Annotated in this window: 50 protein-coding genes and 4 pseudogenes; 20 read left to right on the top strand and 34 right to left on the bottom strand. The window is 67.8% G+C overall.

Going from position 1 to position 52,016, the window contains the following annotated elements; translation table 11 throughout:
• Nucleotide 1 precedes the first annotated feature (1 nt).
• A pseudogene (locus A5659_RS27015) lies at nucleotides 2–184 on the top strand (NAD-dependent epimerase/dehydratase family protein); the annotation flags it as partial.
• A gap of 35 nt (nucleotides 185–219) precedes the next feature.
• Here the strand turns inward: A5659_RS27015 and A5659_RS14360 are convergent.
• From A5659_RS14360 to A5659_RS14335, 6 genes and pseudogenes are all read right to left on the bottom strand, one after another.
• Nucleotides 220–708 (bottom strand): annotated as a pseudogene (locus A5659_RS14360) (NAD-dependent epimerase/dehydratase family protein); the annotation flags it as partial.
• A 25-nt stretch (nucleotides 709–733) separates the two neighbouring features.
• Nucleotides 734–1,954 carry a glycosyltransferase gene (locus A5659_RS14355; RefSeq protein ID WP_067181960.1) on the bottom strand — a complete coding sequence of 407 codons (1,221 nt, stop codon included), beginning with the start codon at nucleotides 1,952–1,954 and terminating at the stop codon, nucleotides 734–736.
• A 16-nt stretch (nucleotides 1,955–1,970) separates the two neighbouring features.
• Entirely contained in the window at nucleotides 1,971–2,939 is a 969-nt protein-coding gene (locus A5659_RS14350; protein ID WP_067181957.1) for a glycosyltransferase, read from the bottom strand.
• Nucleotides 2,940–3,207: 268 nt separating this feature from the next.
• The gene (locus A5659_RS14345; protein ID WP_067025329.1) at nucleotides 3,208–4,260 is read right to left on the bottom strand and encodes a DNA topoisomerase IB; all 1,053 of its coding nucleotides are present in this window, start codon (nucleotides 4,258–4,260) and stop codon (nucleotides 3,208–3,210) included.
• Between the two features lie 130 nt (nucleotides 4,261–4,390).
• Nucleotides 4,391–4,789, bottom strand: a complete 399-nt coding sequence (locus A5659_RS14340) for a heme-binding protein (RefSeq protein ID WP_066870971.1) — start codon at nucleotides 4,787–4,789, stop codon at nucleotides 4,391–4,393.
• Between the two features lie 230 nt (nucleotides 4,790–5,019).
• Nucleotides 5,020–5,844: pseudogene (locus A5659_RS14335) on the bottom strand (SDR family oxidoreductase).
• Between the two features lie 238 nt (nucleotides 5,845–6,082).
• On the opposite strand from A5659_RS14335, the gene A5659_RS14330 reads away from it, so the two are divergent.
• Together A5659_RS14330 and A5659_RS14325 are read left to right on the top strand one after the other, a co-directional pair.
• Complete coding sequence (locus tag A5659_RS14330) at nucleotides 6,083–6,319, top strand: general stress protein CsbD (protein WP_066870966.1); 237 nt, start codon at nucleotides 6,083–6,085, stop codon at nucleotides 6,317–6,319.
• Nucleotides 6,320–6,481: 162 nt separating this feature from the next.
• Nucleotides 6,482–6,769, top strand: coding sequence for a DUF3349 domain-containing protein (locus tag A5659_RS14325; protein WP_066870962.1), 288 nt, complete (start codon nucleotides 6,482–6,484; stop codon nucleotides 6,767–6,769).
• 6 nt (nucleotides 6,770–6,775) lie between these two features.
• On the opposite strand, the gene A5659_RS14320 is transcribed toward A5659_RS14325, so the two are convergent.
• The 4 genes from A5659_RS14320 to A5659_RS14305 are packed head-to-tail and all read right to left on the bottom strand — an operon-like array spanning nucleotide 6,776 to nucleotide 9,938.
• A complete protein-coding gene (locus tag A5659_RS14320; protein WP_066881981.1) occupies nucleotides 6,776–7,540 on the bottom strand; it encodes an endonuclease/exonuclease/phosphatase family protein in 765 nt (254 codons plus the stop codon).
• Nucleotides 7,541–7,591: 51 nt separating this feature from the next.
• The gene (locus A5659_RS14315) at nucleotides 7,592–8,365 is read right to left on the bottom strand and encodes a PIG-L deacetylase family protein (protein WP_067144358.1); all 774 of its coding nucleotides are present in this window, start codon (nucleotides 8,363–8,365) and stop codon (nucleotides 7,592–7,594) included.
• On the bottom strand, nucleotides 8,362–9,315 hold the full coding sequence (locus tag A5659_RS14310) for an acyl-CoA dehydrogenase (protein WP_066870947.1): 954 nt from the start codon (nucleotides 9,313–9,315) through the stop codon (nucleotides 8,362–8,364). The genes A5659_RS14315 and A5659_RS14310 overlap by 4 nt, the downstream gene beginning before the upstream one ends.
• Nucleotides 9,312–9,938, bottom strand: a complete 627-nt coding sequence (locus tag A5659_RS14305; protein ID WP_156749204.1) for a glycosyltransferase family 2 protein — start codon at nucleotides 9,936–9,938, stop codon at nucleotides 9,312–9,314. Before A5659_RS14305 ends, A5659_RS14310 begins: the two co-directional genes overlap by 4 nt.
• 134 nt (nucleotides 9,939–10,072) lie before the next feature.
• On the opposite strand from A5659_RS14305, the gene A5659_RS14300 reads away from it, so the two are divergent.
• Nucleotides 10,073–10,651, top strand: a complete 579-nt coding sequence (locus A5659_RS14300) for a nucleotidyltransferase (RefSeq protein WP_066870941.1) — start codon at nucleotides 10,073–10,075, stop codon at nucleotides 10,649–10,651.
• Here A5659_RS14300 and A5659_RS14295 read toward each other — a convergent pair.
• Complete coding sequence (locus tag A5659_RS14295) at nucleotides 10,645–10,902, bottom strand: Rho termination factor (protein WP_066870937.1); 258 nt, start codon at nucleotides 10,900–10,902, stop codon at nucleotides 10,645–10,647. The two genes, A5659_RS14300 and A5659_RS14295, sit on opposite strands and share 7 nt — an antisense overlap.
• A 215-nt stretch (nucleotides 10,903–11,117) precedes the next feature.
• Between A5659_RS14295 and A5659_RS14290 the strand changes: the two genes are divergently transcribed.
• The 3 genes from A5659_RS14290 to A5659_RS14280 are packed head-to-tail and all read left to right on the top strand — an operon-like array spanning nucleotide 11,118 to nucleotide 14,778.
• On the top strand, nucleotides 11,118–12,131 hold the full coding sequence (locus tag A5659_RS14290) for a chemotaxis protein CheB (RefSeq protein WP_067181951.1): 1,014 nt from the start codon (nucleotides 11,118–11,120) through the stop codon (nucleotides 12,129–12,131).
• A complete protein-coding gene (locus A5659_RS14285; RefSeq protein WP_067181948.1) occupies nucleotides 12,128–12,886 on the top strand; it encodes an STAS domain-containing protein in 759 nt (252 codons plus the stop codon). Before A5659_RS14290 ends, A5659_RS14285 begins: the two co-directional genes overlap by 4 nt.
• Nucleotides 12,887–12,936: 50 nt before the next feature.
• Entirely contained in the window at nucleotides 12,937–14,778 is a 1,842-nt protein-coding gene (locus tag A5659_RS14280) for a CheR family methyltransferase (RefSeq protein ID WP_067181945.1), read from the top strand.
• Here A5659_RS14280 and A5659_RS14275 read toward each other — a convergent pair.
• Nucleotides 14,775–15,686, bottom strand: coding sequence for a chemotaxis protein CheB (locus tag A5659_RS14275; protein WP_067181942.1), 912 nt, complete (start codon nucleotides 15,684–15,686; stop codon nucleotides 14,775–14,777). The two genes, A5659_RS14280 and A5659_RS14275, sit on opposite strands and share 4 nt — an antisense overlap.
• A 187-nt stretch (nucleotides 15,687–15,873) precedes the next feature.
• Between A5659_RS14275 and A5659_RS14270 the strand changes: the two genes are divergently transcribed.
• Both A5659_RS14270 and A5659_RS14265 read left to right on the top strand, forming a co-directional pair.
• Nucleotides 15,874–17,040 (top strand): glycosyltransferase, encoded by a 1,167-nt coding sequence (locus tag A5659_RS14270; RefSeq protein ID WP_067181940.1) that lies wholly within the window; start codon nucleotides 15,874–15,876, stop codon nucleotides 17,038–17,040.
• A 42-nt stretch (nucleotides 17,041–17,082) separates the two neighbouring features.
• On the top strand, nucleotides 17,083–18,177 hold the full coding sequence (locus tag A5659_RS14265; RefSeq protein WP_067181937.1) for a helix-turn-helix domain-containing protein: 1,095 nt from the start codon (nucleotides 17,083–17,085) through the stop codon (nucleotides 18,175–18,177).
• A 17-nt stretch (nucleotides 18,178–18,194) separates the two neighbouring features.
• Here the strand turns inward: A5659_RS14265 and A5659_RS14260 are convergent, their stop codons facing one another.
• Nucleotides 18,195–19,580: an NAD(P)/FAD-dependent oxidoreductase gene (locus A5659_RS14260; RefSeq protein WP_067181934.1), complete on the bottom strand. Its 1,386-nt coding sequence runs from the start codon at nucleotides 19,578–19,580 to the stop codon at nucleotides 18,195–18,197.
• A 119-nt stretch (nucleotides 19,581–19,699) separates the two neighbouring features.
• Here A5659_RS14260 and A5659_RS14255 point away from each other — a divergent pair, with 119 nt between their 5' ends.
• Complete coding sequence (locus tag A5659_RS14255) at nucleotides 19,700–20,665, top strand: alpha/beta fold hydrolase (RefSeq protein ID WP_067181931.1); 966 nt, start codon at nucleotides 19,700–19,702, stop codon at nucleotides 20,663–20,665.
• Here the strand turns inward: A5659_RS14255 and A5659_RS14250 are convergent.
• Entirely contained in the window at nucleotides 20,660–22,006 is a 1,347-nt protein-coding gene (locus tag A5659_RS14250) for a flavin monoamine oxidase family protein (RefSeq protein WP_066870911.1), read from the bottom strand. The two genes, A5659_RS14255 and A5659_RS14250, sit on opposite strands and share 6 nt — an antisense overlap.
• Before the next feature lie 226 nt (nucleotides 22,007–22,232).
• Between A5659_RS14250 and A5659_RS14245 the strand changes: the two genes are divergently transcribed.
• Both A5659_RS14245 and A5659_RS14240 read left to right on the top strand, forming a co-directional pair.
• Entirely contained in the window at nucleotides 22,233–23,468 is a 1,236-nt protein-coding gene (locus tag A5659_RS14245; protein ID WP_197498014.1) for an MFS transporter, read from the top strand.
• A complete protein-coding gene (locus A5659_RS14240) occupies nucleotides 23,465–24,832 on the top strand; it encodes an LLM class flavin-dependent oxidoreductase (RefSeq protein ID WP_067181925.1) in 1,368 nt (455 codons plus the stop codon). The genes A5659_RS14245 and A5659_RS14240 overlap by 4 nt, the downstream gene beginning before the upstream one ends.
• Before the next feature lie 15 nt (nucleotides 24,833–24,847).
• Here the strand turns inward: A5659_RS14240 and A5659_RS14235 are convergent, their stop codons facing one another.
• Both A5659_RS14235 and A5659_RS14230 read right to left on the bottom strand, forming a co-directional pair.
• Nucleotides 24,848–25,963, bottom strand: coding sequence for a hypothetical protein (locus A5659_RS14235; RefSeq protein ID WP_067181922.1), 1,116 nt, complete (start codon nucleotides 25,961–25,963; stop codon nucleotides 24,848–24,850).
• Nucleotides 25,963–27,129 (bottom strand): phosphotransferase family protein, encoded by a 1,167-nt coding sequence (locus tag A5659_RS14230; protein ID WP_066870896.1) that lies wholly within the window; start codon nucleotides 27,127–27,129, stop codon nucleotides 25,963–25,965. Before A5659_RS14230 ends, A5659_RS14235 begins: the two co-directional genes overlap by 1 nt.
• Nucleotides 27,130–27,175: 46 nt before the next feature.
• On the opposite strand from A5659_RS14230, the gene A5659_RS14225 reads away from it, so the two are divergent.
• The gene (locus A5659_RS14225; protein WP_066870894.1) at nucleotides 27,176–27,778 is read left to right on the top strand and encodes a TetR/AcrR family transcriptional regulator; all 603 of its coding nucleotides are present in this window, start codon (nucleotides 27,176–27,178) and stop codon (nucleotides 27,776–27,778) included.
• Nucleotides 27,775–28,662 (top strand): SDR family NAD(P)-dependent oxidoreductase, encoded by an 888-nt coding sequence (locus A5659_RS14220; protein ID WP_067181919.1) that lies wholly within the window; start codon nucleotides 27,775–27,777, stop codon nucleotides 28,660–28,662. The genes A5659_RS14225 and A5659_RS14220 overlap by 4 nt, the downstream gene beginning before the upstream one ends.
• On the opposite strand, the gene A5659_RS14215 is transcribed toward A5659_RS14220, so the two are convergent.
• The gene (locus tag A5659_RS14215; RefSeq protein ID WP_067181966.1) at nucleotides 28,659–30,044 is read right to left on the bottom strand and encodes an HNH endonuclease signature motif containing protein; all 1,386 of its coding nucleotides are present in this window, start codon (nucleotides 30,042–30,044) and stop codon (nucleotides 28,659–28,661) included. The genes A5659_RS14220 and A5659_RS14215 overlap by 4 nt on opposite strands.
• A gap of 177 nt (nucleotides 30,045–30,221) precedes the next feature.
• Here A5659_RS14215 and A5659_RS14210 point away from each other — a divergent pair, with 177 nt between their 5' ends.
• The 5 genes from A5659_RS14210 to A5659_RS14190 all read left to right on the top strand — a co-directional run bounded on the left by A5659_RS14210 (nucleotide 30,222) and on the right by A5659_RS14190 (nucleotide 34,372).
• The gene (locus A5659_RS14210; protein ID WP_066870887.1) at nucleotides 30,222–31,175 is read left to right on the top strand and encodes a DUF4129 domain-containing protein; all 954 of its coding nucleotides are present in this window, start codon (nucleotides 30,222–30,224) and stop codon (nucleotides 31,173–31,175) included.
• Complete coding sequence (locus A5659_RS14205) at nucleotides 31,172–31,654, top strand: hypothetical protein (RefSeq protein ID WP_066870879.1); 483 nt, start codon at nucleotides 31,172–31,174, stop codon at nucleotides 31,652–31,654. The genes A5659_RS14210 and A5659_RS14205 overlap by 4 nt, the downstream gene beginning before the upstream one ends.
• A gap of 19 nt (nucleotides 31,655–31,673) precedes the next feature.
• Nucleotides 31,674–32,651 (top strand): MoxR family ATPase, encoded by a 978-nt coding sequence (locus A5659_RS14200; RefSeq protein WP_066870876.1) that lies wholly within the window; start codon nucleotides 31,674–31,676, stop codon nucleotides 32,649–32,651.
• 7 nt (nucleotides 32,652–32,658) lie between these two features.
• Nucleotides 32,659–33,915 carry a DUF58 domain-containing protein gene (locus A5659_RS14195; protein ID WP_066870874.1) on the top strand — a complete coding sequence of 419 codons (1,257 nt, stop codon included), beginning with the start codon at nucleotides 32,659–32,661 and terminating at the stop codon, nucleotides 33,913–33,915.
• Between the two features lie 64 nt (nucleotides 33,916–33,979).
• Complete coding sequence (locus tag A5659_RS14190) at nucleotides 33,980–34,372, top strand: hypothetical protein (RefSeq protein WP_231997832.1); 393 nt, start codon at nucleotides 33,980–33,982, stop codon at nucleotides 34,370–34,372.
• A 10-nt stretch (nucleotides 34,373–34,382) separates the two neighbouring features.
• Here the strand turns inward: A5659_RS14190 and nuoN are convergent, their stop codons facing one another.
• The 17 genes and pseudogenes from nuoN to A5659_RS28540 all read right to left on the bottom strand — a co-directional run.
• Complete coding sequence (gene nuoN, locus A5659_RS14185; protein ID WP_067181913.1) at nucleotides 34,383–35,972, bottom strand: NADH-quinone oxidoreductase subunit NuoN; 1,590 nt, start codon at nucleotides 35,970–35,972, stop codon at nucleotides 34,383–34,385.
• Entirely contained in the window at nucleotides 35,969–37,555 is a 1,587-nt protein-coding gene (locus tag A5659_RS14180; RefSeq protein ID WP_197498012.1) for an NADH-quinone oxidoreductase subunit M, read from the bottom strand. Before A5659_RS14180 ends, nuoN begins: the two co-directional genes overlap by 4 nt.
• Nucleotides 37,556–37,627: 72 nt before the next feature.
• On the bottom strand, nucleotides 37,628–39,514 hold the full coding sequence (nuoL, locus tag A5659_RS14175; RefSeq protein WP_067181910.1) for an NADH-quinone oxidoreductase subunit L: 1,887 nt from the start codon (nucleotides 39,512–39,514) through the stop codon (nucleotides 37,628–37,630).
• 10 nt (nucleotides 39,515–39,524) lie between these two features.
• A complete protein-coding gene (nuoK, locus tag A5659_RS14170) occupies nucleotides 39,525–39,824 on the bottom strand; it encodes an NADH-quinone oxidoreductase subunit NuoK (RefSeq protein WP_007772892.1) in 300 nt (99 codons plus the stop codon).
• On the bottom strand, nucleotides 39,821–40,609 hold the full coding sequence (locus A5659_RS14165; protein WP_197498013.1) for an NADH-quinone oxidoreductase subunit J: 789 nt from the start codon (nucleotides 40,607–40,609) through the stop codon (nucleotides 39,821–39,823). Before A5659_RS14165 ends, nuoK begins: the two co-directional genes overlap by 4 nt.
• Nucleotides 40,610–40,635: 26 nt before the next feature.
• Nucleotides 40,636–41,181 (bottom strand): NADH-quinone oxidoreductase subunit NuoI, encoded by a 546-nt coding sequence (nuoI, locus tag A5659_RS14160; protein WP_066870854.1) that lies wholly within the window; start codon nucleotides 41,179–41,181, stop codon nucleotides 40,636–40,638.
• On the bottom strand, nucleotides 41,174–42,445 hold the full coding sequence (gene nuoH / locus A5659_RS14155; RefSeq protein ID WP_067181963.1) for an NADH-quinone oxidoreductase subunit NuoH: 1,272 nt from the start codon (nucleotides 42,443–42,445) through the stop codon (nucleotides 41,174–41,176). Before nuoH ends, nuoI begins: the two co-directional genes overlap by 8 nt.
• A gap of 5 nt (nucleotides 42,446–42,450) precedes the next feature.
• Nucleotides 42,451–44,865, bottom strand: a complete 2,415-nt coding sequence (locus A5659_RS14150; RefSeq protein WP_067181904.1) for an NADH-quinone oxidoreductase subunit G — start codon at nucleotides 44,863–44,865, stop codon at nucleotides 42,451–42,453.
• Between the two features lie 167 nt (nucleotides 44,866–45,032).
• Complete coding sequence (gene nuoF / locus A5659_RS14145; protein ID WP_066877908.1) at nucleotides 45,033–46,373, bottom strand: NADH-quinone oxidoreductase subunit NuoF; 1,341 nt, start codon at nucleotides 46,371–46,373, stop codon at nucleotides 45,033–45,035.
• Entirely contained in the window at nucleotides 46,370–47,128 is a 759-nt protein-coding gene (gene nuoE / locus A5659_RS14140) for an NADH-quinone oxidoreductase subunit NuoE (RefSeq protein WP_067181901.1), read from the bottom strand. Before nuoE ends, nuoF begins: the two co-directional genes overlap by 4 nt.
• On the bottom strand, nucleotides 47,125–48,450 hold the full coding sequence (nuoD, locus tag A5659_RS14135; protein WP_066870839.1) for an NADH dehydrogenase (quinone) subunit D: 1,326 nt from the start codon (nucleotides 48,448–48,450) through the stop codon (nucleotides 47,125–47,127). The genes nuoE and nuoD overlap by 4 nt, the downstream gene beginning before the upstream one ends.
• Nucleotides 48,450–49,157 (bottom strand): NADH-quinone oxidoreductase subunit C, encoded by a 708-nt coding sequence (locus A5659_RS14130; protein ID WP_067181898.1) that lies wholly within the window; start codon nucleotides 49,155–49,157, stop codon nucleotides 48,450–48,452. Before A5659_RS14130 ends, nuoD begins: the two co-directional genes overlap by 1 nt.
• The gene (locus A5659_RS14125; RefSeq protein WP_007772881.1) at nucleotides 49,154–49,708 is read right to left on the bottom strand and encodes an NADH-quinone oxidoreductase subunit B family protein; all 555 of its coding nucleotides are present in this window, start codon (nucleotides 49,706–49,708) and stop codon (nucleotides 49,154–49,156) included. The genes A5659_RS14130 and A5659_RS14125 overlap by 4 nt, the downstream gene beginning before the upstream one ends.
• A gap of 8 nt (nucleotides 49,709–49,716) precedes the next feature.
• Nucleotides 49,717–50,094: an NADH-quinone oxidoreductase subunit A gene (locus A5659_RS14120; protein WP_007772880.1), complete on the bottom strand. Its 378-nt coding sequence runs from the start codon at nucleotides 50,092–50,094 to the stop codon at nucleotides 49,717–49,719.
• A 375-nt stretch (nucleotides 50,095–50,469) separates the two neighbouring features.
• Nucleotides 50,470–50,883, bottom strand: coding sequence for a response regulator (locus A5659_RS14115; protein ID WP_066870833.1), 414 nt, complete (start codon nucleotides 50,881–50,883; stop codon nucleotides 50,470–50,472).
• Between the two features lie 56 nt (nucleotides 50,884–50,939).
• Nucleotides 50,940–51,476 carry a YceI family protein gene (locus A5659_RS14110; RefSeq protein ID WP_066871177.1) on the bottom strand — a complete coding sequence of 179 codons (537 nt, stop codon included), beginning with the start codon at nucleotides 51,474–51,476 and terminating at the stop codon, nucleotides 50,940–50,942.
• A 47-nt stretch (nucleotides 51,477–51,523) separates the two neighbouring features.
• Nucleotides 51,524–51,646 (bottom strand): annotated as a pseudogene (locus A5659_RS28540) (DUF4440 domain-containing protein); the annotation flags it as partial.
• Between A5659_RS28540 and A5659_RS14100 the strand changes: the two are divergent.
• On the top strand, nucleotides 51,641–52,016 hold a 376-nt coding region (locus tag A5659_RS14100; protein WP_067178911.1), incomplete at its 3' end, for a nuclear transport factor 2 family protein. The pseudogene A5659_RS28540 and the gene A5659_RS14100 overlap by 6 nt on opposite strands.

Here is a 52,016-nt window from a genome sequence, read left to right as displayed (position 1 = left end):
GGTGTACGGCGACCCCGAGGTGCACCCCCAACACGAATCATATTGGGGCAACGTCAATCCGGTGGGACCGCGCAGCGTCTACGACGAAGCCAAGCGGTACGCCGAAGCGCTCGCGTTCGCCCACCGCCGCCTGGGCCGCGTTGATGTCGGGGTGGCACGCATCTTCAACACCTACGGGCCGGGCATGCGCGCCGGCGACGGACGGATGGTTCCGTCGTTCTGCTTCCAGGCGCTGCGCGGTCCCACCGGATTGACGTTGCCCCAATATGATTCGTGTTGGGGGTGCACCTCGGGGTCGCCGTACACCTCGCTGGTAGAGGTCAACACGAACCTGGCGCCGCCACGCTCGGCGATGTCCAGCGCCGTCGCGGTGCCCGCCGATCCGGCGCGCAGCGTCTCGATGGGCCGGCGCTGGTAGTCGACCGGGGAAGCCGGCGAGGCCAAATGGAAAACCACGTCGAAAGAACTGCCGATCTCCTCGACCAGGCCGGGGTCGCAGACGTCGTGCTGCACGAACCGGTACCCGGGATGGCCCGCCAGCCGGTGATCGGTTGTGCTGGTGGACAGGTCGTCCACGCTGACCACCTCGACACCGGCGGCAAGGAGCCGATCGCACAGGTGCGCGCCGAGGAATCCGGCACCGCCGGTGACCAGAGCGCGGGAGAGCGGACGTACCCGGCTCTGGTACCGGTGGTCCCGGCGGTGCATGCGGGAAGGTGATTGAGCCACAGGATCACCCGGAACGTGTGCTCGGTGTGCTCATGTCGCGCCGGGCGAGTGACACCTTCTCGTAGATGCGTTCGGTGTCGGCGGCCACCCGGTCCCAGGTGTAGCGCGCCCGGGCGCGTTCGCGCCCGGCCTTGCCCAGCGCCCGTCCGCGGCGGCCATCGCAAATCAGGGTGGCCAGGGCTTCGCCGAGCGCATCGGGATCCCTGGGTGGCACCAGCCGGCCGGTGCCGCCGTCGACGACGGTGTCGCGGATCCCGCCCACCGCGGTGGCCACCACCGGGATGCCACACGCCATGGCTTCCAAGGGCACAATGCCGAACGGCTCGTACCAGGGTGTGCATGCCACCACATCGGCGGACCGCAGCAGCGCCGGCATCTCGGCGCGGGTGACCCCGCCGAACAGGCGCACCCGGTCGGCCACCCCGAGGTCGATCGCCAGCTGCAACAGGTGTTGTGCGTGCGGGTCCTCGGGCAGCTCGGTGACGTGCGGGCCGCCCACAACCACCAATTCGGCATCCGGGATGCGCGGCATGGCCCGGATCAATGTCTCAAAGCCCTTGCGCGGCACCAGCCGTCCCACCGATACGACGCGGGGCCGGTCCCCTCGGGCGGCCACCGGACCGTGTGGGGTGAAAGCGTCGATGTCAACCCCGCACGGCACCACGGAGGTCCGGGATCGCGCCCGGCCCATCCGAACCAGCTCAAAAACCTCGTCGGTGCTGGTGGCGGCGACCCAGGTGGCTTCGCGTGCGATCCGGCCCTCCACGGCGATTCGGCAACCCGGGCTGGTGTCGTCGGTGCCCTGGTGCAGTTTCTTGGTCAGGCCCAGCGCGTGGAACGTCTGCACGGTGGGTATCGAGTGCGCCCGCGCGGCGCGCTGGGTGGCCACGCCCGACATCCAGAAGTGCGCGTGTGCCACGTCGGGCGCATCCGTCAGCCACCGGCTCTCCAGGAAATGGGCGAAGCCGTACATGTATTGCAGCAACTGGTCTTTGGGCAGTACCCGGGCCGGGCCCGCCGGGACGTGCACCACGCAATAGCCGTCCGGAGTCTCGACGGACTCGGCAAGCTCGGGATCGTCGCGGCGGGTGTACACCACGACATCGTGGCCACGCCGTGCCAGCGCGGAGGACAGCTCGGCGACGTGGACGTTCTGTCCGCCGGCATCCACGCCGCCCAGATGCGCCAGCGGGCTGGCGTGCTCGGAGATCATCGCGATCCTCATGCGGGCTCCTTCCTCCTCAGTTGCACTGTTCCTCGATCAGTTGGTCCCACTCGGCGAGGAAACGGTCGAGTCCGAAACGGGCAGTGGCGAATTCGCGTGCGGCCTTACCGGAGGCCGCGGCGGTTGCCTGGTCGTCGAGGTAATCTCGCAGCCCTTCGCCCAGCGTCACCGGGTCCGGGCTGACAACGCCTGCCTCGGAGGGGACGACGAAAGGCACCATCGTCGAGCCGACGGCGACGATAGGCATCCCCAGCAGCATCGCCTCGATCAGGGACAGCCCGAGCGAGGTCCAGCGGGCGGTATGCAGGAACACCCGGCGGCGGGCGATCTGGCGCCACAGCTGCGGCGCGGCGACGTCGCCGCGGCCGGTGACCGCACCACGATTGACGCAGATCCCCTCGGTGCCCATGCCCCACACGTCGATCTGGGCATACTTCGACAGCGGCTCCAACAGGTCGGCGCCGACCACACGACCGCGCCGCGCCGGCTCGTTGATCATGGTGGCGGCCCGCGGCACGTCGCCGGTGTACAACTGGCCGGGATCGGCAACGCCGTGACCGATGACCCGAGTCGGCGCGCGACCGCTGTCCCACATCAACCGGTTGAACGCGGTGACGTGCACGAGGGGGATGTCGTGGCGCTCGGCGAGGGGATGGCGGGTTTGGGCTGCGTGTTCGCGGGGCGCGTTGTGCTCGACATAGACCGCCGGCAAGTCGAGGCCGGGTCGCCGACCCGCCCAGCGGGCGACGAGTTCTTCCTCGTGCGGGCGTTGCAGCACCACCAGGTCGATGTCTTCGGCCGCCAGGTCCTCGAGCGGGATTTCCTGCGCGTTGGGCCACGATCGTCCGGCCAGCCCGATGCCGTCCTGACCGCGATCGGCGGCCACCGGAATCAAATAGCGGTGCCCGCCCGCGACGAAGGCCTGCGCCCACGATCCGTGCACGTGCCACACCAGAACGCGCTTTGCTCGGCCGGGATCCAACATGGCGAGCCAGATACCCTAGGACTTCTCCGATAAACAGCGTTTCGGCCGCTGATTTCGAACGCGGCCGGGCCGTCATGGGCCTCCGCGAGCACGTCTATCGGTGCGGCACAATGTGTTTGGTGGAGAAGTGGTCGCCATGCCCGGTGGCGCCTAGATCGCGCCTACTGTCCATGATGCGAACTCCCATGGACACCGGACGAACACCGTCGGACGGAGAACCGGTTTGCCCGCGCGCACCGGCTGGGTCGGCGGCGGCCGCGTTCTTTGCTCAGGCGCTCTTGGGCAGCGACGATCCCGACGCGCTGTTGCCCTTGGCGACTCGCCGGATCAGCATGCGGGTCGCCTTGTCCAGGATTTCCTGCGCCACATCGGGCTTGCGGGCGCGTTCGGCACGGCGCGCCGCCGCGGCGATGGTCAGTCCTTGCTCGTAACCGGTGACGACCCGGGGGTCGACGTAGGAACCGCGCGCCACGGCCGGGGTGTTGCCCAACTCCTGGGCCACCTCTTTCATCACCGCGGATTCGACGCGCTTGGCGACCCGCTGTGAGACCGCCGGGTCGGCATCGGCGAACGCCGTGGCCGCGAGCACCGTTCCATGCCACGTCCGCAAATCTTTGACGGTGTACTCGTCGCCCACCAATTCCTTAAAGCGGGCGTTCAGGTCGTCGGCACGCACATCAAGCCACCCGGATGCGTTGCGGCACGCCAGCAATCGCTCGGTGCGCTCGGGCCGGCGCATCAGGGCGCGCACCGCTCGAACCACTTCGGGGTCCTCGATTTCCACGGTGCGCCGGACCCCGCTCTTGGCCGGGAAATCGAACTCGACGGCGTTGCGCCGAACCACCACATGCTCACACAACAGGGTGGACAGGCCGTAGGACTCGTGCTCCTCGGCGTACTGTTCGCCACCGGCGCGGAAGTAGCCGCGATCCAGCAGCCGCAGCGCGAGCGCCAGGACCCGCTTGCGGGTCAAGCCCTGTCGCGTCAGATCCTTGGCTATCTCGGCGCGCCATGCCGGCAACCGGGTGGACAGTTCCAGCACGCGGTCGAACTTTTCCTCGGCACGCTCCTGCTGCCAGGCGGTGTGGTACAGGTACTGCCGGCGACCGGCCGCGTCGACGCCGACGGCCTGGATGTGGCCATTGGCGTATGGCGAAATCCACACCTTCTTCCATGCCGGCGGAATGACCAGATCCTTGATGCGCTGCAAGGTTTCCGGGTCGGAGACCGGCTTGCCATCCGGTTGGTAATACGCAAAGCCTTTGCCGCGACGCTTGCGCGCGATTCCCGGCTTGCTCAGCACGCTACGGCGCAACCGCATTGTCGTCCTCCAGTTCTGGTCGCTGACTGCACAATTACCCGCCGGAGAAGTCGTTCACACGGCCAAGAAGCGCGGCCGGAATGGAAAACGACCCGCCACAGCGTCGTGGCGGGTCGTCTCGGGACTGCGGTCAGCCGGCCATGAATTCCTGGTAAGCCGACTCGAGGTACGGCGGCAGGGCGGTGACATTGCACTGCCGTTCGGTGTCGCCGATCGGTGCCAGGATGCCGCGCAGGTCGTTGTATTCCTGCGGGTGGCCGGTGAAGTAGCTGCGCAAGCTCGACTCGGCCTGGGGCCGCGGCTGCCCGTAGGCCGCCGTCACCACCTGGTTGGCGCCCGGATGCGCCGCCAGATACTGCTCGGCCGAGCCCTGCACCGCTGACACGGTGTTGTTCACCCCGCCGGGGCTGCAGTCGGGTGCTGCGGCCGCCGACGGTGCGCCGACGATGCCCATGGCCATTCCCCCGAGCAGGCAGCCGGCACTGATTCCGGCCACTTTCCGGCGCGCGACAATGCTGCTGATTTTCATGATTGTGATGTCCTTCGAAAGCGAAGTGATTTTCTCTGAAGAGAGGCTCCCGATCCTCGAAATCCAAAGTAGCGGAATCGAACAGTGCGGGCTTTCGCCGACAACGAACGCCGGCGGCCGTCCTGGCCTCTTTAGGGGTCGTTTGCTAAGCGAACGATCAAATGATCCGAGGATTTTTAAGAAACGGGCCCGGTTCTTAAGGAATTGTCAGCGGGATCGTGATGCAATCGTTACCTGAAGCTCGGGCCGATGCGAGGGCGGGAGCCGTCGCCGTCCGCGGGGTGATGTCCGTCGGTGCTGGGCGGCGCGAGGGTGTGCAACCAGGTGTCGACGTCGGGGCCGACGACCACCGCGCGATCGCCAGCCAGTAGCGCTCCGGCGCCCAGCGCGGCAACGGCGGGCTCTACCACGCGGACCTGTCGGGGATCACCTTGCTGCGTAAGCAGTTTCGATGTCAGCTCCGGTAACCGGATGGGGTCGGGCCCGGTGATTGGTGCGCGGCGTGTGCGTCTGCCCCAGGGCCGCCTCGACCAGCACGTCGGCGACGGTATCGGCCGCGATGGGCTGAATCAGCCAGTCCTCGACGACCACCTCGGTGTCGTCACAGCTCACCGCGTCGTGATTGGTGGCGAACTCATACCAATGGGTCGACTTGACGATGGTGGTCGGCACCGGGCCGTCGAGCAGGATGTCCTTCGCCTGCCGTTTGGCCTCGTAGTAGGCGAAGCCGTCGAACACCGGGTCCTCGATTCCCGCGATCGTCGACACCACCAGGCGCTGCACATCCTGCGTCGCGCACGCGCCCACGAGGTTGTGCGATGCGGCCGCGAGGGTCTGGGCGATGTCGGACTGCCCGTCGGGCGGCACCGGGTTGGACACGTCGATGGCGACGTCGACTCCCTTGAGTGCCTGCGACAGCTTGCGTCGTTGAACAGGTCGACGCCGTACTCACGCGAAATCTCGACCACTGCGACATCGCGCGCCCTCAACCGCGCGACGACACGCGTGCCCGCCGTGCCGGTCGCCCCGATTACTGCGATGGTCGTCGTCACCACACCTCACCCCCCGGCGTTCGTCGTCGGACAGTACCCAGTAAAACCCGGCTCAACCGTTAGTTTCGGCGGGGCCGCACCTGAGCTTCGGGCGCAGCTAGCGCCTGGAGTGATCGCGCGCACAGAACGCCGCGCGTGTCCAGGCGCAACGCGGTGCGAGGCGTTTGATGCCCCGCGCGGCGGGAACGCCCTAGATGCCGTCGAGCGCAAGTCCACCAACCACCGAGAAGGAGGTCGACGCATGGGAGACCAGAACAGCGGACCGGAGGAAGCAGTCAAGGGCACCGTCGAAGGCGTCAAGGGCAAGGCCAAGGAGGTCGGCGGCGCGATACTTGGCCGCGACGACCTGTCCGAAGAGGGCCAGGCCCAGCAGGACAAGGCGGACGCCCAACGCGATGCGGGCAAGAAGGAAGCCGAAGCCGAGTCGGCGCGGGCCGGCGCGGACGCTGCCGAAGAGCGCCAGAAGAAGAACCAGTAGGCCACCCCGCAAGGGGCCTGGTCCGAAAGTCGGGCCGGGCCCCTTGCGCGCGCCCAGGCTATGCCGACGATCGCCATTCGACTGGTTTCAAGCCGTCCCGCCGGGCTATTCCCCGGCTTGAGCCGCTTTTGGCGGGTGGCGTGCGGACGAGCGGGGCGGCGGATGAGCCTGGGACAGCGGGTATCGAGCATGATCGCGTTTCTGCGTGCGGGCCGCCCCAGGGGCGCGCCCGACGTCGGCTACGCGCCGCTGTTGGCGTTGCTGCCACGGCGCGTGACCGACGACGAAGTCACCGCGATCGCCCGCAAGCTGCTCACGCCCAGGCGCCTCGGGATCGACCACGCAGATGTCGGGGTGGCCATCATCGGGGTCACCGACGCGATGCCCAGCACGGCCGACGTCGAGCGTGTGCTGGTGGCGATGAGATCGGCTGGCGCTCAAGAAGACTGAACGGGTTCAGTCCCGGTGCAGGTCCACCACCAGCGGACGGTGGTCGGAAATGGTCATCAGGTCCGCCTCGACGGCGCCGCCGCGCAGCCGGGGATCGTCGGTCAGGATGTGGTCGAGCTGGCGGTGGGGACTGTCCGCGGGAAACGTCTGCGCCGCGGCCAGCGCCCGCATGCCGGACCAGCGGCGCACCGTTTTGGGGGTCATGTTCAAGTCGCCGGTCAACAGCCGCGGGCCCGGGAAGCCGCGCAGGTCGCAGATCACCCTGCGCAGCTGGCGCCGATTCCACCCCGGAACGAACGACAGGTGCGTGTTGGCCACCGTCAGCCCGCCCATCGGGGTGCGCAACTGCGCGATGACCGCCGCCCGTGGCTCCTCGTCGACGACCATCACCCGGTTGGGACCGGGCAGGTACATGGGGAACCGCATGGGAATCCGCGGTAACCGCAGCACCTGCCAACTGGTCACCGGGTAGCGAGACAGCAGCGCGATCCCATAGGCCGCGGTACCCGGCTGTTCGCGGCCGGTGGCGGCCATCCAGGTCGCCCCCGGTGTGCCGGAAATGGCCGCCACGAACCGGTGTTCGACCGCTCCCATGGCTTCGGCCGCCGCGGCGGTCAGGTCGGCGCGCTCGGACCGCGGCTGATCACAGTCGACCTCTTGCAGGCTCAGCACGTCGGGATCGAGGCGGCGCACGCACTCACGCAGCCGGTCAACCACCACGCCATCACCGACGGTGCGACCGTGCAGGATGTTGAAAGTCGCCACGCGCATAGGCCTTCAACTACCCACTTTCGCGGTCATGCAGTCACCGGGGCGACGCGGTCACCGGAATACGACTTCGCCCACCGTGAGCAGTCGCGAAAGCACGAAGCCCGGCAGTATGGGCGCTGATTCGCCTGCGCTGAAAGCGAATTGGCTGCGATAGCATTGCGCGGCGCGACGTTTGCGCTCCATCGCCCAGCCGGGCGTGCGCACCGAGTGGGCCCGGTCCCAGGGCACCGCCGTGTCGGCCGGAATCGCCCAGTGCCACATCCAGATCGGATATTCCAGCAGCGTGGCTCCGGTGCGCTCACACGCGGTCGCGGCCGCGCGCCCCACGGCTTCGTGATCAGGATGGCCGTCACCGCGCCAGGTGGCCGCACACCAGGTCGCGGGGCCGGCCGCTTGGAGGACCTCGGTCAGCGTCTCGGTGAGCTTGTCCTCGTGGTCTGTCAGCTCGCCGTCGGGCAAACCCAGCAACATCGGCGGAGGGACGTTCAAAAGGTTTGTTGCCCTGCGTGATTCGTATCGAAGGATGGTTTCCATGCGAAGACGCTCCGAGGCCGACGCTCCAGGGCGTGCGGCGCCGCCGTCGCTGGTGCAGACCACGTGAATTCGCGCCCCCGCCGCGGCCAGCTGGGTGATCATGGCACCCAAGCCCAAGGTTTCGTCATCGGGGTGCGGGGCCACCACGACCAGGTTCTTGCACTCCGTCAGATCCAGCGCCGGCAGGGGCCGCTCCTGAAACTCGGCCAGCCACAACGGCGCTGGAGTGCCGCTGTGCGTCAGCGGCTTGGCCGCAAACCTGGCGCAGTTGCCCGCCGGCAGGGTTTTCATGGGTCCCTCGTCGCCTGCTGGCCCGCCAGATGCCCGAGCTCGGCGAGGTCTCGCTCCGCGTGGCTTTGGCGGATGTAGATGCTCAGATCGGCGACCCGCTGCGCGTGCCGCCCATCCTGACACAGGGGGCCCGGGCCCAGCGCCCGCCCGGTGCGGGTGATGGCTTCGTCGACCGCGTGTTCCACCACCGTGCGCACCCTGCGGGCCAACAGCTGCGCGGTGCCGGCCCGGTCGAACGGGTCGTCGTCGATCTGGCTCGCCGCTGCGGTCAGAATCGCGTCACCGGCGGCGAGCGCGGCGTCCACGGCGCCCAGATGCGCCAGCGAATAAGCGTCGGCGGATTGGCTTGCGGCGCAACGGTACAGCGGGTCGGCGACCCGGCGCGCGCCGCCCAGCCAACAGGCGGCGACACCGATGGCGCCATGCCAGAAGCCGGGGCGGTCCAGGTAGGCCCCGGGGTCGCCCACGGCGACGGCCTGGGCATTGGTGAACTGAACCGGCCTGGTGTCACTGCCCGCCATACCGGCGTTCCACCACGTGCTCGGCAACGCTTTGACGGTCGGGTCGGTGGCGGTGACCGCGAACAGGCCGCGGGTGCCGTCCGCCAGTCGCGCAGTCACCAGTGCGTGGGTGCAGAACCCCGCACCCGCGCACCACACCTTGGTGCCACTCAGGGTGAAGGCGCCGTCGACGTCGGTGGCCGTGAGCACGGCGTCGGGGGCTTCGGCCGCCCACACGCCCCACAGCTGACCCGGTTCGGGCGGCTTGCCGCCCAGCTCGTGAAGTATCGCTACCGCGTCGACGTGGGCTTCGGCGATCCTGGCCGCCACGATGTTCTCCTCGGCGAGGCGCGCCAGGCGTTGCCAGCGTTCGGCGGTGCGACCGGAGGCGGGAAGGGGTAACTCGAGTCGTCCGGACTCCAGCCAGTGCTCAACCAACCCCGCCGTCACGCGCAATCACCCGCCGCCGATCTCCCCAACTGCCTGAGGTGGGCGAATCCGTGCAGGGCCCGAGCCTCGGTCCGCGCCGGTGTGATCACAGACAGTTCGGTGTGTCGATGAATGCGGTGGCCCGCGGCTTCGAACCGCTCGACCAAGTCGGTCTTCTCACCGGTCGGCAGGGTACGAAAGCCACCGACATGCCAATACGCCCGCGCGTCGAAGCCCATGTCGCCGCCGACCAACTCGTGGTGGCTTTCCCGGTGTCCGGCGCCGGCCTCGTAGTACCGCACGACGCCCACGACCATCTCCGCGCCGGACTTCAGCTGATCGGTCAGCCAGCGCGGGTCGACTCGACCGTCGGCGTCGGTGGTGGCAAACCAGCAATTGGCATCGTCGCTGAACAGGGAGCGCGCATAACCGAACCCGACGGCCCGGGCCGCGCCGGGATTGTGCACGTCTACCTTGAGGAAATGCACATCGGGGCCGTAGTCGCCGGCCAGTTCGTCGCTGCCGTCATCGCAACCGTCGAGCACCACCACGATCTGCACCGGGATCGGCGCACACAGGGCGGCAGTCAGTACCGCGCGCAGACACGCAGGCAGCTTTGCTCGTTCGTTGTGGACGGGGATCACGACGGCTGCACCGTCATATGCGCATGGCACGGCGGTTGACATAACCCCAAGATTTCCCGATTAGCCGCAAGTTAAACGGCTTCAGCGACCGCCCCAGGTTGCCTCGCCCGTTCGCCGGGTATGACCTAAACACCATGGCCGCCACCGACACCCACACCGACGGATCCGCCTGCGCCACGCCGTTGCGAGATGCGCTGCGGGGCGCCGCCTCGGCGCTCAAGGAGAAGGGGCCACCCTTCGCCTTGGCCGGCAGTTATGCGCTATGGGCTTACGGCGCACCGGAACCCAGTCACGACGTGGACCTGGTGGTGAGCGAGACCGACGTGGACGCCGCCGTCACCGCTTTGGCCGACGCCGGATTCGCCATCGAACGCCCGCCGGAGGACTGGTTGTTCAAGGCCCGCACCGCTGGCGTACTCGTGGATATCCTGCATCGCATCAATGGCGTGCCCGTGGACGCCGACACGCTGAACAGGGCCGAACAACGCGACGTGCTGGCGATCCGCATGCCGGTGTTGCCTCCCACCATGGTGCTGGTCCAACAGCTGCGCTCGCTGGGCGAGCACCACTGCGACTTCGCCAAATTGCTGCCCGCGGTCCGCGCGGTGCGCGAACGTCTGGACTGGGAAGCCATTCGGGCGCAGACCGTCGACAACGACTACGCGGTCGCGTTTCTGGTACTGGTCGACCGACTCGGCCTGACGGGTCAGTGATTCCGCAGCTTGGCGACCAGTTTGTCCTTGCTCAGGCTCGAATAGCCGGACATGCCAAGCTCTTTGGCGCGCTTCTTGAGCTCCGGCACGGTCCAGTCCTGGTAAGACCCCGACTTGCCGCCCTTGCGGGAGACCTTCGACTTGCCCTGGCCGGCGGCGGCGTTCGAGATGCGCGCGGCCTTCTCCTTGGAGTCGCCCTTCTTGCGCAAGTCCTGATACATCTTTTCGTTCTTGATCGAGGAACGCGGCATGATTCATCCTCCTGTCCACAGACATCTTCGTCAGTAGTGCCCGCCTCGGCCGGTTCAAAAACCTGCTCAGGCCGGCACCGGGTCCGTGCGCCGTTCCCAGCAGCGGTGCCGCGCCAGGGCGGCGGCGAAGTCCTCGACGAACCGGTCGGGCAGCTCGTCGGCGGCCGCTATTCAGCGGCCGGCCGATTACCTACCATCGATAGGGGTAGTCGAAAGTGGTGGTTCAGACGGCTGAGGTCGGCGCCCTGCAAGGCGTGGTGGCGATCGGCGCATCGGCCGGCGGCGTGGAAGCGCTGTCCAACCTCGCCGCCGGCCTCTCGCCGGACGTGCCGTACGCGTATCTGATGGTGCTTCATGTGCCCGCGGGTGCGCCCAGCATCCTCGCCCGCATCATCGACCGCAGCGGTCCGCTGCCGGCGGTAGCTGCCCAAGACGGCGCAGCGCTGGAGCCCGGCCGCATCTACGTCGGTGTGCCGGACCGCCATCTGCTGGTCGCCGATCATCGCGTGCTGCTGACCCAGGGGCCGACCGAGAACGGCCACCGCCCGGCGATCAATGCCTTGTTTCGCTCGGTGGCATTGAACTTCGGGCCCCGCGCGATCGGCGTGTTGCTCTCCGGCGTGCTCGACGACGGCGTGCTGGGACTGGGCGCCATCCGTTCGCGCGGCGGAACCACCATCGGCCAGTCACCCGAGGACGCGTTGTTCCCGGCGATGCCGACCAACGCCGTTGATGCCGGCGTGGTGGATCGGCAGTCGCCGGCGGCCGGCATCGGCGCGGTCCTCAAAGAGCTGTCGCACCGAGAGATAGAGGATTCCGACATGGAGCGCGACTCCGCGATGGAGCTCGAGAACCGCATCGCCATGATGTCGCGGTTCGCGACCGATTTCGATACCGAGAAACTGGGATCACCGTCGGGCTACACCTGCCCCGACTGCAATGGCTCGCTGGTTTCCGTCAGCGAGGGCAATTTCCGCTGCCAGGTGGGCCACGCGTGGACGGCCGAGGCCCTGCTGGGCGCGCGGGACACCGAACTCGAGGGGGCGATGTGGATCGCGGTGCGCAGCCTGCAGGAAAAGGCCAGGCTGGCCCGGGGCATGGCCGCCAAAGCTGGAACCGAGCTGCTCGTGCGGCGCTACACGGCGATTGCGGAGGAGACCGAGCGCGCGCTGACCCTGCTCAGCGACCGGCTCTCGACCACCGCCCAGCAAGAGGGTGAAGCTGGATGACCGGCGACCGACCGACTGTCCGGATCGAGCGAAAGACGTCTCAAGACCTGCCGATCCTGACCGTGGCGGGGGTACTCGACAGCTCGACCTATCGGACCATCCGTGACGCGGTCATCAAGGCCGCGATCGACGAACCCCGCGCGGTGATTGTCGACATCAACGGCCTGCATGCGCCATCGGCCTCCGCGTGGACGGTGTTCACCAGCGCTCGCTGGCACGTCAGCGTCTGGCCCGATGTGCCGATCCTGCTGGTTGCTTCCGCCCCGCAGGTGCGGCGCGCGATGAGCTCGGCCGGGGTGACCCGGTATGTGCCGATACATGCCACCCGCGAGATCGCCCTGGACGCCGTGGCGAGTCAGTCCCTGCGAGTGCGACGCCGGGCCCGCGCCAGCCTGGCACGAAACATCAGCAGCCTCGAGGTTGCGCGCAGTGTGATCGGCGAATGGCTCACCCAGTGGGACATCGGCGAGGTGATCCCGGTCGCTGCCACGCTGGCCACCGTCTTCGTCGAAAACGTTCTCGACCACACGCGGAGTGCACCGGTGTTGATCGTCGAGAGCTACCAAGACACCGTCACGGTCGCCGTGGAGGACAACAGTTCTCGCCTGCCCGGGCGGCACGAAGACGCCGCCCTCGGCGCCGACATCGTCTCTGGGCTGGCCATCGTCGCCGCGTTGTGCCGGGCGTGGGGCGCGACCCCGACGTCGTCGGGCAAAACCGTGTGGGCTTTGATCGGTCAGGAAAACCAGTTCTGACCGCGAGTAGTGTTCATGTCCTTCGGTAAATCGTTATCGACGGGACGTGCATGGAATCCACGACTGACGAGGCTTTCGAAGCCCTGTTGCGGTATATGCGGGATTCGCGCGGATTCGACTTCACCGGCTACAAGCGCACCTCACTGATGCGGCGCGTCCGGCACCGGATGGACCAGGCGGGCTACGCCGCGTTCGACGACTACCTCGATTTCCTGCAGGCCAGTTCCGATGAATTCACCGCGCTGTTCAACACCGTCCTGATCAACGTCACTTCGTTCTTCCGTGACCCCGATGCGTGGGAGTTCATCAGCGCCGAGGTCATACCGCGGTTGCTGGCCGAGCGCGGCCCCGCCGATCCGATTCGGGTGTGGAGCGCCGGCTGCGCCTCGGGGCAGGAGGCCTATACGCTGGCCATGCTCTTCGCCGAGGCATTAGGACCGGACGGGTTCCGGGAACGGGTCAAGATCTACGCCACCGATGTCGACGAGGACGCGCTCAGCGAGGCGCGGGCCGCCTCCTACGACGCCAAGGCGGTCGAATCCGTACCGCCGGATCTGTTGGGGCGCTATTTCGAACAGCTCAACGGCCGCTACGCTTTTCACAAAGACCTGCGGCGCGCGGTGATCTTCGGCCGCAACGACTTGGTCAAGGACGCGCCGATCTCGCGCGTGGATCTGCTGGTGTGCCGCAACAGCCTGATGTATCTCAACGCGGAGACGCAACGAAACGTGTTGGGGCGTCTGCATTTCGCCCTCTCCCCGCAGGGCACGCTGTTTCTCGGGCACGCCGAGATGTTGCTCAGCCACGGAGAAAGATTCACTCCGGTGAACCTCAAACACCGGATCTTTCGCAAGGTGGCCGGAACTCACGGCGGAGTGGATCGCTACGATCCCAATGCGGCGTTCTACGAGCGCAACGTGGACCTGCCGGGGTTGACGACGGTGCGCGACTTGGCATTTCGCGCCAGTCCGGTGGCCCAGATCGTGGTCACCGGCGAGGACACCGTCGCCATGATCAACCAGCAGGCCGAGACCATCTTCGGGCTCTCGGCCCGCGACATCGGCCGGCTGCTGCGTGATCTCGAGGTGTCCTACCGTCCGGTGGAGCTTCGTGCATATCTGGAGCAGGCCAAGGTGGAGCGGCGCTCGGCGCGGATCCAGGACGTCAAGTGGCAGCGGCCGGGTGCCGAAACGGTGTGGTTCGAGATCCACGTCAACCCCCTCGTCGACGCCGAGAACGGCTTGCTCGGGGTGTCGATCGTGTTCTTCGACGTCACCGCGACGCGCGCGCTGCTGGACAAGGTCGTCCAAACCAATCGGCAACTCGAGGCGGCTTACGAAGAGCTGCAATCCACTAACGAGGAACTCGAGACCACCAACGAGGAATTGCAATCCACGGTCGAGGAACTCGAGACCACCAACGAGGAACTGCAGTCGACCAACGAAGAACTCGAGACCATGAACGAGGAGCTGCAGTCCACCAACGACGAACTGCACACCATCAACGAGATGTTGCGCGAGCGCAGCCTGGAATTGGACGAAGCCAAGCATTTCCAGGATTCGCTGATCGACTCCGTTCGGATGGGCATGGTGGTGGTCGACCGGGAAATGAAGGTGATCCTGTGGAACCGCGGCTGTGAGGAGCTCTGGGGGCTGCGGGCCGACGAAGCGACGGGGTCAAGGCTGACCAACCTGGACATCGGCCTGCCGCTTGATGCCGTGCGGCCCTTGATCGGCAACGCTTTTGTCGACCCGGAGAGCTCCGGTCACGTGGTGGTGGACGCCGTCAACCGGCGTGGCCGTCCGGCCACGGTGCGCATCACGTGCACGTCGTTCCGCTCCAGCGAGGGGACGGTTGGCGGGGCGCTGCTGCTGATGGAGGTTGTCGGTTAGTTACCCGTGATCTGGTGGTGCGACAACCGATTCGGCCACCGGACGGATGCTTCCTCGGCGGCCTGATGAGCTAGTTGCGCGCGGGACCGTGATTCCTGGGCCCTGCGTCGAGCCAAGGCAACCGTCTCCTGCGTGGCGCCCAATCCCACCGTTAGCTCCCGCCGCCTGCGTTGCAGTTCTGCCGCCCGCCGTCGGGCGAGCTCGCCCCGGGCCGCCGCAGTGTTGCTGCCAAACTTCGGGGGTAAGCCGTCGAGAACGCCGTAGGTGGTGGCAATGGCCGCGCCGACGTCCATAGCCTGGGGTGCCGGTGATTTCCGCTGTTGGGGTAGCGGTGCCCCACCGACGATGCCGACCAAGACCTGCCCGATTTCGTCGATGTCCAACACCAGGTCGGCGCCGGCGCGCGCGGCGGCTAGCGGCATCGACGGGTACTGCGCCGTCGCCGGACTTTCGGCGATGACGATGGCACCGGCATCCTTCATCGCGACGGTGCCCGCCGCCCCGTCGTGTCCCGACCCCGACAGCACCACGGCAACGCTCCTCGGTCCGTACGAACTGGCCATGGACGTCAGCAGCACGTCCGACCCCTGGGTCCCGTGGTTGACCCCGCTGTGCAGCCGGAAGTGGCCATCGACGGTGACTTCCAACAGCATTCCCGGCGGGCAGACCGCCACCTGTCCCGGTGTGAGGGCCTGTCCCTGGCGCGCCCAGCCGACCGGACGATCCGTCAGTCGGCCCAGGATGGTGGGCAGGACGCTGGTGTGGCCCCCCAGGTGTTGTTGCACGACGACGGCGGCCGGAAAGTCCGGGGGCAGATCGCGCAAGACCGTCGACAGGGCTTCCAGGCCACCCGCCGACGCCAGCAGCGCCACCAGCTCAACGGCGGTGCCGTGCCCGTGAGTCTGCATCCCTCAAGTCTCCACCTTGCCGACCCACGCCGCAGTCCCGGGCGATCCCGGTTTAGCGCTTACCTCTAGTCCACGTGGCGAACCTCGGGCCTGCAGGCGAAGAGGCCGTCGCAGCCGTTTCGCGATTTCCGCGCAGGGTATGCCATCTGGTGTTGGCAGAAGGACGGTGGCGCGGAGGGAATAGCAGTTGAGGGTGGCAATTGTCAGTGGCGACGACGTCGTCGGGGAGGACCCGGAGCAGCTATGCGCCGCGCTGGCGGCCCAGGGCCACAACGCCACTATCTGCCTGCGACGAGCCAGCCGGCGTTCCGCGCAAGTGGCCGCCGAGGCCAATTACCACCGCATCTCGGTTCCCGTCGGTCCCCGCAAGGCGGCATCACCGGTTGACGTGCTGCCCGATGTGGGGGAGTGGGCGGCGACTTTGGACCGGATCTGGTCGACCGAGCCTCCAGACGTCGTACACGCCTACGGCTGGCTGGGCGGCTTGGCCGCCCAGCTGGCCGCGCGCCGTCGACACATCCCGACCGTGCAGACCTTTTTGGGTTTGGCCGCGACATCGCGTGGCCACGCCGGGCCGGAACGGAACGAACGGGAGCGCGTGGAACCGCTCCTGGCGCGCAGCGCTACCTGGGTGACGGGCGAGAGCAGCGTCGACGCCGATGCGCTTACCCGACTGCGTCACCGCCGGGCCAGGGTGTCCACTTTGACGTGCGGTGTTGACGCCGAGCGCTACAGTCCGACTGGTCCGGCATTATCGCGTAACGGGCTGCAACGTATCCTGCTGGTGGCGCCAAATCCGTTGTGGTGCAATGGCCTCGATATCGCAATCCGTGCGCTGCCCAAGGTGCGCGGCGCCGAATTGTTGATCGTCGAAAACGACGCCAATAGCAGCGGCCACGATGATGCACGTGCGCAGCTGCAACGTCTCGCGTCGGAGCTGGGCGTGGACGACCGCGTGCGCTTCGCCGGCCGGGTCGCCGATGCCGAACTACCCAAGTTCATCCGGTCCGCCGACATGGTGGCATGCACGCCCCGTCAACCGCCCCGGGCCACCGCCGTGTTGCAGGCCATGTCCAGCGGGGTGGCGGTGGTCGCGGCCAGTGTGGGTGTGCTGGCCGACATCGTGCTCGACGACATCACCGGTCTGGTGGTGCCGCCGGAGAATCCCGTCGCGTTGGCCGCGGCGGCGAGAAGGCTTCTCGGCCAGCGCTTTCAGTCCAAGAGCATGGGTTCGTCGGGCCGTAGCCGCGCCGTGTCGCGGTTCGCGTGGCCGCGAATTGCGCTCGACACACTGAACATTTACGAAACCGTCGGGCCGCAGGACCGGATCGCTGCACCATCGACGGCGCGATGAGGCAATGATGCGAGGCCCGAACGCAAAGCATCCAGGCCGGCCATGACCACCGTGACGAGTGAGGCCGCCCGCAAACCCGCGAAGCCGGCAGTGGGGCTCGTCGGGGAATCGGACGAGGGGCCCGGGTCCGGTTATTGTCCCGCACGTCCGGTGCTCGGCCGTGAGTCCGAACCGGCGATCCGCCCAGCCGCTGTGCAATACAAGCAGTTTCGCACTGTCGACGCACAGGCCGCGCGGCGGTTCTTCGCCGGCGCGTATCAACCGGGCTGGCGCATCTCCGGGCTCACCACTCACGCCGCGATGTCACATCGGCGCAGTGATGCCGGTCTGTTGACGGTCGATGAGGTGATGATCCAGGGTCGTTCGACCCTCGAGATCCCGGCATCCGACACCATCGTGGTGGTCCAGCCGCGTGCGGGATCGTTGAGCGTCGCGGGCGGTCCGCTGGCGACCACGGACTTCCCCATTCTCGTCGCGCATGGCATGTCGTGCGTATTGCACTGCAATAGCGCGCGTTTCGACGTGATCAAGGTCGAGGCGGAAGCGTTGCAGAGAGTCGCCGCGGACTGGCATTCGTCGCTGGGGCAGCAGACCCGGTTCTTGAATTGGCGCCCGCGCTCCCGTGCGGCCGTGCGGGCATGGCACCGAGCCCTGGACTATGTGGTGGCGACGTTGACTTCCGCCGACACCGCCGCGCAGCCGCGGATCGCGGCGGGTATGGCCAACCTGGTGGCCGGTGCGCTGCTCGAGTGCTACCCGTCCAACCTCACCGAACACGACCCGGCCAGCGATCTCGCCCTGCCCGAAACCCTCAAGGAGGCAGTGTCTTTCATCCACCGCCACACCGCCGAAGACATCGGCATCAACGAGGTCGCGGCGGCGGTGCACCTGACCCCAAGGGCGGTGCAGTACCTCTTTCGGCGACAGCTCGACACGACTCCGACCGAATACATGCGCCGCGTCCGGCTCAGCCGCGCCCATCAAGAGCTGATGACAGCGACGACCCCCGCCTCGACCGTTACCGAGATCGCCCAGCGGTGGGGCTTCGCGCACACCGGTCGATTCGCGGTGCTCTATCGGCAGACCTATGGCCAAAGCCCGCACACCACGCTGAGGCAGCAGGCCGCATCCTCCTGACGGCCAAGCCGGCCGGCTCAACCGTTCAGTCGATGAAGGAGCTGATCGGCGGCATAGCGCCCGCTGGCCAGCGCGCCCGCGGCGGTGGCCGGATTGTCGACGCCCACCGCCTCACCCGCCAGGTAAAGCCGGTCACCGATCGGTTGCTGTAGCCGGCGCCGGTCGTCGAGGCCGGAGCCGGGCGGGTGAAACGAATAGGCGCCGAGGGCGTACGGGTCGACGGTCCAGTTCGAGGTCCGGACCTCGGTCAGCGAGATGTTGTCGCCGAAGAGCCGGCGGGCCACGGGCAGCGCGCTGGCCAGCACGTCCCCGGGCGCGCGCGACTCCACGAATCGCCCGCGCTCGCCGCCGTTAAACGCCAACACGATTGGGCCCGCATCGCCGGGCAGGGTGAACCACTGTGACCACAGCCCGCCTTCGGGCCCGAGGTACTGGTAAAAAGCGTTGTCTACCTTCCACGTTCGCTGGTCCACGCGAAAGAAGCTCTTGGACAATGCGCCGAAGCCCAGGGCGGTCACGGCCCGGGCGTGCGCGTCGGGCAGCGGCGGATCGAAGGCGATCGCACCGGATTTCAGCACGCCGAGGGGAACGGTGACGATCGCGGCCGGACCCCGAAACGACTTGTCTTTGGCCCGCACGATGACTGCGTCATCGCGTTGCACGATCGCGGTGACCGGCGTGTTGAGTTCGATGGTCAGCCCCTCGGCAAGCGAATTGGGCAGGGCGTCATAGCCGTTGATGATGACGTCCTGGTCGCCGCCGGCGTAATCGCCCTTGTCGAAGGTGGCGGCCGAAAGCTGATTCGCGTCGGCGGCGTATTCGTCCTCGATCTCCGTGGTCAGATAGAAGGCCAGCTGGGCGCGGTCGGATGCGGACAGCCGTGCGCCGTCGGCGGCGGCTTGCACCGCGGCGCCCAGGCTTGTCGCGTCGCGCAGACCGCGCGCCCGTTCGACAAACGATCGCCAGGTTGCGCTCTGGTAATCCAGCGGCTGTAGCGCGGGATCGACCGCGAGCCTGACCCACCCGTAATAGTCGGTGCTTACCAGTTGCGATCGCGCCCGGCGGGCCAGCTCGGTCAGCGGGTTGTCCGTCGTGCCGTGGATCCACGAGGCGCCCAGCTCCAGGGGCGTGCCCCAGCCGCGGTCGGTGCAGACCCGGCCACCGATGCGGTCGCGGGCTTCGATGACGCGAACCGGGCGCCCGGCGTCGGCAAGGCTGCGGGCGGCCGACAAACCCGCCATCCCGGCGCCGACGACGAGGATCGAGGTGGTGTCCGGCGCGGGCCGAGCGGACGGGCGGCCCGTGGCGGGTGTCGGTTGGTTCGGTGCGCACCCGGCGGCCAGCGCGCCACCGGCCACGCCGGTCGCGGCCGCGAAGAATGCCCGGCGCGACAACCCCGACACGAGTCTAAGCGTCTCATAAGAATCGTTTGCCGGATTTACCAAAAGCGAACCGAACTTAGGGATAAAATCGTCCCATCCTCAGCTGCGGCAACGGCGCCGCGTTGGAGGGGGGAGCGGTGATGAGTGCTCGACGATCGGCCCGCCCGGTTGACCCGTTCCCCGACCGGCTGCCGCCCAGTGAGACCGTCACGGTCCGGGCGGCCGACGGCACCCGGTTGCACGCGGAGGTGTTCGGGCCGCCCGACGGTTATCCGATCGTCTTGACGCACGGCATCACCTGCGCCATCCGGGCGTGGGCGTATCAGATCGCCGACCTGTCCCACGACTACCGGGTGATCGCCTTCGATCATCGAGGCCACGGCCGCAGTGGCTTGCCGCGAGCCAACAATTACAGCATCAAACACCTTGCCTCCGACCTGGATTCGGTGCTGGATGCGACCTTGGCGCCGCACGAACGCGCCGTGGTGGCCGGCCACTCGATGGGCGGCATCACCATCGCGGCGTGGTCGGAGCGCTACCGCCACAAGGTTCCCCGGCGCGCGGACGCGGTCGCGCTGATCAACACCACCACCGGCGATCTGATCCGCAAGGTGCAGCTGTTGCCGGTGCCCTACGGGTTGTCGCCGGCCCGGGTTCTGGCCGGCCGCACCCTGATCAATGCGTTCGGTGGGTTCGCGGTGCCCGGTCCCGCCCGCATCCCGAGCCGCTATGTGGTGGCGATGCTGGCCACCGGACGAGACGCCGATCCGGGCATCGCCAGGCTTGTCTACGAGCTCTTCGAGAACACCTCACCGGCCGGACGGGCGGGGTGCGCGAGGGCGCTGGTCGCGTCTCTCGGGTCGCGCTATCTCGACCTGGACGGATTGACCGTCCCGACGTTGGTCATCGGCAGCGAACGCGACCGGCTCACCCCGATCAGCCAGTCCCGCAGGATCGCGCGCAGCGTGCCCAACCTGATCGACCTGGTCGAACTGCCCGGCGGGCACTGCTCGATGCTCGAACACCCCCGCGAGGTGAACCGCCAGCTGCGCGCGCTCGCCGAAACGGCGATGCGCAACGCGGCCACCCGCCGGATCAGCTCATAGCAGCGCGGTGATCTCCGCGGCCGCGCGCTGCCCGGAGCGAATCGCCCCGTCGAGGAAACCGGTCCACTCGTCGGCGGTTTCGGTGCCGGCCCAGTGGATCGGCCCGACCGGTTCGCGCAGCCACGGCCCGAACCGGGTCCACGATCCCGGCGGCACCGCGGCGGTGGGGCCGCCCGGCGCGAATTCCTCTGCGCCCCAACGGTGATCGACGTAGTCCAAGGGCTTGAGCGCGTCGTCTCCGAAAAGCGTTGCAAAGCAGCGCAACGCGTCGCGGCGACGCTGATCGCTGGGTAGCGAGTCGAACGAGCGGGCGTCGACGAAACCCATCAGGATGCCCGGTCCGTCCGGGTGCGGACTGACGTCGAACGTGATGAAGACCGGGCCCTCGTCGGACAGCGCCTGCCCGGAAAACCCGTTGGTCCGCCAAAACGGCGTGGAGTAGGCGGCGTAGGCCTTGCTGAGCCGGCCCTGCGGCCAGTGCCGGGCGAGTTGCTCGTACTCGGCGGGCAGCGGGGGAGTGAACTCGATGGAGGCGCGGTGAGCCGGCGGGATGGCGACGATGACGAACCCGGCCTCGGTCTCGCCGAGGTCGGTGGTGACGGTGACGCCCGCGCCGTGCCGCTCGATCCGCCGCACCGGGGCGTTGAGCACCACCCGGGTGCCCAGTTCGGCGGCCGCCGCCTCGGCGATCTGTTGCGTGCCACCGGGGAAGCGGTCCTGTTGGGCGCCGTCCTCGACGTCGAGCAGCCGGTCCAGCCCGCCGGCCGCGTGCGCGTAGCGGGCGGCGTGCAGCATCGACACGTCGTCGGGTTCGCATCCCCAGGTCACCCGCGCCACGATCGCCAGCAGGTCGTGCGAGGAAGCCGTCGCACGCACCGAGCGCAACCAGCCGCCGAGCGACAGGCCGTCGAGTTCACGCGCGCGGCGGGCGTCCCACGGCGCCGCCAGCGGGACGCTGCGCGCGATCCTGTCGAATTGCCAGCGCAGCCGGCCGATATCCAGCAGGCCGGTCAGCGAAAGCTTGGGGATGGTGCCGTGATACGCGTGCGTCCACCCGCGCCAATGGATCAGGTTCTTGCCGTCGTGATGCGTCGGGGTGGTCGGGACGTCGAGTTCGGCGGCCATCGCCAGTACGGCGTCCTGGGTCGGCCCGACGAACGTGCCGCCTAGATCGGCCGGCAATCCGGCGACGCTGCCGGTCAGGGACCGTCCGCCGACGCGGTCGCGGCCCTCGAAAACCGCCACATCGTGGCCTTGCCGTGCCAGCTCGCGCGCCGCGGCAAGTCCGGCGAAGCCCGCACCGACGACGACAACGTCGACAATGCGCGGCGGATTCGACACGCGGTCTAGTGAACCGCATTTCTGCGCATTTCATGGCAATTTCTTACAAGCTGGTCGCCGGCGTTTGGCTCACGGCGATGGCAAACATATGCCTAGCTCGCTATGTTAATTACGCTGCCACCACGTGCTTTCCGAAAGCCCCGTCACCAGTTCTGCCGCCAGTCCTGCCAGTTCAGCCGTGGTCGCCGGCGCCGCGCCGAACCTGCGCACCGTGGCGCTGGGCAGCATGATCGGCACCACCATCGAGTGGTATGACTTCTACCTGTACGCGACCGCGTCGGCGTTGGTCTTCAAACCGCTTTTCTTCCCGAATATCTCATCGACCGCGGGGACACTGGCCTCGTTCGCCACCTACGCCGCCGGATTCGGGGCCCGGCCCCTCGGTGCGGTGCTGTCGGGGCACTTCGGCGACCGGTTGGGCCGCAAGGCGGTTCTGGTGGGCGCGTTGGTGGTGATGGGTCTGGTCACCACCGCGATCGGAGCGCTGCCGACCTATGCCGCGGCCGGGCTGCTGGCGCCGGCGCTGCTGGCGACCCTGCGGGTGGTGCAGGGCCTGGCCGTGGGGGCCGAATGGGGTGGCGCCGCCGTGCTCTCGGTGGAGCACGCACCGCCCGATCGTCGCGGATTGTTCGGCAGCTTCACCCAGTTGGGCTCGCCGGCCGGCATGCTGTTGGCGACCTCGGTGTTCTTCCTCGCGCGCAAGGTCACCGGGCCGGCCTTCCTCACCTACGGATGGCGAATCCCGTTCCTGCTCAGCGTTTTTCTGGTCGGCATCGGCCTGTTCGTCCGGCTGAAGCTGACCGATGCGGAAATCTTCGAGCGGCTCAAGCGGCGCGACGAGCTGGCCCGGCTGCCGATAGTGGAGGTGCTGCGCACCGACTCGCGCAACGTGGTCATCACCACCGGATTGCGGCTGTCGCAGATCGGGCTTTTCGTTTTGTTGACGACGTATTCGCTTAGCTATCTTCAGGATTCATTCGGCAAGGGCAGCGCGGAGGGTCTGATCGCGGTGCTGGTCTCCTCGGCGCTCGGGTTGCTCAGCACGCCGGGCTGGGCGCTGCTGTCGGACCGGGTGGGGCGGCGGCCACCGTATCTGTTCGGCGCGCTGGCCGGGGTCGTTGCCCTGGCGTTGTTCTTCCTGGCCGCCGGCAGCGGGTCGGCGCTATGGGTCGTGCTGGCAATCGTGTTCGGCGTCAACGTTGTTCATGACGCGATGTATGGCCCGCAGGCGGCCTGGTTCGCCGAACTCTTCGGCACCCGGGTGCGCTACAGCGGCGCGTCGCTGGGTTATCAGATCGGTGCCGTACTGTCGGGAGGGTTCGCGCCGTTGATCGCCGCGTCGTTGTTGGTGGTCGGCGGTGGCCGGCCGTGGCTGATCGTGGCGTACTTCGCGGTGCTGGCGGCGATCACGATTGCCGCCGCGTACGCGGCGCGCGAGACGCGTGAGGATGACATCGGGTGAGTGCGCCGCGCAGGATCTTTCTCAACGCCTTCGACATGGCCTGTGTCGGGCATCAGTCCGCGGGGTTGTGGCGGCATCCCGACGATCAGGGCTACCGGTACCGGGAGCTGGGCTATTGGACCGAGCTGGCCCGCATCCTGGAGACCGGCGGATTCGACGCGTTGTTTCTCGCCGACGTGCTCGGGGTCTACGACGTGTACGGCGGCTCGCGCGAGGCTGCGGTCGTCGACGCCGCCCAGTTTCCGGTCAACGACCCCACGGCCGCGGTCTCGGCGATGGCGGCGGTGACCGAGGGCCTCGGCTTCGGGATCACCCTGTCGCTGACCTACGAGCAGCCCTACGCGCTGGCCCGCCGGCTCTCGACGCTGGACCACCTGACCGGCGGCCGGGTGGCGTGGAACATCGTCACGTCCTATTTGGACAGCGCCGCAAGGAATTTGGGCCTGGACGCCCAGATCCCGCACGACCAGCGTTACGAGATCGCCGACGAGTACCTCGAGGTCTGCTACAAGCTGTGGGAGGGGTCGTGGGAGGCCGACGCCGTGGTGCGCGACCCGCAGCGGGGCGTCTTCACCGACCCGGCCAAGGTGCACGACATCGAGCACAAGGGCCGTTACTTCTCGGTGCCCGGTCCGTTCCTGTGCGAGCCGTCGCCACAACGCACCCCGGTGCTGTTTCAGGCGGGCGCGTCGGCGCGGGGCGTGCGGTTCGCGGCGGCCCACGCCGAGGCGGTCTTCGTCTCGGGCCCGACGCCGCAGATCGTTCGCGGTCCGGTGCGCGCGTTGCGGACCGCCGCCGCCGAGCTGGGCCGCGACCCACGCTCGATCAAGGTGTTCACCATGGTGACCCCGGTGGTCGCCGCGACCCACGACGAGGCCGTCGCCAAGCTGGCTGAATACCGGCGGTATGTCAGCCGCGCCGCAGCGCTGGCGTTGTTCGGCGGCTGGACCGGGGTCGACCTGGCCGAACTCGACCCCGGCGAACCGCTGAAATACGTAGAGACCGACGCCAACCGCTCGGCGCTGGCCTCGTTCACCACCGCCGCGCCGGAACGCGCCTGGACGGTGGGCGAGCTGGCCGACGAGATCGGGATCGGCGGCCGCGGCCCGGTGCTGGTGGGTTCGCCGACCGAGGTGGCCGACGAACTCGAGCGGTGGGTCACCGAGGCCGACGTCGACGGGTTCAACCTGGCTTACGTGACGACCCCGGGCACCTTCGTCGATTTCGCGAAGTTCGTTGTCCCCGAGCTGCGTCGGCGGGGACGCGTCCCCGAGCGGCCGCCGCGTTCCACGCTGCGCCAGCGGCTCGGCGCCGGGGGGCCGCTGCTGCCCGACGACCACCCGGGCGCGGCCTACCGCCGCTGAATTACCGCCGCTGACCTAGGGCGCGACCGTCAGCCAATCCTTGAACCCGGACGGGTCGTGGCGGCCCAGCGCGCCGTGCTCGTAGAGGCCCCAACCCTCGACCGGCTCGCCGTCGCCGTCGCGGCAGACCGCGCGGCCGACGTGGTCGATCACGCCGAACCCCGCGCGGCCGACGATGGCCGGGTCGGTCATGTCGTACGTCAGCCGCTCGGCGAACTTTTCGCCCTTCCAGGTGCCGTGGATCCAGTCGGAGTCGCCGCCGTAGCCGCCGCCGACGTGAATGGGCACCGGCAGCTTGGACTCGACGTCGAAGTGGACCGGGGTCCCGTCCGGGGTGGTGGCGTCGATCGTCGCGCCGGTCGGGATGCGGGTCCCGGAGCGGTAGTGGATCTTGACCCGGGGCCAGCCCAGCTGCTCGACGCGCCCGTCGCGCCAAATGCGGGTGCAGTCGTTGAGCGAGCGGAACCCGTTGGGCTCTTCCTGGATGATGAGCACGATGGCGAAATCGTCGAATGCCATGGGTACGTAGAGCCACCACATCCCCTCGAAGGGCGGGTCGGCGGGCCGGCCCGCGGGCTCGGCCTCGCCGATCGGTCTGATGCCCCAGGACCGGTCGCGACTGCCCAGCCAGGTGTCGGGGTCGACGGTGATCTGCTCGCCGTCGATGACGATGTGCCCGCTCCAGCTGCCCAGCTGCGCGAAGCGCTGCGCGTCCAGGGTGACCCGGTTGCCCGAGCGCAGGATGTGCGGTTGTTCCTGCACGACGTCGAACAGGCCATTCCACGTGAGATCGGCTGCGATGCCTTCGGTTTCGTCGAGCACGAGGCGCAGCTTGCGCAGCGGTTCCATGACCTCGACGCGGTAGCCGTTGACGTGCTGGTTGAGCCGGTCTTGATCGATGGCGTCCGAAACATGAACGGCGGTCTGGGTATCCCCGCGCCGGATGAGCAGGAACGCGTCCTTGACCCCGAGGTTGGGGTAGTAGCCGATGCCGCTGATCACGAAGATGTTGCCGGTGCGGTCGTGGGCGTTGAAGTAGGAGCGGTCGTAGAAGTTGCGGTCCGAGGAGCCCGGCCAGGCGATCGGCTGGGGGATCTGATGTACCGGGAACTCGTCGAGCGGTCCGAGCATTATTGGTCCTCTCCGATTGGGCCCTCGCCGATCAACCCCTCACCGATTAGCCTGCGCATCAATCCGGCGTGATAGAACAGTGATTCGACGTCGTCGGGCTTTTCGGTCTCGCCGAAGTGCACCCGCCGGGCGCCGGTGCGCATGAACACGCACGCCCACATCACGCCGGAGTACACGTAGAACCAGTGCAGGTCGCCGACTTCGACTCCGGCCAGCCGCGCGTAGGTGGCGCGCACGTCCTCCTCGCGCATCACCCCGGGTAGCCCGGGCAGGGTGGCTAGGCCGGCCAGCTCCTGAAAGACCATGTGCGCGAAGATCATCCACGCCACGTCCAGCTCGCGCGGACCCAACGTCACCATCTCCCAGTCCAGCACCGCCACCGGCCGGAAATCGTGGTACAGCACGTTGCCGACCCGGGCGTCACCCCACAGCAGCACCGGCTCGGCGGCGGCCGCCGCGGCCGGCCAGTTGGCCTCCAGCCAGTCGAAGGTCCGCTCCAGTAGCGGTGATCGCCCGATGTCGGGTACCGCGAAGTCATACCAGGACCGCACCCAGTTGAAGTGCTTGCGCAGCGCGGTGTCGCCGGATTGCCCCTCGGTGAGGAAGCCAAATGTGCTCTGCGCGTTCGGGATCGAGTGCAACGTGGCCAGGACGCCGACGGTGGCGTCCTGCAGTTCGCGCTGCCGCTCGGCGGGCGCGTCGGCAAACCAGTTGCCGCCGAAGGTGTACGGCATGACGTCGGGCGGCACCTCGCCCTCGACGTAGTCCATCACGAAAAACGGTGTGCCCAGGACGTCGCCGGTGTTCTCCAGCCAGCGCACCCGGGGCACGGGCACGTCGGTGAGCTCACCCACTTTGCGGATGACGTCGAATTGGTGGTCGAGCCGGTAGGTCGGGAAGACCTGCACATCCTCGGCGGTGGGGGCCACCCGCGCCACCAGCTTCTGTTCGGTCGGCCGGCCGTCCTGTTGCCAGCGGGTGGTCAGGATGATCGTTTCCGACGACATGCCCGTCGAATCCACGCCGCTTTCCACGGTCACCTCGGGATTTGCGGCGTCCGGCAGTACGGTGGAGAGCCAGCGTGACATGACCGTCGGCAATGTGCTGACGTCGCGGCTGGAGCGTTGCAGCCGGTCGACGTTGTCGACCGCCGGTTCTGTTGCCATAAGGTGCCTCCTTCGTTGAGGCAATTACGATACGGTAGGTAGCGTTATGAAAGCAGACCCGTCCGGCCTTGACAAGGCCTCCGGCGCCGGCCGCCCGCGCGATCCGCGTATCGACTCCGCGATCCTTTCGGCGACCGCGGAACTGCTTGTCCAAACGGGCTATTCCAACATCAGCCTGGCCGCGGTCGCCGAGCGCGCCGGCACCACGAAATCCGCGCTGTACCGCCGGTGGTCGAGCAAGGCCGAGCTGGTGCACGAGGCCGCGTTCCCGACGGCCCCGACCGCCCTGGAGTCGCCGGCCGGGGACATCGCCGCCGACATGCGGATGATGATCGAGGCCACCCGCGACGTGTTCACCACCCCGGTGGTGCGTGCCGCGTTGCCCGGTCTGGTTGCCGACATGACGGCCGACCCGGCGCTCAACGCGCGGGTGATGTCGCGGTTCGTGGATTTGTTCACCGCGGTGCGGGTGCGGCTGCGGGAGGCGGTTGACCGGGGCGAAGCCCATCCCGATGTGGATCCCGACCGGTTGATCGAGTTGATTGGGGGAGCGACGATGCTGCGGATGCTGCTGCGTCCGGAAGAGGAGCTCGACGAGGCGTGGGTGGAGCAGACCACCGCCATCGTCGTACACGGGGTGCGGCGGTGACGGGGCGGCTTGCGGGTCGCGCCGCGATCGTCACCGGCGGCAGCCGCGGTCTGGGCCGGGCCGTCGCGCTGGCCCTGGCCGCCGAGGGTGCCGCGGTGGCGGTCGCCGGGCGTACCGAAGAAGTCTGGGACGACCGGCTGCCGGGAACCATCGGCGAGACCGTCGCCGACATCGAGGCAGCCGGCGGGCGGGCCCTGCCGGTCCGGGCGGACCTGACCGACCGTGAGCAGGTTGCCCGGCTGGTGCAGTCGGCGCGAGAGGCGTTGGGTCCCATCGGGATTCTGGTCAACAATGCGGCCTTCACCGCGCCCGGGCGACCGCCGAAGCCGGGCGCGCAACCGCGTGACGGCACCGCCAAGCCGTCGGGTGCCGCCAAGCCGTCGGGTGCCGTCAAGCCCGGCTGGCCGGGATTCGTCAGCACGCCGCTGCACGCGTATCGCCGGCACTTCGACATCGCCGTCTTCGCGGCCTACGAGCTGATGCAGATGGTGTGCCCCGACATGATCGAGGCGGGTGGCGGCTCGATCATCAACATCACCTCGGTCGCGTCGCGACTGCCGGGCGATGGGCCGTACGCCGACCGCAGCGGTGGCGTGCTGCCCGGGTATGGCGGATCCAAGGCCGCGCTCGAGCACCTGACCCAGTGCGCCGCATTCGATCTGACGGACCACAACATCGCGGTTAATGCGCTGTCGCCGTCCAAACCGATCCTCACCCCGGGGCTCGCCTACTATGCCCGCAGCTTTGATGACACCGCGTCGGAGGATGAATTCGCCCGTGCGGCAGTCGAATTGGCCCTAGTCGATCCCGGGAAGGTCACCGGCCGCACCATCGGTCACCTTCAGGTCCTCGACGGCAGTTTCCGGCCTTTCACGCCTGCCTAGGCCGGCTGGCCTTCGGGCGGGTCGGGATCCCCGCGCAGCAGCTCGTCGGGATGGTGCGCATGATTGACCTCGGGCGGCCCCTTGCCGTCGGTCCAGGCGAGTCGGCCGTTGCCGGCCACCGCCGTGCGCCATTCGCCGCGCCCCACCGCGCCGTGGTCGGATCCGCAGGCGAAGAACAGGTTGTCGGCGTCCGTGCGTCCGCCGTCTGCCCATTCGTGGGCGTGGTGAATTTCGCAATGATAGCCGGGTTCGAGGCAATTGGGGTGGGTGCAGCCTCGGTCACGGGCGTAGCAGACGAGCCGTTGGTCCGCGGATGCGATGCGTTTTTGACGCCCTAGATACAACGGCCGGCCGGTGTGCTCGTCGAACACCGCAAGATAGTGAATCGCCTTGGCGGCCATGCGAATCAAATCCGGCATGGGCAGTCGTGAACCGCCGCCGGTGTGCGCCGGCGCGGGCATCGGGATCGACGAGTCGACCGCGGCGTGCGCGGCTCGGTCGAGTTCGGCCAGCGTGGTCGTGGCGATCACGGTGACGGGCAGCCCGCGGTGCGCCCTGAGACCGCCGGAGGCGAGGGCGATTTCGAGGCCAAGCTTGAGGGCGTCGTGGCCGCGTTGGGCCGGGGTGCGGTCATCGCGCGTCTCGGGATCGCTGTCGGGGGCCTGATGGCGCCCGGGCCGCACCGCCGCTTCGAGGGCTTCGAAGTAGGCCCTGGCCTCGGGATCCAGTAGGCCGGAGAGTCGCGACATTCCGTCGGGCCCCTGCGGGCCGAGGTACACGCCACGGCGGCGGGCGCGATCGACGTCGGTGAAGCGGCCGTCGGGATTGAGATAGTCGGCAATCCGGTGGCCCAGCTTGGTGACCACGGCAGCGTCGAGCTTGGCCGCGTGCCGTACCAGCGTGCGCTCGGCATCCGCCACATCACACGGCGATACGCAGGAGGGCAAGGTGTCCACGGCGGCGCAGACGGCGCGGATGTGGTCCTCACCCACCGCGCCGGCGGCCACCGCCTCCGCCAACGCCGGCAGTTCGGGTTCCAGGGGCGCGCCGGTCAGCGAATGGCGCGGCTGGAGACGCGCAGCGAGCCGAAAGCGGCGCGCGACTTCCTTGGGAGTGATGCGTAGCCGCGCCCACAGCGTGCCGCGCACCGCCGGAACGCACTCTGACCCGTCCGGCGGCTCGGCGATTTCGCCGAAAGTCCGGTACATCAGGCCGCGATTGGCGCGGTCCTGAGCCTCCAGGCGCTCGGCGACGTCGACCCGAAAGGCATTGCCGACCGCGTCCGACGGGGTCTGGCGCAGCACCTCGTGGGCAGCATCGATCGCGTCGAGCGCCGAGCAGATGCGCTCTCGCGCCAGTTCCGCGTTCACCAGAGGACCCACACAGCCCACGGTATCGAACACAAGTTCGAACAGGCACCGCCCACGCACCATCTGTGGATGAACCGCCGACCGTGGATAAGCGGCGACGCCGGTCCTGGCCCTGGGGCCGCTTGACGTGCAAGTATGAGAAAAGTCAGTGCCGCGACGGCGGCAGGCAACCAATCGAGTGGTGTGCCAATGCCTGGTATAGACAAGCCGACAGGGCGAGTCGTTGCCCTGATCGTCCTGCTGCTCGTGGTCGCGGCCGCCCTGCGCGGCTACCTTCCGGCTCGTCACGATGCGGTGCGCAACGAGTCGGGCGGTCGCGCGGCGCTGGCCTTCGTGGTAGCGGCCCTGGCCGTGACGCTCGCGCTGATCGCGATCGCCGTCGTCGCGCGGTTGCGTGACCCCCGCGCTCCCGCGCCGACCGCAGGGGCACTGTCCGAGATGCTCGGCACCGGCCGGGGGCGGCCGAGCTGGCGCGTGTTGCTGATCGGACTCGCCGTGATCGCGGCCTGGCTCGTGGTCGTGATGCTGCTGGCCCGCTTCCTGGGCCACGGCGTCGCGCCGGCCCCGTCACCACCCGATACCGGTGCGGCGCCGCCGACGAATCCGTCCGCGCCGCCGCCGCAGCAGCAGCCTCAACACCGTCCCCGCGACGGCTCGCAGAACTTACTCGGGATCCTGCTTGCCTGCACGGTCGCGATGTTGGTGTTGTTCGTCGGCGGTACGGTCGCCACGGCGCGACGGCGCTGGCGTCCGACCGCACCCGTCGTCGCCGACGAACCGGCTGAGCCGCCGGCGCCGGCGGCGCGTTCGGAGTCGCTGGCGCGGGCCGCCGAACGCGGTCTGGCCGAGATGACGGACCTGAGCCGCGAACCGCGCGAGGCGATCATCGCCTGCTATGCCGCGATGGAACGTGAACTCGCACATGTTCCCGGCGCCGCCCCCCGGGAATTCGACACCCCCACCGAGGTGCTGGCCCGCGCGGTCGAGCACCACGCCCTGCACGCCGACAACGCCGTCCAATTGGTGAACCTGTTCGCCGAGGCGCGGTTCAGCCCCCATGTGATGAACGAGGGCCACCGCGACATCGCGGTAGGCGTCCTCCGGTTGGTCCTCGACGAGCTGGGTTCGCGGAGTGCCGCATGAAAAAGATTACGACCCTTGGCGTTTGCCTCATCGTCGGCATCGAACTGTTGGCGCTGACGCAGCAGGATAGACGCTGGGTGTTGGCGGCCTCCGGCGTGGGGCTGGCGCTGGTGCTGCTCACTCTGCGTCGCGCATTGGCGCGGGGGCCCGATGCCGACACGGAGGCCGACGCCGACGATCTCGGGGATTCGTTGCGCCGCTGGCTTGCCACCACCGAGACGACGATCCGGTGGTCGGAGTCGACACGGGCCGACTGGGACAGGCATCTACGCCCGATGCTCGCCCGCCGGTACGAGATGACAACTGGCCAAAGGCGATCCAAGGACTCCGGGGCGTATCACGCAACCGGACGCATGCTGTTCGGTGTGGAACTGTGGGAATGGGTCAATCCCAACAACGTGGTGCGCGGCGGTGACCGCCAACCCGGTCCGGGCCGTGCGGCGCTGCAAGAGATTCTGCAAAAGCTGGAGCAGGTATGACAGGAGGCGCGATCCCACCATGACGCTGCCGGCCGCCACCACGACCGCCCACTGTGAAGCGATTCTCGACGAGATAGAACGCGTGGTGGTGGGGAAACGATCCGCGCTGCGGCTCATCCTCACCACGGTCCTGGCGCGCGGCCACATCCTCATCGAAGACCTGCCCGGCCTGGGCAAGACGCTGATCGCGAGATCGTTTGCCGCAGCGTTGGGTCTGCAATTCACCCGGGTGCAGTTCACGCCCGACCTGTTACCCGCCGACCTGCTCGGCTCGACGATCTATGACATGCAGTCCGGCCGCTTCGCGTTCCGACCCGGCCCCATCTTCACCAACTTGTTGCTGGCCGACGAGATCAATCGCACGCCGCCGAAAACCCAGGCGGCGCTGCTGGAGGCGATGGCCGAAGGGCAGGTGAGCATCGACGGCGAAACACACCAGCTGCCACAGCCTTTCATCGTCCTGGCCACCGACAATCCGATCGAGTACGAGGGCACGTATCCGCTGCCCGAGGCGCAACTCGACCGGTTCGCGATCCGGCTGGAACTGCGGTATCTCAACGAGCGCGACGAGACGTCGATGCTGCGCCGCCGCCTCGAACGCGGTTCGGCCGAACCGACGGTCAACCAGGTGGTGGACGCCCACGACCTGCTGGCAATGCGCGAATCGGTCGAGCAGGTAACCGTGCATGAAGACGTCCTGCATTATGTGGTGTCACTGGCCAACGCCACCCGGCACCATCCGCAGGTCGCCGTCGGGGCCAGCCCCCGCGCCGAACTCGATCTGGTCCAACTCGCCCGCGCCCGCGCGCTGCTGCTCGGCCGCGATTACGTCATCCCCGAGGACGTGAAGGCGCTCGCCATCGCCGCGGTCTCGCACCGGATCACCCTGCGTCCGGAGATGTGGGTACGAAAAATCCAGGGTGCCGACGTCATCGCAGAGCTGTTGCACCGCCTACCGGTGCCCCGCACCGGCGCCGGCGCCGGCGAGACCGGATGAGGCCAGCATGACCCGCAGCACTGCGGTCGAGTTCCGCTGGCGTGCATCGGAATTGGCCCGAGCGATCGCCACCTGCGCGGGATTCGCGATGGCCGCCGCCGTGATAAGCGGCCGGTGGCAGCTGATCGCCTTCGCGGCGCCGCTGCTGGGCGTGTTGTGCTCGATCAGCTGGCAGCGCCCGGTGCCGACGGTTCGGGTGCACGGCGATCCCGACACCCAGCGTTGCTTCGAGAGCGAGCAGGCACGCATCAGGGTTTGGGTGACGGACGACGCGGCTTCGGCCGTGCGGCTCACGGTTCCCGACATCGCGGGCATGGAACTCGACATCACGGAAACCGATGGGAGCCAAGCGAAAACGGTCACGGCGACCGCGCGGCGCTGGGGCCGGTATTCGATTGAGGTTCGCGTCGACGTGATCGCCCGCGGTGGGCTGCTCACCGGGACGGCGGTCGTCGGGGCCGCCGAGGTGATCGTGTTCCCGCTGACACCGCCGCAACAGACGCCCATCCCGCAGACCGAGCTGCTCGACCGGTTGGGTGCCCACCTGACCCGCCACATCGGTCCGGGTGTGGAATATGCCGACATTCGTCTCTACGTGCCCGGCGACCAACTGCGGGCGGTGAATTGGCCGGTGAGCGCGCGCCGGGGTCAACTGCACGTGACGCAGCGGTTGACCGACCGCGCCGCCGACGTGGTGGTGCTGATCGACGGCTACCGGCAGCCGGCCGGGCCGGCGACCGAGGCCACCGAACGCGTCGTTCGCGGCGCGGCGCAGGTGGTGCAAACCGCACTGCGCCATGGTGACCGGGCCGGCATCGTCGCCCTCGGGGGCAACCAGCCGCGTTGGCTGGGAGCCGACATCGGGCAGCGCCAGTTCTATCGGGTGCTCGACACCGTCCTTCGCGCCGGTGACCGGTTCGAACACACCACCGGCACGTTGGCGCCACGCGCGGCGGTTCCCGCCGGGGCGATCGTCATCGCGTTCTCCACGCTGCTCGACACCGAATTCGCCTTGGCCCTGATCAATCTGCGCAAGCGGGGCCATGTCGTGCTGGCCGTCGACGTTCTGGACACGTCGCCGTTCGAAGACGAACAGGACCCCCTGGTGGATCGGATGTGGGCCTTGCAGCGCTCCGCGATGTATCGCGACATGGCCACCATCGGCGTCGATATCGTGTCGTGGCCCGGCGATAGCGGTTTGGAGCAGTCGATGGGTGTGCTGCCCGATCGGCGACGGCGGGTGCGGGGGAGGCTTCGTGGCTGACGGCGGCGCCGGGACACTGGCGCGGGCGGGGGCGCCCGCGTTCGCGACGGCCTTCGGCCTGCTCATGGTGGGGCTGGCCGCCGACGGCTGGCAGGAATCCGCGATCGCCGGATGGGTGGCCGCACTCGTCGCGGTCGCGGTCGGCATCGTATTGCGCCGGGCCGCAACGGTTGCCGTGCTGTTGGCGGCCGTTACCGTCCTGCTGTCCAGCCCGCCGGTGATATTCGTCGCGCTGTCCGGTCTGTGCGCCGCCGCCTACCTGGTGTGCCGCCATGCGGCCGGCACCACCGCGCTCGTGGTGCTGGACAGCTGGCCGACCGCGCTTGGCGCCGTGGGGTTTACGGTCGCCGGGTTGGTTGCGACGTCGTTTCCGCTGCAGCTGCCGTGGCTGCCGTTGGTCGCCCCGCTGGCGGCGTTGCTGACCTACCTGCTAGCCGTCCGGCCGTTCATGAACTGACCGCGCTGCGTCAGTGCAGCAACTCGGCGGCCTGGTCGGCCAGATCCAGCAGCGGCTGCGGGAAGATGCCCAACACCACGGTGATCGCGGCGCACACCGCGATCGCGGCCTTGCTCAAGATGCCCGGCGCCACCACGTGCGGCGTGTCCTCGGTCGCCTCCGTGAAGAACATCGACACGATCACCCGCACGTAGAAGTAGGCGGCCACCCCGCTCGCGACCACACCGACGATCACCAGGGGCACGGCACCGCCCTGGGCGGCGGCCTTGAACACGGCGAGCTTGCTGACGAATCCGCTCGTCAGGGGGATGCCGGCGAAGGCCAACAGGAACATCGAAAACATCACGCCCACAATGGGGGAGCGCTGCCCGAGCCCCGCCCAGTGCGAGAGCGTGGCGTCCTCGACCCCGTCGGCGTCGCGGATCAGGCCGACGATGGCGAACGCGCCGACGGTGCTGAAGCTGTAGGCCAGCAGGTAGAACAGCGTGGCGGACAGGCCCGTGTGGTTGTCGGCGATGACGCCGGTGAGGATGAATCCGACGTGGGCGACCGACGAGTAGGCCAGCATCCGTTTGACGTCGGTCTGGTTCACCGCGGTGATGGTGCCCACCGCCATGGTCAGGATGGAGATGGCCCACAGCACCGGGCGCCACTGATCGTGCAGCGGCGGCAGCGCCACGTAGATAACCCGCAGCAGCGCACCGAAAGCCGCCACCTTGGTGGCGGCCGCCATGAACCCGGTGATGGGGGTGGGCGCGCCCTGGTACACGTCGGGAATCCACGAATGGAACGGAACGGCACCGACCTTGAACAGCAGACCGACCGACAGCAGCGCCACACCGACCAGCGCCATCGACGTATCGCCCTGCGCGGCAAGCGCGTCGCGGATTCCGGTCAGCAGCAAGGTGCCGGTCGCGCCGTACAGCAGCGCCACGCCGTAGAGGAAGAATGCCGACGAAAACGCGCCCAGCAGAAAGTACTTCATCGCGGCTTCCTGCGACAGCAGGCGGCGATGACGGGCCAGGCCGCACATCAGGTACAACGGCAACGACAGCACTTCCAGCGCAACGAACATGGTCAACAGGTCGTTGGAGGCGGGGAAAACCATCATGCCGCCGACCGACAACAGCGCCAGCGGGAACAGCTCCGTCTGGGCGGCTCCGGCCCGCTCGGCCTCCCGTTCGGCGTCACTGTCGGGCACCGCCGACGCCTGCGGGGTAAAGGAGTCCAGGCCACCCGAACCGGCCCTGCCGACGCCTACGGAGACCTTATTGCCGGCCCTGGCCTGGGTGCGTTCGGCGATGAAGATGATGGCCAGCACCGCGACCAGCAGGACGGTGCCCTGCAGATACAGCGTCGGGCGGTCAATGGCCATGGCGCCCAACACCGCGACGCGCCCGGAGCTTGGAATCGAGCGGCTCACGGCGATTACCGCGACGAACGCCGCGATCACGCCGCCGAGCGCAAGCGTTACCTGCGCCGCGTAGCGAATTCGCCTGGGCAGGAACGCCTCTGCGAGGACGGCCACCACGGCGACGCCGAACACGATGAGCGTCGGGCACAGCAAAAAGTACTGGATGCTCGGGGTTGGGAGGGTCATCGCGGTCCTTCGGCGGTCCGGGGTAGGTCGGCCGGTCTGGGTGTCGCCACCGGGACGGTCGGCTTGGGGTCGTGCTGGCCGATGGTGGTCATGGTGTTCTCGACGGCGGGGTTGATGATGTCGAGCACCGGCTTGGGATAGATGCCGAGCACCAGCAGCAGCGCGATCAACGGCGCGACGACGATCAATTCGCGGGCGCGCAGATCGCCGATCTTTTCATTACCGCTGACGACCGGCCCGGTCATCACCCGCTGGTAGAGCCACAACATGTAGACCGCCGATAACACCAGCGCGGTGACCCCGAACGCGGCGGCCAGCCAGTACCGGTTGAAAGTTCCCAGCAGGACCAGGAATTCGCTGATGAACGGCGCCAACCCGGGCAGTGACAGGGTGGCCATGGCCGACACCAGGAAGGTGCCCGCCAGGATGGGCGCCACCTTCTGCACGCCGCCGTAGTCGGCGATCGCGCGGCTGCCGTGTCTCGATATCAGGAAGCCGGCGATGAGGAACACCGCCGCCGTGGACAGACCGTGGTTGAGCATGTACAGCGTCGACCCGCTCTGCCCCTGGCTTGTCATCACGAAGATGCCCAGGATGATGAACCCGAAGTGCGAGATCGAGGTGTAGGCGATCAGCCGCATGATGTCGGTCTGGCCGATGGCGACGATCGCGCCGTAGATCACCCCGATGACCGCCAGCACCACGATCAGCGGCCGGAAATACGTTGAGGCGCCGGGGAACAGCTGCAGGCAGTACCGCAGCATGCCGAAAGTGCCGACCTTGTCCATCACCGCCATCATCAGCACCGCGGTCGCGGGGGTGGCCTCGACCGCGGCGTCGGGCAGCCAGCGGTGGAACGGCCAGAGCGGGGCCTTGATCGCGAACGCGAACATGAAGCCCAAGAACAACGCCTTGAACACCGCTGAGTCCGCGCCGTAGCGGCCGGAGGCGACGCCGGCCACGATCTCACGGAAGTCGAAGGTGCCCGAACCGTGCTGGGAGGTCACGACATACAGCCCGATCACCGCGGCCAGCATGATCAGCCCGCCGAACAGGTTGTACAACAAGAACTTCACGGCCGCGCGCGAGCGGCCGGTTCCGCCGCCGAAGCCCCCGATCAGGAAGTACATCGGGATGAGCATGGCCTCGAAGAAGACGTAGAACAGCAGTACGTCAAGCGCGACGACCGAGATCAGCACCATGGATTCGATGGCCAGCGTGAGCGCGACGTACGCGTGTACACCGCGTGGGTTGCCTTCGCCCCCGTCGTTCCAGCCGGCCACCTGTAGCACCGGAATCAGCACCGCGGTCAGCAGCACCAGCACCACCGCAATGCCGTCGACGCCCAGCGTGTAGCCGGCCCCGAACGCCGGAATCCACTGGTGCTTCTCGACGAATTGATACGGCGCGCCACCGGATTTGAACCCGACGGTGACGACGATCGCCACGGCCAGGGTCGCGACGCCGAAGACCAGACCCGTCCACTTGGCGAGCTGCCGCAGCCCGGGCGGCATGAGGATGATCAGCACGGAGCCGGCCAGCGGCACCAGCCACAGCACGCTCAGCCACGGAACGTTATTCACCAGCGCCGCTCCTCGTCATCGCTTCGTCCCCCGCAAGCGGGAGGTGCCCCCGCTGCATCGTCGTCGGCGCGGTCACCACAGCCGCACCGCCAGGATCAGCGCGACCACCAGCACGGCGCCCGTCAGCATCGACAATGCGTAGTTGCGGGCGAAGCCGGTTTGCAGCCCCCGCAGCCGATTTGAGGTCGAACTCACCAGCGCCGCCAGCCCGTTGACCGAGCCGTCGACACCCGCGTTGTCCACGTCGACGAGCGCCTTGGTCAGTTGTGCGCCGGGGCGCATGAACACCTCTTCGTTGAAGGCATCGCCGTAGAAGTCGTTGCGGACCGCGGTGGTCAGGGCCGAGACCGAAAGCGGAGCCACCCGCGGGATCGGTGCCTTCGCATACAACCGATAGGCCACCGCGATGCCGATGATCACGACGCCCAGCGCCAGCGCGGAGCTGACCCAGACCGGGTATGCGTGGGTGACCTCCTCGTGCTTTCCGACGACCGGCTCGAGCCAGCGCTGCAGGGTGCCACCCACCGCCAGCAGGCCACCGGAGAACACCGAGCCGACGGCGAGCAGGATCATCGGCCACGTCATCAGGCCGGGCGCCTCATGGGGGTGGGCGCCCGGACCCCAGCGCTTCTTGCCGAAGAAGGTCATCAGCATCACGCGCGTCATGTAGAACGCGGTGACGCCGGCGCCCAGTAGCGCGGCGCCGCCCAGCACATACCCCTGCGTGCCACCGGAGGCCAGCGCCGCCTCGATGATGGCGTCCTTGGAGAAGTAGCCCGCGAAGGGCGGCACGCCGATGATCGCCAGGTAGCCCAGGCCGAAGGTGACGAACGTAATGGGCAGTGCCGCACGTAGACCGCCGTAGCGGCGCATGTCCTGTTCTTCGTGCATCGCGTGGATCACCGCGCCGGAGCCGAGGAACAAGCCGGCCTTGAAGAAGCCGTGGGTGAGCAGGTGCATGATCGCGAAGGCGTAGCCGGCCGGGCCGAGGCCGGCCGCCAGCACCATGTAGCCGATCTGGCTCATCGTCGACGCCGCCAGCGCCCGCTTGATGTCGTCCTTGACGCACCCGATGAACGCCCCGAGTAGCAGCGTGACCGCGCCCACGATGACCACGGCCAGTCGCGCATCGGGCGACAGGTTGTACAGCGGGTTGGACCGCACGATCAGATACACCCCGGCGGTCACCATGGTGGCGGCGTGGATCAGCGCGGAGACCGGGGTGGGACCCTCCATGGCGTCACCGAGCCAGGCCTGCAGCGGAACTTGGGCGGATTTGGCGCACGCGCCCAGCAGCAACAGCAATCCCATGGCGGTCAGCGCGCCCCGACTGGCCGCCGGTGCGCCGGCGAAGACCCCGGCGTAGGACAGCGTGCCGAAAGTGCTGAACATCAAGAACATTCCCAGGGCCAGCCCGGCGTCGCCGACCCGGTTCATCACGAACGCCTTCTTGGCGGCGGTGGCCGCCGTCGGCTTGTGATACCAGAACCCGATCAGCAGGTAGGAGGCCAGGCCGACGCCTTCCCAACCGACGTAGAGCACCACGTAGTTGTCTGCGACGACCAACAGCAGCATCGACGCCAGGAACAGGTTGAGGTAGCCGAAAAACCTGCGGCGGTCGATGTCTTCGGCCATGTAGGCCACCGAATAGATGTGGATCAATGACCCGACGCCGGAGATCAACAGAACGAAACACACCGACAGCTGGTCGATTTGGAGTCCGAGATCCACCTGGAGCTGCCCGACGGGGATCCAGCTGAACACCTTCTGGTGGATGACGCGGTCATCGGCGGCGCGGCCGAGCAGCTCGCTCAGCAGGCTCAGGCCCACCCCGAAGGCCGCGAGGGCGGTGGCGCAGCCCAGCCAATGCCCCCACCGGTCGGTGCGTCGCCCGCCGAAGAGCAGGATCGCGGCGCCCGCCAATGGCAGCGCCACCAGCAACCAGGTGTATTGAGTCATGTTGGCGTCTTCAGCCTTTGAGTAGATTCGCGTCGTCGACGGACGCCGATTTGCGGGTACGGAAGATGGTCATGATGATGGCCAGGCCGATGACCACTTCGCAGGCTGCGACCACCATCGTGAAGAACGCGATCATCTGCCCGTCCAGGTGGCCGTGCATCCGCGCGAACGTGACGAACGCGAGGTTGACCGCGTTGAGCATCAGCTCCACGCACATGAACATCACAATGGCGTTGCGGCGCAACAACACCCCGGAGGCGCCGATGGTGAACAGCAGCGCCGAAAGATATAGGTAATTGGCCGGATTCACGACGTACCGCCTTGGGAGAGACTCGGGCTCGGCTCGGTGGCCGGGGTCTTCTTGCCGTCGGCGCCGCGGCTTTGCAGTATCGGCGACACCGAAAGCTTCGAGTACGAGCCGTCCGGCAACAACGCGGCCACGTCCACCGCGTTGTGGCGGGCGTAGACGCCGGGGTTCGGCATCGGCGTGGGGTGTCCGCCCGGCCGGAAGCGTTCCTGGGAGAGCTCGCGCTGGGTCTTGCGGCGCTCGAAGCGTTCGCGGTGCGCCAGCACCATCGCCCCGACGGCCGCGGTGATCAGCAGCGCGCTGGTCAGCTCGAACGCCCACAGGTACCGCGAAAAGATCAGCGCCGCCAGCCCTTCCACGTTGCCGTTGGCGTTGGCGGTGGTCAGGCCGGCGAAACCGCCGGTGGCCACGTTGCCGATCACGGCGATGAGCAGGATGCCGAACCCGATACCGGCCGCCACCCCGGCGACGCGCTGACCCCTCAGCGTCTCCTGGAGCGATTCCGCGGAATCCACACCGATGAGCATCAGCACGAACAGGAACAGCATCATCACCGCGCCGGTGTAGACCACGACCTGCACCACACCCAAGAACAGCGCGTCCTGGATCATGTAGAAGATCGCCAGGATGATCATGGTCATCGCCAAGAACATCGCCGAATACACGGCGTTGACGGCGGTGACCACCCCGATCGCGCCGAGCACGGCCAGCACGCCCAGCACCCAGAAGGCGACCGCTTCGCCGGTGGAGGTTCGGACGATGGTGTCGTGGGCAAAACTGGACGCCACGACGACTGCGTGGCCGGTCAATCCGGTCACCGGGAGTCTCCGGCCTGCTCGATCTCTCGCAACCCGTGCGCGGTCACATTGCCCTGGTAGTAATCCTTGTCGGTGGCGCCGGCGGTCCTCGGGTGGGGCGGCGCGAGCATGTCCTGCAGCAGCGGCGCCAGCAGCCGGTCCTTCTCGTAGATCAGGTCGGCGCGGTTGTCGTCGGCCATCTCGTAGTCATTGGTCATCGTCAGCGCCCGGGTCGGGCAGGCCTCGATGCACAGGCCGCAGCCGATGCAGCGCAGATAGTTGATCTGGTAGACCCGGCCATAGCGTTCGCCGGGCGAATACCTGAGTTCCTCGGTGTTGTCCGCGCCCTCGACGTAGATCGCGTCGGCCGGGCAGGCCCAGGCGCACAGTTCGCACCCGATGCACTTCTCCAGCCCGTCGGGGTAGCGGTTGAGCTGGTGGCGGCCGTGATAGCGCGGCTTGACGGGGCCCGGTTTCTCCGGATACTCCTCGGTGACATTCTTTTTGAACATCGATCCGAACGTCACGCCGAATCCGGCCACGGCGTCCAAAAACTTAGCCACGTGCTTCCTCCTTGCTCGCAGCCGCCAAAGACTTCTGGGTTTTCGCCGGCAGCGGCGGTGTCGGGAATTCCGGCGCGGGGATCGCTGCGGCCGGGAGCTTCTTCGCCTCGCGGCGCAGCTGTTTCTCCAGCGCGCGAATACCCGGCGCGCTGAACGGCTTTCGCAGCAACAGCACGAGCGCCGTGGCGAACACGATGCTGCTGGCCACCAGTATCGGGGTCCAGTGCGCGTAGCCCTGGTTCTGCAGCGTGCGGATCACAGCGGCGATCAGCACCCAGACCAGCGAGGCCGGGATCAGCAGCTTCCAGCCCAGCCCCATGAACTGGTCGTAGCGCAGCCGGGGCAGCGAGGCCCGCAGCCAGAAGTAGACGAACAGGAAGGTCCACATCTTTGCGGTGAACCACAGCACCGGCCACCATCCGGTGTTGGCGCCCGCCCACATGTTCAGCGGCCACGGCGCGTGCCAGCCACCGAAGAACAGGACAGTGGCCAGCGACGAGACCGTCATCATGTTGACGTACTCGGCCAGCATGAACATCGCGAACTTCAGCGACGAGTATTCGGTGTGGAATCCCGCGACCAGCTCGCCCTCGGCCTCGGGCAAATCGAAAGGCGCCCGGTTGGTTTCACCGACCATCGAGATGAGGTAGATCACGAACGACGGCAGCAGCAGGAACACATACCAGACCCGGCCCTGCGCGGCGACGATCTGCGACGTCGACATAGAGCCCGCGTAGAGGAAGACCGCCGCGAACGACAGCCCCATCGCCACCTCGTAGGAGATCACCTGGGCGGTGGAGCGCACCCCGCCCAGCAGCGGGTAGGTGGACCCGGAAGCCCAACCGCCCAGGACGATTCCGTACACGCCGATCGCCGACAGGCCGAGGATGAACAGCACGGCGACCGGCAGGTCGGTCAGCTGCAGCGGCGTGCGGTGGCCGAACACCGACACCACCGGACCGAACGGGATGAACGCGAAGGCGGTGAACGCCGGGATCGTGGAGATGACCGGCGCCGCGAAGTAGACGAACTTGTCGACGCCACCCGGGGTGATGGTTTCCTTGAGCGCCAACTTGATTCCGTCGGCCAGGCTCTGCAGTACCCCCCACGGGCCCGCCCGGTTGGGGCCGGGCCGCAGCTGCATCCAGCCCAGGATCTTGCGTTCGAGCAGGATCGCCACCAGAACGTTCAGCATGAGGAACACGAAGATCGCCAATGCCTTGCCGAGCACCAACCACCAGGTGTCGTGCCCGAATGCGGTCAACCCGGTCATGAGCCCACTCCGATCTTGACTGTGCTGCCGACCGACACGCCGAGTCGGCGGTGCACCGCCGAGCCGGGCGAGTTCACCGGCAGCCACACCACCCGGTCGGGCATGTCGGTGATCACCAGCGGCAGGCTGATGGATCCGTGCGACGTGCTGACCGTGACCGCGTCGCCGTCGGCGGCGCCGATCTCGGCGGCCGTATCGGCCGACAGCCGGGCGAAGGGCTTGCGCGCGGTGCCCGCCAGATGCGGCTCGCCGTCCTGCATGCGGCCGTTGTCCAGCAACGCCCGCCAGCCGGCCAGTACCGCCTCGCCGGCGCCGGGCTGGGCGGGTTGCGGGGCGGCGACGTCCGGGTTCGCGGCACGCTTGCCGTCCCAATTCCGCAGCGCTGCAAGCTCTTCGCGGGCCGTCTCGACGCTGGACATCCCGAGGTAGACGCCCAGCTCGTCGGCCAGCGTGTCGAGCACCTGGTGGTCGGATTGCCTGGCGTCCTGAGTCGTCCGCAGCGCGGCCTCGAACGGCCGGAAGCGGCCCTCCCAGTTGACGAATGCGCCGGCCTTCTGCGTCACCGGCGCGACGGGGAAGACGACGTCGGCGCGTTCGGTGACGGCGCTGTGCCGCAGCTCCAGGCTGACGACGAAGCCGACACCGTCCAGCGCCGCCAGTACCGCGGCCGGATCGGCGAAGTCGTCGGGCTCGACACCGCCGACCAGCAGCGCGCCCAGCGTTCCGTCGGTGGCGGCGGTCAGGATCGCGTCGGCGTCACGCCCCCTGCCGGACGGCAATTCGGACACGTGCCATGCCTGGGCGATCTGCGCCCGGGCGGTCTCGTCGTCGACCGGGCGGCCTCCGGGCAGCAGCCCGGGCAGCGCACCGGCCTCCAGCGCGCCCCGCTCCCCGGCGCGCCGCGGCACCCAGGCCAGGCGGGCGCCGGTGGTGTCGGCGAGCCGGGCCGCGGCCGACAACCCGCCCGGCACCGAGGCAAGCCGTTCGCCGACCATGATGACCGCGCCCGGGGTGGAGAGCAGGTCGCCCACCTCGCCGGTGGCCAACCCGCCCAGCGCCGTAGCTTCGGCGCCCGGAACGGTTTTGATCAGCCGCCCGGACATCTTGGTCAGTGCGCGGGTGGCGAACGGCGCGATCGCGTAGACCGGCAACCCGTGCTTGCGGGCCGCCTTGCGCAACCGCAGGAACACGATGGGTGACTCGTCTTCGGGCTCGAAGCCGGCCAGCACGACGACCGGCGCCGATTCGAGATCGGCGTAGCTGACGGTGATCGGTTTGCCCGCGATCCGGGCGGCCAGGAAGTCGGCCTCCTCGGCCGAACTTGGGCGGGCGCGGAAGTCGATATCGTTGGTGTCCAACACGATTCGCGCGAACTTGGAGTAGGCGTAGGCGTCCTCCAAGGTTGCCCTGCCGCCGACGAGCACCCCCGTGCGGCCACGCGCGGCCTCGAGGCCCCTCGTCGCGACGGCGATCGCGTGCGACCACGAGGCCGGTTGCAGCGAACCGTCGGCGTCGCGGATCAGGGGAGTGGTGAGCACGTCGGGCTGGGTTGCGTAGGTGAACGCCCACCGGCCCTTGTCGCAGTTCCACTCCTCGTTGACTTCGGGATCGTCACCGGCCAGCCGGCGCAGCACCTTGCCGCGGCGGTGGTCGGTGCGCTGGGCGCATCCGGAAGCGCAGTGCTCGCAGACGCTGGGGCTGGACACCAAGTCGAAGGGCCGGGCCCGGAACCGATACGAGCTTCCGGTCAGCGCGCCCACCGGGCAGATTTGCACGGTGTTGCCCGAGAAGTAGGACTCGAACGGTTCGTTGGCGTAGATGCCGACCTGCTGCAGGGCGCCCCGTTCCTGCATGTCGATGAAGATGTCGCCGGCGATCTGCTCGGAGAACCGCGTGCAGCGCGCGCACAGGATGCAGCGCTCGCGGTCCAGCAGAACCTGCGAGGAGATGTTGATCGGCTTGGCGAAGGTGCGTTTGACGTCGGTGAAGCGAGAATCGCTGCGGCCGTTGGACATTGCCTGGTTCTGTAGCGGGCACTCGCCGCCCTTGTCGCACATCGGGCAGTCCAGCGGGTGGTTGATCAGCAGCAGCTCCATCACGCCGTGCTGGGCCTTGTCGGCGGCCTCCGACGTCAGCTGGGTGCGCACCACCATGTCGTCGGTGGCGACCGTGGTGCACGAGGCCATCGGCTTGCGCTGGCCCTCGACCTCGACCAGGCACTGCCGGCACGCGCCGACCGGTTCCAGCAGCGGGTGGTCGCAGAACCGCGGGATCTGGATGCCCATCAACTCGGCGGCCCGAATCACCAAAGTTCCCTTGGGGACGCTGATCTCGTTGCCGTCGATGGTCAGCGTCACCATGTCCGGCGGACGGACCTCGTCACCGGTCTCGGTCTTGGCCGCACTAGTCATGAGCGCCGCTCCTCTTCATCGCTTCGCTCTGCATCTGTCGCCGTCGCGGGTCATGAGCGCCGCTCCTCTTCATCGCTTCGCTCTGCATCGTCGCCATCGCGGGTCATGAGCGCCGCTCCTCTTCATCGCTTCGCTCTGCATCGTCGCCGTCGCGGATCATCCGGGCCTCAAGCCTTTCCGTTCGGCGTCAGCATGGAGTCTCGGGGGTCGAAGGGGCATCCGCCGCCCTCGACGTGCGCGACGTACTCGTCACGGAAGAACTTGATCGACGACATCACCGGGCTGGCGGCACCATCACCCAAGGCGCAGAACGACTTTCCGAGAATGGTGTCGGAGATGTCGAGCAGCTTGCCAATGTCGTCGCTGGTGCCCTTGCCGGTTTCCAGCCGCTCGTAGATCTGGTCCAGCCAGAACGTGCCCTCGCGGCACGGCGTGCATTTTCCGCAGGATTCGTGCTTGTAGAAGTACGTCCAGCGCCGCACGGCGCGAACCACGCAGGTGGTCTCGTCGAAGATCTCGAGCGCCTTGGTGCCCAGCATCGAGCCGACCCCGCCGACGCCCTCGTAGTCCAGCGGCACGTCGAGGTGCTCGTCGGTCAGCAGTGGGGTCGACGAGCCGCCGGGTGTCCAGAACTTCAGCCGGTGCCCGGCGCGCACGCCGCCGGCGTAGGCGAGCAACTCCCGCAACGTGATTCCCAGCGGGGCCTCGTACTGGCCGGGGCGGGTGACGTGACCGGACAGCGAATACAGCGTGAAGCCCGGGGATTTCTCGCTGCCCATCGAACGGAACCAGTCCACGCCGTTGCCGATGATCGGCGGCACGCTGGCGATGGTCTCGACGTTGTTGATCACGGTGGGGCAGCCGTACAGCCCGGCCACGGCGGGAAACGGCGGGCGCAGCCGCGGCTGGCCGCGACGGCCTTCCAGGGAGTCCAGCAGCGCGGTTTCCTCACCGCAGATGTAGGCGCCGGCGCCGGCGTGCACCACCAGTTCGAGGTCGAAGCCGGAGCCGTTGATGTCGCGGCCCAGGTAGCCCGCGGCGTAGGCCTCGGCCACCGCGTTCTGCAGGCGGCGCAGCACCGGCAGCACCTCCCCGCGCACGTAGATGAACGCGTGGCTGGCCCGGATCGCGTAGGCGGCGATGATGACACCCTCGACGAGGACGTGCGGTGTCGCCAGCATCAGCGGAATGTCTTTGCACGTCCCGGGTTCCGACTCGTCGGCGTTGACGACCAAGTAATGCGGTTTGGCCGCCGCCCCGGTGTCGCCCTGCGGGATGAACGACCACTTCGTGCCCGTCGAGAAGCCCGCGCCGCCGCGCCCGCGCAGCCCGGAGTCCTTTACCAGCCCGATCACCTCGTCGGGCTCCATCGCCAGGGCCTTCTTCATCGCCTCGTATCCACCGTGGCGGTGATAGGTCTGCAGGGTCCAGGACTCGGGATCGTCCCAGAAGCGGCTGATGACCGGAGTGAGCGGCGTCGCCTGCGAGGTGTCCGAAGTCGTTGTCATTGCTGGCCTTCCGGCGCGCCGGGCGCCTCCATGCCGAGTTCCTTGGCTATCTTCAGGCCGGCTAGGGTCGCGGCACCGGCGCCGCCCTGGCCTTGGTCGGGACGCTCGTCGGGTAGGCCGGCCAGGATGCGCGACGTTTCGCGGAAGACGCACAGCGGCGCTCCGCGAGTGGGCTGCTTGGGCTCGCCGGCGCGCAGCGAGTCGACGAGTTCGCGCGCCGAGTCCGGCGTCTGGTTGTCGAAGAATTCCCAGTTGACCATCACCACCGGCGCGTAATCGCAGGCGGCGTTGCACTCGATGTGTTGCAAGGTGACCGACCCGTCGGCGGTGGTCTCATCGTTGCCGACGCCCAGGTGTTCTTTCAGGGCGTCGAAGATGGCGTCGCCACCCATGATGGCGCACAACGTGTTTGTGCAGACACCGACGAGATAATCGCCGGTGGGACCCCGGCGATACATGGTGTAAAAGCTGGCCACCGCGGACACTTCCGCCCCCGTGAGACCCAGTTGCTCACCGCAGAACTCCAGCCCCGCCGGCGTCAGGTAGGAATCCTCCGCCTGCACCAGGTGCAGCAGCGGCAGCAGCGCCGAGCGCTTGTTGGGGTAGCGCCCCATGATCTCCTTGGCGTCGACCTCCAGCCGCGCCCGCACCTCGGGTGGATACGTCTTGGGCGCTCCCTCGACGACGAACGCGTTGGGCTCGTCGGGCGGTGGGCCGAGCCGGATGAAGACCGGCTGTCCCTGCGGCCCGGTCACCGATCCACCCCGCCCATGACCGGGTCGATGCTGGCGACCGCGGTGATCAGATCGGCGACCATACCGCCTTCGCACATCGCCGCCACCGATTGCAGATTGGTGAAGGAGGGGTCTCGATAGTGCACCCGATAGGGCCGGGTGCCGCCGTCACTGACCATGTGCACGCCCAGCTCCCCGCGCGGCGACTCGACTGCCGTGTAGACCTGGCCCGCGGGAACCCTGATGCCCTCGGTGACCAGTTTGAAGTGGTGGATCAGCGCTTCCATCGAGCCGCCCATGATCTTGGCGATGTGCTCCTGCGAGTTGCCCATGCCGTCGGGGCCCACCTTCAGGTCGGCCGGCCAGGCGATCTTGCGGTCCTCGACCATGGTCGGGCCGGGCTTCAGCTTGTCCAGACACTGCTCGACGATCTTGATCGACTCCCACATCTCGTTGACGCGAATCATGTAGCGCCCGTAAGCATCACACGTGTCTTCGGTGATCACGTCGAATTCGTAGTTTTCATATCCGCAGTACGGCTCGCTCTTGCGCAGATCGTGGGGCAGCCCGGTGGCACGCAGAATGGGTCCGGTGATGCCCAGCGCGATGCACCCGGTCAGATCCAAATAACCGACGTCCTGGGTGCGGGCCTTCCAGATGGCGTTCTCGTTGAGCAGACCGCTCATTTCGCGCAGCACCTGCTTGAGCCCCTTGAGGCCCTCGACGATCTCGGTCTCCGCGTTGGGCGGCAAGTCCTGTGCCACACCACCGGGCCGGACGTAGGCGCTGTTCATCCGCAGGCCGGTGATCGATTCGAACAGGGTCAGCACGATCTCGCGCCCCCGGAAGCCGACGAACATCGGGGTCATGGCACCCAGCTCCATGCCGCCGGTGGCCAAGGCCACCAGATGCGACGAGATCCGGTTGAGCTCCATCATCATCACCCGGATGACGTTGACCCGCTCCGGTATCTGGTCGGTGATGCCGAGCAGCTTCTCCACGCCCAGGCAGTAGGCCGTCTCGTTGAAAAACGGTGCGAGGTAATCCATCCGGGTCACGAACGTGACGCCTTGGGTCCAGTAGCGGTATTCGAGGTTCTTTTCGATGCCGGTGTGCAGATACCCGATGCCGCAACGGGCGTCGGTCACCGTCTCGCCCTCGATCTCGAGGATCAGCCGCAGCACCCCGTGGGTGGACGGATGCTGGGGGCCCATGTTGACGATGATGCGTTCGCCGGGGTCGGCGCCGCGGGCGGCTTCGACGACCTTGTCCCAGTCCTGACCGCCGGCGACCACGAACTTCTCGCCGGCGCCGTCGTGCGTCGCTTCGGTGGTAGTGCTCATCAGTTGTACGCTCTCCGCTCGTCGGGCGGGGGTATTTGTGCGCCTTTGTATTCGACGGGAATCCCGCCGAGGGGGTAGTCCTTGCGCTGGGGGTGTCCGTGCCAGTCGTCGGGCATCTCGATGCGGGTCAACGACGGATGTCCGTCGAAGATGATGCCGAAGAAGTCGTAGGTCTCCCGCTCGTGCCAGTCGGTGGTCGGATAGATCCCGAACAGCGAGGGGATATGCGGATCACTATCGGGCGCAGACACTTCCAGGCGGACACGCCGGTTGTGCGTGATCGACTGCAGCGGGTACACCGCGTGCAGTTCGCGACCCGTCTCGTGCGGGTAATGCACCCCGCTGACGCCCAGGCACATTTCGAAGCGCAGTTGGGGGTCGTCCCGCAGCCGATGAGCGACCTGCACCAGCGCGTCGCGGCGGACGTGCAGGGTGAGTTCGTCGCGGTACACCACGACTTTCTCGATGGCGTCGGTGAATTCGACGTTGTCCTGGTTCAACGCCGCGGCCAGGCCGTCGACCACCTCGTCGAAATAACCGCCGTAGGGCCGCGGGGTGCTGCCCGGCAGCACCACCTCGCGCACCAGCCGTCCGTAACCGGACGTGTCGCCCGTGCCCTTGGCGCCGAACATGCCGCGGCGCACGTCGATTACCTCTTCGTCGGCGCCGCTGATCGCTTGCTTGGGATCTTGGTCCGGCGTGCTCATCGCAGCAGTCCGCGCATCTCGATCGTGGGCCGCGCCGACAGCGCCGCCTGCTCGGCCTCGGCGATGGCGGTCTCCCGGTTGACGCCCAGCGGCATCTCCTGAATCTTCTCGTGCAGCTTCAGGATTGCGTACAGCAGCATCTCCGGTCGCGGTGGGCAGCCGGGCAGGTAGATGTCCACCGGAACGACGTGGTCGACGCCCTGCACCACCGCGTAGTTGTTGAACATTCCGCCGGACGACGCGCAGACGCCCATGGCCAGCACCCATTTCGGTTCAGCCATCTGGTCATAGATCTGCCGCAGGACGGGGGCCATCTTCTGGCTGACCCGCCCGGCGACGATCATCAGATCGGCCTGGCGTGGGGTGGCCGAGAAGCGCTCCATGCCGAACCGGGCGATGTCGAATCGTGGCCCGGCCGTTGCCATCATCTCGATGGCGCAGCAGGCCAACCCGAATGTCGCCGGCCACAGTGAGTTCTTGCGGACGTAGCCCGCAACCTTCTCGACTGTGGACAGCAGGATCCCGCCGGGCAGCTGTTCCTCAAGACCCACGTCTTACCTCAATCCCACGTCAGGCCGCCGCGGCGCCACACGTAGGCGTAGGCCACGAAAACCGTCAGCATGAAAATCACCATTTCGACCAGAGCGAAAGTGCCCAGCGCGTCATAGCTGACAGCCCAGGGATACAGGAACACGATTTCGATGTCGAAGACGATGAAGAGCATCGCGGTGAGGTAGTACTTCACCGGAAAGCGCTGCCCGGCCGTCGCATGCGGGCCGCTCACCGATGTCTCGGTGGGTTCGATTCCACACTCGTAGGCCGACATCTTCGACTTGTTGAACCGTGACGGGCCGGCCAGGCTCGCGATCGCCACCGAGCCCACGGCAAAGGCGGTGGCGATGGCGCCTAGCACCAGGATGGGTATGTAGACGTTCAACTCGCTCCATGATCCGTCGTACGAGCCGCCTGCAGCGGCCAGGCGGTAACCGGGCTGCTGTGACGAACTGGGTCGCAAGCCCGCCACAGTGATTTACAACATAGCGTCGCGGCGTGCAGTGCGCTTGTCCGGGGTGGGCATTTTGCAGTATTGGCGGTGCCACGCAGCGCTGTGCTGCGCAAACTCGATAGCCGGTGAAACCAACGCCCGTCGCCGGACGCGATCCGCCACATCGGCTAGGCGGGGAGCACCAGCAAAGGCGCTGCTGCGCCGATTGCTGCGGCGCTAAAGATCAACGGCGTCGCCAGGGCGGACAGGCCCGCATTCGGTGGCGCGAAAACAGTGGTCGCAGCAAAGCCGCGACGCGGACTGGAGTCAGCTAACCGGTGCCCGCAGCAGGTTGAGCACCGTGCGTCCCAGCACGATCGGGTCGATGGGGTGGGGCACCGCGCCCTCGGCGCGCGACCAGGAGGCCAACCACGCGTCGTCGGGCCGCCCGGTCAGCACGACCAGGGGCGGGCAGTTCTCGAGTTCGTCTTTGAGCTGCTTTGCGATTCCCATCCCGCCGGTCGGAGTGGCCTCGCCGTCCAGGATGGCCAAGTCGATGCCGCCCTTGTCCATCGTCGCCACCACCATCGGCCCGGTCGCCACCTCGACATAGCTGAGCTCGGGCAGATCGGGGTGCAGCTGCTTGCCCAGCGCCCGCATCACCCGTTCGCGGGTTTGGACGTTGCTGCTGTAGACGAGGATCCGCAGGGCGACGCTGGACTGGGGGGTGGAGTCGGGCACGGTGCAGATGCTACTGGTGTCGCACCCGGTTGGGCGGGAGTGCCCGCAGAAATCCTTTACTGCGATGCCCGCACGAAGATGGCGTCCGCGGCGACGGTTGCCGTGGAGCTCATCATGCCGAGGCGGTTCCAACCCAGGTCGAACCGGTCGCGATCGAGCTTGGTTTCGCCGGTGATTCGGATCGAGCCGTCCTCCAGCTCGGAGATCGTGACCGGCAGCGTCACCTCCTCGGTGACGCCCTTGATGGTGAAGGTCGCCCGAAGGTCGGCGGCCTTGCCCTTCGTCGGGTGCACCGCGGTCACCACGACGCTGATCTCAGCGAAGCGGTCGACGTCGAAGAAGTCGGCCGAGCGCAGGTGTGTGTCTCGACGGCCGATGCCGGTGTCCAGTGAGGCGGTCCGGATGTCGACGCGGCCGAAAACCGCTCCGTTGCCGCTCAGTTGGCCGTCGCCGGTGAAGTCGGTGAAGCGGCCCTTGACGTTCAGCAGGCCCCACATGTTGCGGATCTTGAACGTGATGGCCGAGCGATCCCGCACCAGGTTCCACGCGCCGGCCATGTCGGGATCGTGAAGCAGTGTCTCCAAAGTCGTCATCGTCACCCCAAGTGTCGTCACCCGCAAGTGTCGTGGCGAATCTAGCGCTAGTTCAGCAACGGCGCGATCCCTGCGGGATCGAAATATTCGTCGATGCGCTCGATCAGGCCGTCGGTGCCCACCCTGATCACGATGCAGACCCGCAGCGAGATCGACTGTCCGGCATGCCCGCTTCCAGCGCCGAGACGGTCATCGATGCGGCCAACCGCCTGTTCACGGCGATCGAACGCGGCGACGTCGACGCGGTCGACGCGATGTGGAGCGACGACATCGCGGTATGGCGCGTCGGCTCGCGCCGCGGCCCACTCACAGCGGACGACAAGGCCCGCGCGATGCGGGTCATCGAGTGGTTCATCGGCGCCACCACGCAGCGTCGCTACGAAATCCTCGACCGGCAGGTCTTCGCGGATTCTTCGCAGGGATCCGCGCGGGGCTTCGTCCAGCAGCACATCTTGCACGCCACCGGGCATGCCGGACAGTCGATCTCGCTGCGGGTCTGCATCGTGATCAGGGTGGGCACCGACGGCCTGATCGAGCGCA

The organism is Mycobacterium sp. 1165196.3 (genome assembly GCF_001673415.1).
Classification (GTDB): domain Bacteria; phylum Actinomycetota; class Actinomycetes; order Mycobacteriales; family Mycobacteriaceae; genus Mycobacterium; species Mycobacterium europaeum_A.
Note: the sequence above shows the minus strand (reverse complement) of the source record. Positions and strands in the feature narration are given on the sequence as shown.

Excerpts from the sequence above, each read along its gene's own strand:
- A5659_RS14355 (WP_067181960.1), bottom strand. The coding sequence starts at position 1,954 with ATGAGGATCGCGATGATCTCCGAGCACGCCAGCCCGCTGGCGCATCTG.
- A5659_RS14350 (WP_067181957.1), bottom strand. The coding sequence starts at position 2,939 with ATGTTGGATCCCGGCCGAGCAAAGCGCGTTCTGGTGTGGCACGTGCAC.
- A5659_RS14345 (WP_067025329.1), bottom strand. The coding sequence starts at position 4,260 with ATGCGGTTGCGCCGTAGCGTGCTGAGCAAGCCGGGAATCGCGCGCAAG.
- A5659_RS14340 (WP_066870971.1), bottom strand. The coding sequence starts at position 4,789 with ATGAAAATCAGCAGCATTGTCGCGCGCCGGAAAGTGGCCGGAATCAGT.
- A5659_RS14330 (WP_066870966.1), top strand. The coding sequence starts at position 6,083 with ATGGGAGACCAGAACAGCGGACCGGAGGAAGCAGTCAAGGGCACCGTC.
- A5659_RS14325 (WP_066870962.1), top strand. The coding sequence starts at position 6,482 with ATGAGCCTGGGACAGCGGGTATCGAGCATGATCGCGTTTCTGCGTGCG.
- A5659_RS14320 (WP_066881981.1), bottom strand. The coding sequence starts at position 7,540 with ATGCGCGTGGCGACTTTCAACATCCTGCACGGTCGCACCGTCGGTGAT.
- A5659_RS14315 (WP_067144358.1), bottom strand. The coding sequence starts at position 8,365 with ATGAAAACCCTGCCGGCGGGCAACTGCGCCAGGTTTGCGGCCAAGCCG.
- A5659_RS14300 (WP_066870941.1), top strand. The coding sequence starts at position 10,073 with ATGGCCGCCACCGACACCCACACCGACGGATCCGCCTGCGCCACGCCG.
- A5659_RS14295 (WP_066870937.1), bottom strand. The coding sequence starts at position 10,902 with ATGCCGCGTTCCTCGATCAAGAACGAAAAGATGTATCAGGACTTGCGC.
- A5659_RS14285 (WP_067181948.1), top strand. The coding sequence starts at position 12,128 with ATGACCGGCGACCGACCGACTGTCCGGATCGAGCGAAAGACGTCTCAA.
- A5659_RS14280 (WP_067181945.1), top strand. The coding sequence starts at position 12,937 with ATGGAATCCACGACTGACGAGGCTTTCGAAGCCCTGTTGCGGTATATG.
- A5659_RS14275 (WP_067181942.1), bottom strand. The coding sequence starts at position 15,686 with ATGCAGACTCACGGGCACGGCACCGCCGTTGAGCTGGTGGCGCTGCTG.
- A5659_RS14265 (WP_067181937.1), top strand. The coding sequence starts at position 17,083 with ATGACCACCGTGACGAGTGAGGCCGCCCGCAAACCCGCGAAGCCGGCA.
- A5659_RS14255 (WP_067181931.1), top strand. The coding sequence starts at position 19,700 with ATGAGTGCTCGACGATCGGCCCGCCCGGTTGACCCGTTCCCCGACCGG.
- A5659_RS14245 (WP_197498014.1), top strand. The coding sequence starts at position 22,233 with ATGATCGGCACCACCATCGAGTGGTATGACTTCTACCTGTACGCGACC.
- A5659_RS14235 (WP_067181922.1), bottom strand. The coding sequence starts at position 25,963 with ATGCTCGGACCGCTCGACGAGTTCCCGGTACATCAGATCCCCCAGCCG.
- A5659_RS14230 (WP_066870896.1), bottom strand. The coding sequence starts at position 27,129 with ATGGCAACAGAACCGGCGGTCGACAACGTCGACCGGCTGCAACGCTCC.
- A5659_RS14225 (WP_066870894.1), top strand. The coding sequence starts at position 27,176 with ATGAAAGCAGACCCGTCCGGCCTTGACAAGGCCTCCGGCGCCGGCCGC.
- A5659_RS14210 (WP_066870887.1), top strand. The coding sequence starts at position 30,222 with ATGCCTGGTATAGACAAGCCGACAGGGCGAGTCGTTGCCCTGATCGTC.
- A5659_RS14205 (WP_066870879.1), top strand. The coding sequence starts at position 31,172 with ATGAAAAAGATTACGACCCTTGGCGTTTGCCTCATCGTCGGCATCGAA.
- A5659_RS14200 (WP_066870876.1), top strand. The coding sequence starts at position 31,674 with ATGACGCTGCCGGCCGCCACCACGACCGCCCACTGTGAAGCGATTCTC.
- A5659_RS14195 (WP_066870874.1), top strand. The coding sequence starts at position 32,659 with ATGACCCGCAGCACTGCGGTCGAGTTCCGCTGGCGTGCATCGGAATTG.
- A5659_RS14190 (WP_231997832.1), top strand. The coding sequence starts at position 33,980 with ATGGTGGGGCTGGCCGCCGACGGCTGGCAGGAATCCGCGATCGCCGGA.
- nuoN (WP_067181913.1), bottom strand. The coding sequence starts at position 35,972 with ATGACCCTCCCAACCCCGAGCATCCAGTACTTTTTGCTGTGCCCGACG.
- nuoL (WP_067181910.1), bottom strand. The coding sequence starts at position 39,514 with ATGACTCAATACACCTGGTTGCTGGTGGCGCTGCCATTGGCGGGCGCC.
- A5659_RS14150 (WP_067181904.1), bottom strand. The coding sequence starts at position 44,865 with ATGACTAGTGCGGCCAAGACCGAGACCGGTGACGAGGTCCGTCCGCCG.
- nuoF (WP_066877908.1), bottom strand. The coding sequence starts at position 46,373 with ATGACAACGACTTCGGACACCTCGCAGGCGACGCCGCTCACTCCGGTC.
- nuoD (WP_066870839.1), bottom strand. The coding sequence starts at position 48,450 with ATGAGCACTACCACCGAAGCGACGCACGACGGCGCCGGCGAGAAGTTC.
- A5659_RS14130 (WP_067181898.1), bottom strand. The coding sequence starts at position 49,157 with ATGAGCACGCCGGACCAAGATCCCAAGCAAGCGATCAGCGGCGCCGAC.
- A5659_RS14110 (WP_066871177.1), bottom strand. The coding sequence starts at position 51,476 with ATGACGACTTTGGAGACACTGCTTCACGATCCCGACATGGCCGGCGCG.